Annotated in this window: 54 protein-coding genes (1 of these 54 running past the window's edge); 25 read left to right on the forward strand and 29 right to left on the reverse strand. The window is 68.8% G+C overall.

Annotated elements, in window-relative coordinates:
- Positions 1–342: 342 nt before the first annotated feature.
- Positions 343–1,170, forward strand: coding sequence for an extensin family protein (locus ACIQF0_RS31140; RefSeq protein ID WP_360034677.1), 828 nt, complete (start codon positions 343–345; stop codon positions 1,168–1,170).
- A gap of 84 nt (positions 1,171–1,254) precedes the next feature.
- On the opposite strand, the gene ACIQF0_RS31145 is transcribed toward ACIQF0_RS31140, so the two are convergent.
- The 6 genes from ACIQF0_RS31145 to ACIQF0_RS31170 form a co-directional block, all read right to left on the reverse strand.
- Complete coding sequence (locus ACIQF0_RS31145) at positions 1,255–1,881, reverse strand: DUF4360 domain-containing protein (RefSeq protein WP_360034674.1); 627 nt, start codon at positions 1,879–1,881, stop codon at positions 1,255–1,257.
- 278 nt (positions 1,882–2,159) lie between these two features.
- A complete protein-coding gene (locus tag ACIQF0_RS31150) occupies positions 2,160–2,672 on the reverse strand; it encodes a histidine kinase (protein ID WP_093604046.1) in 513 nt (170 codons plus the stop codon).
- Between the two features lie 201 nt (positions 2,673–2,873).
- A complete protein-coding gene (locus tag ACIQF0_RS31155; protein ID WP_401035273.1) occupies positions 2,874–3,488 on the reverse strand; it encodes a DUF4360 domain-containing protein in 615 nt (204 codons plus the stop codon).
- Between the two features lie 422 nt (positions 3,489–3,910).
- Positions 3,911–5,191 (reverse strand): ATP-binding protein, encoded by a 1,281-nt coding sequence (locus ACIQF0_RS31160; RefSeq protein ID WP_401035276.1) that lies wholly within the window; start codon positions 5,189–5,191, stop codon positions 3,911–3,913.
- A complete protein-coding gene (locus ACIQF0_RS31165) occupies positions 5,188–5,853 on the reverse strand; it encodes a response regulator transcription factor (protein WP_319981210.1) in 666 nt (221 codons plus the stop codon). The genes ACIQF0_RS31160 and ACIQF0_RS31165 overlap by 4 nt, the downstream gene beginning before the upstream one ends.
- 6 nt (positions 5,854–5,859) lie before the next feature.
- Positions 5,860–6,105 carry a hypothetical protein gene (locus tag ACIQF0_RS31170; protein ID WP_360034665.1) on the reverse strand — a complete coding sequence of 82 codons (246 nt, stop codon included), beginning with the start codon at positions 6,103–6,105 and terminating at the stop codon, positions 5,860–5,862.
- 145 nt (positions 6,106–6,250) lie between these two features.
- On the opposite strand from ACIQF0_RS31170, the gene ACIQF0_RS31175 reads away from it, so the two are divergent.
- Entirely contained in the window at positions 6,251–6,430 is a 180-nt protein-coding gene (locus ACIQF0_RS31175; protein WP_360034662.1) for a hypothetical protein, read from the forward strand.
- Positions 6,431–6,433: 3 nt separating this feature from the next.
- Here the strand turns inward: ACIQF0_RS31175 and ACIQF0_RS31180 are convergent, their stop codons facing one another.
- The 3 genes from ACIQF0_RS31180 to ACIQF0_RS31190 all read right to left on the reverse strand — a co-directional run bounded on the left by ACIQF0_RS31180 (position 6,434) and on the right by ACIQF0_RS31190 (position 9,826).
- Positions 6,434–7,639: a glycoside hydrolase family 88 protein gene (locus ACIQF0_RS31180; RefSeq protein WP_401035279.1), complete on the reverse strand. Its 1,206-nt coding sequence runs from the start codon at positions 7,637–7,639 to the stop codon at positions 6,434–6,436.
- A gap of 212 nt (positions 7,640–7,851) precedes the next feature.
- Entirely contained in the window at positions 7,852–8,838 is a 987-nt protein-coding gene (locus tag ACIQF0_RS31185; protein ID WP_401035281.1) for a GNAT family N-acetyltransferase, read from the reverse strand.
- Between the two features lie 4 nt (positions 8,839–8,842).
- The gene (locus ACIQF0_RS31190; protein ID WP_401035283.1) at positions 8,843–9,826 is read right to left on the reverse strand and encodes a hypothetical protein; all 984 of its coding nucleotides are present in this window, start codon (positions 9,824–9,826) and stop codon (positions 8,843–8,845) included.
- Positions 9,827–9,935: 109 nt separating this feature from the next.
- Here ACIQF0_RS31190 and ACIQF0_RS31195 point away from each other — a divergent pair, with 109 nt between their 5' ends.
- Complete coding sequence (locus ACIQF0_RS31195) at positions 9,936–10,820, forward strand: Ppx/GppA phosphatase family protein (RefSeq protein WP_401035285.1); 885 nt, start codon at positions 9,936–9,938, stop codon at positions 10,818–10,820.
- Here the strand turns inward: ACIQF0_RS31195 and ACIQF0_RS31200 are convergent.
- Both ACIQF0_RS31200 and ACIQF0_RS31205 read right to left on the reverse strand, forming a co-directional pair.
- Positions 10,817–11,167 carry an STAS domain-containing protein gene (locus ACIQF0_RS31200; RefSeq protein WP_360034647.1) on the reverse strand — a complete coding sequence of 117 codons (351 nt, stop codon included), beginning with the start codon at positions 11,165–11,167 and terminating at the stop codon, positions 10,817–10,819. The two genes, ACIQF0_RS31195 and ACIQF0_RS31200, sit on opposite strands and share 4 nt — an antisense overlap.
- A gap of 74 nt (positions 11,168–11,241) precedes the next feature.
- Positions 11,242–11,637 carry an ATP-binding protein gene (locus tag ACIQF0_RS31205; protein ID WP_360034644.1) on the reverse strand — a complete coding sequence of 132 codons (396 nt, stop codon included), beginning with the start codon at positions 11,635–11,637 and terminating at the stop codon, positions 11,242–11,244.
- 116 nt (positions 11,638–11,753) lie between these two features.
- Here ACIQF0_RS31205 and ACIQF0_RS31210 point away from each other — a divergent pair, with 116 nt between their 5' ends.
- Positions 11,754–12,101 carry an STAS domain-containing protein gene (locus ACIQF0_RS31210; RefSeq protein WP_093604022.1) on the forward strand — a complete coding sequence of 116 codons (348 nt, stop codon included), beginning with the start codon at positions 11,754–11,756 and terminating at the stop codon, positions 12,099–12,101.
- Positions 12,102–12,245: 144 nt separating this feature from the next.
- On the opposite strand, the gene ACIQF0_RS31215 is transcribed toward ACIQF0_RS31210, so the two are convergent.
- The gene (locus ACIQF0_RS31215) at positions 12,246–16,391 is read right to left on the reverse strand and encodes a HAMP domain-containing protein (RefSeq protein WP_360034641.1); all 4,146 of its coding nucleotides are present in this window, start codon (positions 16,389–16,391) and stop codon (positions 12,246–12,248) included.
- A gap of 137 nt (positions 16,392–16,528) precedes the next feature.
- On the opposite strand from ACIQF0_RS31215, the gene ACIQF0_RS31220 reads away from it, so the two are divergent.
- From ACIQF0_RS31220 to ACIQF0_RS31230, 3 genes are all read left to right on the forward strand, one after another.
- Positions 16,529–17,914, forward strand: a complete 1,386-nt coding sequence (locus tag ACIQF0_RS31220; protein ID WP_401035290.1) for a PP2C family protein-serine/threonine phosphatase — start codon at positions 16,529–16,531, stop codon at positions 17,912–17,914.
- A gap of 71 nt (positions 17,915–17,985) precedes the next feature.
- Complete coding sequence (locus tag ACIQF0_RS31225) at positions 17,986–19,611, forward strand: PHP domain-containing protein (RefSeq protein ID WP_401035292.1); 1,626 nt, start codon at positions 17,986–17,988, stop codon at positions 19,609–19,611.
- Between the two features lie 31 nt (positions 19,612–19,642).
- Positions 19,643–20,212 (forward strand): TMEM175 family protein, encoded by a 570-nt coding sequence (locus ACIQF0_RS31230; protein ID WP_401035919.1) that lies wholly within the window; start codon positions 19,643–19,645, stop codon positions 20,210–20,212.
- Here ACIQF0_RS31230 and ACIQF0_RS31235 read toward each other — a convergent pair.
- Positions 20,184–21,023 carry a helix-turn-helix transcriptional regulator gene (locus ACIQF0_RS31235; RefSeq protein WP_401035922.1) on the reverse strand — a complete coding sequence of 280 codons (840 nt, stop codon included), beginning with the start codon at positions 21,021–21,023 and terminating at the stop codon, positions 20,184–20,186. The two genes, ACIQF0_RS31230 and ACIQF0_RS31235, sit on opposite strands and share 29 nt — an antisense overlap.
- Before the next feature lie 138 nt (positions 21,024–21,161).
- Between ACIQF0_RS31235 and ACIQF0_RS31240 the strand changes: the two genes are divergently transcribed.
- The gene (locus ACIQF0_RS31240; protein ID WP_401035294.1) at positions 21,162–22,106 is read left to right on the forward strand and encodes an SDR family oxidoreductase; all 945 of its coding nucleotides are present in this window, start codon (positions 21,162–21,164) and stop codon (positions 22,104–22,106) included.
- Here ACIQF0_RS31240 and ACIQF0_RS31245 read toward each other — a convergent pair.
- Complete coding sequence (locus ACIQF0_RS31245; RefSeq protein WP_401035297.1) at positions 22,072–22,680, reverse strand: alpha-ketoglutarate-dependent dioxygenase AlkB; 609 nt, start codon at positions 22,678–22,680, stop codon at positions 22,072–22,074. The two genes, ACIQF0_RS31240 and ACIQF0_RS31245, sit on opposite strands and share 35 nt — an antisense overlap.
- Before the next feature lie 67 nt (positions 22,681–22,747).
- On the opposite strand from ACIQF0_RS31245, the gene ACIQF0_RS31250 reads away from it, so the two are divergent.
- Entirely contained in the window at positions 22,748–22,888 is a 141-nt protein-coding gene (locus ACIQF0_RS31250; RefSeq protein WP_401035300.1) for a hypothetical protein, read from the forward strand.
- 98 nt (positions 22,889–22,986) lie between these two features.
- Here the strand turns inward: ACIQF0_RS31250 and ACIQF0_RS31255 are convergent, their stop codons facing one another.
- Positions 22,987–23,526 (reverse strand): TetR/AcrR family transcriptional regulator, encoded by a 540-nt coding sequence (locus tag ACIQF0_RS31255; RefSeq protein ID WP_401035302.1) that lies wholly within the window; start codon positions 23,524–23,526, stop codon positions 22,987–22,989.
- 49 nt (positions 23,527–23,575) lie between these two features.
- On the opposite strand from ACIQF0_RS31255, the gene ACIQF0_RS31260 reads away from it, so the two are divergent.
- On the forward strand, positions 23,576–25,174 hold the full coding sequence (locus tag ACIQF0_RS31260) for an AMP-dependent synthetase/ligase (protein WP_401035304.1): 1,599 nt from the start codon (positions 23,576–23,578) through the stop codon (positions 25,172–25,174).
- Between the two features lies 1 nt (position 25,175).
- Here ACIQF0_RS31260 and ACIQF0_RS31265 read toward each other — a convergent pair whose 3' ends face one another.
- The 3 genes from ACIQF0_RS31265 to ACIQF0_RS31275 form a co-directional block, all read right to left on the reverse strand.
- Positions 25,176–25,721, reverse strand: coding sequence for an EF-hand domain-containing protein (locus ACIQF0_RS31265; protein WP_401035306.1), 546 nt, complete (start codon positions 25,719–25,721; stop codon positions 25,176–25,178).
- Between the two features lie 162 nt (positions 25,722–25,883).
- The gene (locus tag ACIQF0_RS31270) at positions 25,884–26,675 is read right to left on the reverse strand and encodes a DUF2382 domain-containing protein (protein ID WP_401035308.1); all 792 of its coding nucleotides are present in this window, start codon (positions 26,673–26,675) and stop codon (positions 25,884–25,886) included.
- Between the two features lie 127 nt (positions 26,676–26,802).
- The gene (locus ACIQF0_RS31275; RefSeq protein ID WP_401035310.1) at positions 26,803–27,495 is read right to left on the reverse strand and encodes an SDR family oxidoreductase; all 693 of its coding nucleotides are present in this window, start codon (positions 27,493–27,495) and stop codon (positions 26,803–26,805) included.
- A gap of 84 nt (positions 27,496–27,579) precedes the next feature.
- Here ACIQF0_RS31275 and ACIQF0_RS31280 point away from each other — a divergent pair, with 84 nt between their 5' ends.
- Complete coding sequence (locus ACIQF0_RS31280; RefSeq protein ID WP_401035313.1) at positions 27,580–28,410, forward strand: LysR family transcriptional regulator; 831 nt, start codon at positions 27,580–27,582, stop codon at positions 28,408–28,410.
- Here the strand turns inward: ACIQF0_RS31280 and ilvD are convergent.
- The 4 genes from ilvD to ACIQF0_RS31300 form a co-directional block, all read right to left on the reverse strand.
- Complete coding sequence (gene ilvD / locus ACIQF0_RS31285; protein ID WP_360034609.1) at positions 28,407–30,095, reverse strand: dihydroxy-acid dehydratase; 1,689 nt, start codon at positions 30,093–30,095, stop codon at positions 28,407–28,409. The two genes, ACIQF0_RS31280 and ilvD, sit on opposite strands and share 4 nt — an antisense overlap.
- A 19-nt stretch (positions 30,096–30,114) precedes the next feature.
- On the reverse strand, positions 30,115–31,284 hold the full coding sequence (locus ACIQF0_RS31290) for an alginate lyase family protein (protein ID WP_401035315.1): 1,170 nt from the start codon (positions 31,282–31,284) through the stop codon (positions 30,115–30,117).
- A 152-nt stretch (positions 31,285–31,436) separates the two neighbouring features.
- A complete protein-coding gene (locus tag ACIQF0_RS31295; RefSeq protein ID WP_401035318.1) occupies positions 31,437–32,906 on the reverse strand; it encodes a DUF1996 domain-containing protein in 1,470 nt (489 codons plus the stop codon).
- Between the two features lie 94 nt (positions 32,907–33,000).
- Positions 33,001–33,903 (reverse strand): DUF4142 domain-containing protein, encoded by a 903-nt coding sequence (locus ACIQF0_RS31300; RefSeq protein WP_401035320.1) that lies wholly within the window; start codon positions 33,901–33,903, stop codon positions 33,001–33,003.
- Between the two features lie 137 nt (positions 33,904–34,040).
- On the opposite strand from ACIQF0_RS31300, the gene ACIQF0_RS31305 reads away from it, so the two are divergent.
- From ACIQF0_RS31305 to ACIQF0_RS31345, 9 genes are all read left to right on the forward strand, one after another.
- Complete coding sequence (locus ACIQF0_RS31305) at positions 34,041–34,799, forward strand: SGNH/GDSL hydrolase family protein (protein ID WP_401035322.1); 759 nt, start codon at positions 34,041–34,043, stop codon at positions 34,797–34,799.
- Between the two features lie 142 nt (positions 34,800–34,941).
- Positions 34,942–36,336 (forward strand): ABC transporter substrate-binding protein, encoded by a 1,395-nt coding sequence (locus ACIQF0_RS31310; RefSeq protein ID WP_401035325.1) that lies wholly within the window; start codon positions 34,942–34,944, stop codon positions 36,334–36,336.
- A gap of 49 nt (positions 36,337–36,385) precedes the next feature.
- A complete protein-coding gene (locus ACIQF0_RS31315) occupies positions 36,386–38,203 on the forward strand; it encodes an ABC transporter permease (protein ID WP_401035327.1) in 1,818 nt (605 codons plus the stop codon).
- Positions 38,200–38,892 (forward strand): ABC transporter ATP-binding protein, encoded by a 693-nt coding sequence (locus tag ACIQF0_RS31320; RefSeq protein WP_401035330.1) that lies wholly within the window; start codon positions 38,200–38,202, stop codon positions 38,890–38,892. The genes ACIQF0_RS31315 and ACIQF0_RS31320 overlap by 4 nt, the downstream gene beginning before the upstream one ends.
- On the forward strand, positions 38,889–39,542 hold the full coding sequence (locus ACIQF0_RS31325; RefSeq protein ID WP_401035332.1) for an ABC transporter ATP-binding protein: 654 nt from the start codon (positions 38,889–38,891) through the stop codon (positions 39,540–39,542). The genes ACIQF0_RS31320 and ACIQF0_RS31325 overlap by 4 nt, the downstream gene beginning before the upstream one ends.
- Complete coding sequence (locus ACIQF0_RS31330) at positions 39,539–40,792, forward strand: choice-of-anchor P family protein (RefSeq protein ID WP_401035335.1); 1,254 nt, start codon at positions 39,539–39,541, stop codon at positions 40,790–40,792. The genes ACIQF0_RS31325 and ACIQF0_RS31330 overlap by 4 nt, the downstream gene beginning before the upstream one ends.
- Positions 40,789–41,097, forward strand: a complete 309-nt coding sequence (locus ACIQF0_RS31335) for a hypothetical protein (protein ID WP_360034577.1) — start codon at positions 40,789–40,791, stop codon at positions 41,095–41,097. Before ACIQF0_RS31330 ends, ACIQF0_RS31335 begins: the two co-directional genes overlap by 4 nt.
- Positions 41,098–41,504: 407 nt before the next feature.
- Positions 41,505–42,839: a cellulose binding domain-containing protein gene (locus tag ACIQF0_RS31340; RefSeq protein ID WP_360034571.1), complete on the forward strand. Its 1,335-nt coding sequence runs from the start codon at positions 41,505–41,507 to the stop codon at positions 42,837–42,839.
- Positions 42,840–42,992: 153 nt separating this feature from the next.
- Positions 42,993–44,027, forward strand: coding sequence for an MFS transporter (locus tag ACIQF0_RS31345; protein WP_401035923.1), 1,035 nt, complete (start codon positions 42,993–42,995; stop codon positions 44,025–44,027).
- Here ACIQF0_RS31345 and ACIQF0_RS31350 read toward each other — a convergent pair.
- The 4 genes from ACIQF0_RS31350 to ACIQF0_RS31365 are packed head-to-tail and all read right to left on the reverse strand — an operon-like array spanning position 44,021 to position 47,497.
- A complete protein-coding gene (locus ACIQF0_RS31350) occupies positions 44,021–44,965 on the reverse strand; it encodes a DUF1152 domain-containing protein (RefSeq protein ID WP_401035339.1) in 945 nt (314 codons plus the stop codon). The genes ACIQF0_RS31345 and ACIQF0_RS31350 overlap by 7 nt on opposite strands.
- Positions 44,905–45,603: an LLM class flavin-dependent oxidoreductase gene (locus ACIQF0_RS31355; RefSeq protein WP_401035341.1), complete on the reverse strand. Its 699-nt coding sequence runs from the start codon at positions 45,601–45,603 to the stop codon at positions 44,905–44,907. The genes ACIQF0_RS31350 and ACIQF0_RS31355 overlap by 61 nt, the downstream gene beginning before the upstream one ends.
- Before the next feature lie 5 nt (positions 45,604–45,608).
- Entirely contained in the window at positions 45,609–46,709 is a 1,101-nt protein-coding gene (locus ACIQF0_RS31360; protein WP_401035343.1) for an MFS transporter, read from the reverse strand.
- A gap of 14 nt (positions 46,710–46,723) precedes the next feature.
- Positions 46,724–47,497, reverse strand: a complete 774-nt coding sequence (locus ACIQF0_RS31365) for an NmrA family NAD(P)-binding protein (RefSeq protein WP_401035346.1) — start codon at positions 47,495–47,497, stop codon at positions 46,724–46,726.
- Positions 47,498–47,653: 156 nt separating this feature from the next.
- On the opposite strand from ACIQF0_RS31365, the gene ACIQF0_RS31370 reads away from it, so the two are divergent.
- Entirely contained in the window at positions 47,654–48,508 is an 855-nt protein-coding gene (locus ACIQF0_RS31370; RefSeq protein ID WP_401035349.1) for a bile acid:sodium symporter family protein, read from the forward strand.
- 57 nt (positions 48,509–48,565) lie between these two features.
- Complete coding sequence (locus ACIQF0_RS31375; protein WP_401035925.1) at positions 48,566–49,948, forward strand: carboxylesterase/lipase family protein; 1,383 nt, start codon at positions 48,566–48,568, stop codon at positions 49,946–49,948.
- Here ACIQF0_RS31375 and ACIQF0_RS31380 read toward each other — a convergent pair.
- Positions 49,941–51,392 (reverse strand): M20/M25/M40 family metallo-hydrolase, encoded by a 1,452-nt coding sequence (locus ACIQF0_RS31380; protein WP_401035351.1) that lies wholly within the window; start codon positions 51,390–51,392, stop codon positions 49,941–49,943. The genes ACIQF0_RS31375 and ACIQF0_RS31380 overlap by 8 nt on opposite strands.
- A 164-nt stretch (positions 51,393–51,556) precedes the next feature.
- Between ACIQF0_RS31380 and ACIQF0_RS31385 the strand changes: the two genes are divergently transcribed.
- Complete coding sequence (locus ACIQF0_RS31385) at positions 51,557–52,297, forward strand: lipopolysaccharide kinase InaA family protein (protein WP_401035352.1); 741 nt, start codon at positions 51,557–51,559, stop codon at positions 52,295–52,297.
- On the opposite strand, the gene ACIQF0_RS31390 is transcribed toward ACIQF0_RS31385, so the two are convergent.
- Both ACIQF0_RS31390 and ACIQF0_RS31395 read right to left on the reverse strand, forming a co-directional pair.
- Complete coding sequence (locus ACIQF0_RS31390; RefSeq protein ID WP_401035354.1) at positions 52,214–52,993, reverse strand: ABC transporter permease; 780 nt, start codon at positions 52,991–52,993, stop codon at positions 52,214–52,216. The two genes, ACIQF0_RS31385 and ACIQF0_RS31390, sit on opposite strands and share 84 nt — an antisense overlap.
- Positions 52,990–53,934: an ATP-binding cassette domain-containing protein gene (locus tag ACIQF0_RS31395; protein ID WP_401035357.1), complete on the reverse strand. Its 945-nt coding sequence runs from the start codon at positions 53,932–53,934 to the stop codon at positions 52,990–52,992. The genes ACIQF0_RS31390 and ACIQF0_RS31395 overlap by 4 nt, the downstream gene beginning before the upstream one ends.
- Positions 53,935–54,032: 98 nt before the next feature.
- On the opposite strand from ACIQF0_RS31395, the gene ACIQF0_RS31400 reads away from it, so the two are divergent.
- Together ACIQF0_RS31400 and ACIQF0_RS31405 are read left to right on the forward strand one after the other, a co-directional pair.
- Positions 54,033–54,782: a TetR/AcrR family transcriptional regulator gene (locus tag ACIQF0_RS31400; protein WP_360034538.1), complete on the forward strand. Its 750-nt coding sequence runs from the start codon at positions 54,033–54,035 to the stop codon at positions 54,780–54,782.
- Positions 54,783–54,988: 206 nt separating this feature from the next.
- On the forward strand, positions 54,989–55,712 hold the 5' portion of the coding sequence (locus tag ACIQF0_RS31405; protein WP_401035359.1) for an anti-sigma factor family protein. It continues 38 nt past the right edge of the window; only the first 724 of its 762 coding nucleotides appear in the window; its start codon is at positions 54,989–54,991; its stop codon lies off the right edge, out of view.

Genomic DNA, 55,712 nt, shown 5'->3' on the forward strand with positions numbered 1-55,712 from the left:
CAGGCCCCCGCCGGGGGCGGCGGGGGGCGGCCCTGTCGCCACCCCGGGCGCCCACAAACCACCGGGGCCGGGGGGGGGGGCCCGCTACACGCTCCCGGGCCCGGGGGCGCCCCCGCCGCCCCGGGCCCCACGACCACGCGGCTGACGGGTGCGCGAGCGCAGCACCGCCGAGACCGCGGACAGCCCTCCGCGCGGTGCGGAGCAGCCGGTAAAGGTATCGGAAAAACGCAGGTCAGGCGCGATTCCGCCATTCGGACGTGATCCCTAGACTCCGTCGGGCCGGTGGGTGAGACAGGCTCTTCCTCCTGCCGCCCCCGGCTTGGACGCAGAGGGAGTACTGGGGTGTTCGAGAACAACGTCACCAGGCGCGGCTTCGTCACGGGCGCGGCGGCGGTCGCCGGTCTCGCCGGCCTGTCCACCATCGCACCGGGCCTGGCCAGCGCCGCCCCCGAGACTAAGGACCAGCACACCGACGCCGAGATCAAGGCCGCCGAGGTCGGCGCCCTGGCGATGATGACGTTCCAGAAGATCGACGGCACTCCCGTCTACTACTGGCGTTCCAACCGCGGCAACACGACCGCGCGCAACTGGCAGGCCACCGACGCGTTCTACAACGCGCTCGTCGCCTGGGTCCGGGACCTGCGCTCGCTCTCGTCGAGCTACGGCTCGATCAGCTACATCGTCTCGGCGGGTTTCTACGTCGACAAGCCCGGCCAGCACGGCGCCGGCACCGCCATGGACCTCGACCACGTGCGGTGGTCCAACGGCAACGTCACCTCGCCGCTCGACCAGCACCACGCCTCGGGCACCGCGGCATTGCGCAAGCGTTACCTCGCAACGGAGGCCGTGTGCCGCCGCCGGTTCCGCTACGTGCTCGACGGCTGGTACAACGCCGACCACCGCGACCACATCCACTCCGACTTCGGTGGCATGCCGGTCCGGGTGCTCAAGGACTCCGAGGCCGACACCAAGTTCGTCCAGGGCACCTGCAACAACTTCCGCGCCTCCGGCCTCGCGATCGACGGCATCTGGGGCCCGAACACGCAGAGCGCGTTCAACGGCCTCAAGTCCGCCCTCGGCGTGACGGGCGACCCGCACACCAGCACGTCGGTGTGGCAGGGAATGCTCTCGAAGATCGCGACCAAGGGTTTCGCGAACCAGAACATCTGATCAGGGGAAGCAGCAAGGCCGGAGCCCATGCCTCCTGGGCTCCGGCCTTGCTGTGCGAGGGCGCCGTGTACCTGCCTTACCGGACTATCTGGGGCAGGTCTTCCAGGCGAAGTGGTAGATGGTCTCGATCGAGCCGTCCGTCGAGTCCATCGCCATGAAGCTGGTCTTCTTCGGGTCCGACGTGCCCTTGTCCACCCGCAGCTCGGTGTTGATGTTGAAGTTCCGCTTGGCACCGCACGGGTGGTAGATGATCGACGCGACGTCGGTCTTGTGCGTGACCTGCCAGTCGTCGCTCAGCGCGCCGTTCCAGGTCTTCGTGCGCTGGTCGGTGTCCGACATTCCCTGGAAGTAGTAGCTCGCTTTCTGCGTGCCCTTCGCGCCCCTTTCCAGGTGGGCGAAACCGCGGTAGTCGGCCTGGGCGATGCCGAACGTGAATCCGCCGGGAACGTTGACCTTGAGGTTCAGCTGGCAGTTCTTCCGGAAATCGGTCGGCCGCGACTCCGGCCCTACCTGCGCCATGTAGTCGCTGTAGGTGACCGTGAACGCCTTGTTGTCCGGGGAGACCGCCACGGCGGCCGTGCCGGCACGACAGCCGGAGCCGTTGACCGTGACGACGTCGATGGTGATCTGGCCCGTCGGGGGCGGGTCCGCGGCCGGGGGAATGACGATGGTGGACAGAGCCAGGCCGGCTGCGGCCAGCATGCTAATCATGGGACACCTTTCCGAATGTGCAGGACAGTTCGGGCGGCGTGGTACGAGACCGTATCGGAAAGGTTGTTGACGAACCGTCCGCCAACCAGAGCAACATTGCCGTGGGAACGTGTCCATGAATACTTCTTCGGACTCGTCGGTTAATTGCCATCCAGGTTTCGGGAACGCTGTTCAGGAACCCGAACACCAATTCGTGAAGCGTTTACAGGACGAACCTGACGAAAAAGCAACAAGGGCGCGTCCACTGTCGGACGCGCCCTTGCGGGTGAAGTCTGGGGTCAGCGCTGCTGGCCGTTGCCCATCGAGCCGCCGAGACCGAACAGGATGCGCTGGATGAGCTCGGGATCGACGTCCGGCTCGTCGCCCAGCGCCTCGGCCGCGGGGGAGCGGCGCTTCTCGCGCCGGGGCAGCGGCACCGCGTTGGCGTTCACGCCGGTCGGCAGCTGCATCTCGCACCAGATCAGCTTGATGCCGCCGCCGAGCTGCAGCTCGCCGGTGCGCAGGTCAGGCGAAGTGGGCGGCATGATGAACCTGGCTGCCTCCAGCTCGACGACGAGGTAGTCGCCACTCAGTCGCAGGCGCAGCGTGATGAGCCGCGAGGTCTTGGGGTCTGCTGATTCGACGGCTGCCTCGACCAGCGCGCAAGCGACGGCCGAGCACTCCGCGGTCATGTTCCGAAGGCGCCATTCACCCAGGGTGAAGCGCACGAACAGATCCGCGCAGTTCACCGCGGTGGGCAGCGCGATGAGTGTCAGGTCGTCGACCTGGGCGGTCTGGGCGTTCGCCTGCATGCTGCCTCCGTTTCGCGTGCGGCGCGCGAGTCCGCGACAGTCACCCGAATGGCCGTCACGGTGAGCGGGAATCTACATGGGTATACGCGGGAAGCAATGGTCCGGTTGACTCACCCGTCAAAAGTCACGTGTGGGTCACGAAGAGAGGGCCCGATGCTCACTGTGAGTATAGCGTCAGGCCCTCTCCGTGATCATTTCGGGTCAGCATCGCTTCCAGGCGAACTGATACCGGGTGTTGACGCTGCCGTCCGTCGAGTCCATCGACACGAACGACGGTTGGTTCGAAGCGTTCGTGAATGCTCGTACCTCGGTGTTCACGTTCAGGTGCCGCACCGCCCCGCACGGCGCGAAGACGATCTCCGCGACGTCGGTGGAGTCGGTGAACTGCCAGTTGTCGCTCGTCGGTGCCGCGATGTTGTGCGTGCTCGTGACCGTGGCCGACTGGCCGGCGAAGTAGTAGCTGGCGCGTTGCATGCCGCGCGCCCCTCTGGGTAAGTGCGCGAACCCGCGGTAGTCGGCCTTCGCGATCCCGAAGGTGAAGCCCTGCGGGTAGTGCACGCGCAGGTTCAGCTGGCAGTTCTTGCGGAACTGCGTCGGTGTCGATCCGGAACCGGCCTGGGCGGTGTAGTCGCTGTACGTCACCGTGAATGACGTGTTGTCGTCCGAAACCGCTACCGCGGCCGTTCCGGCGGGGCAGCCGGAACCGTTCACCGTGACGACGTCGACCGTGATTTTGCCGGGTGGAACGTCAGCCTGCGCCTCGGGGGTAGCGAGGAGGGAGAGTGCCAAACCCGTAGCAGCCATCGCACTGAGCATGAGTGGCCTTTCAATTTCGAACGGGGATGGCGGCGTGCGGATCACGTTATCTTAAATTGACTTAAGTCGTGGACGACCGACCGGGCGAACTTAAATATATTTAAAACGGATTAATCGTCTGAACGGTGGATTGGCGACGATCAGCGGTCGGCTAACTTCATGTCAGATCGCAAAAGAGATCACCCCAGCCCCACTGAATGCACCGGACCCCACACCTGGCGCCGAGAGCCCCGGCTGATCCACCTCGTTTCACCGGTGTGGGAAGGCAAGCGCGCACTGCTCATCGGGTTCCTCCCTCCTGCTCGGGACTCGGTGGTGCGGCAGCGGTGCCGCGCGGCCGGCCGGTGCCCGCCGGCGGCGTCGGATCCGTCCCACGGTCCGCGCCGCCGGCGGTGTTCGTCTTTCGGCCCCCGACAAGGGCCCTAGAGCCTCCGGAGCCTCAATTGCACGCGAGCCCCACCCAGCGGCCCGCGGTCGACGTGGAGAGAGCCACCCGTGCTTTCCGCGGCGCGGCGGGCGATGTCGAGCCCCAGCCCCGTGGAACCGCCGCCGCTGGCACCGCGCCGCACCGCCCGTTCGGTGTCCGCGATGCCGGGGCCGGCGTCCTCGACCACCAGCGCCACCAGATCGGCCTGGTGCACCAGAGTCACGGCGAACCGAGTGCCCTCCGGCGTGTAGCGGAAGACGTTGCCCAGCAGCGCGTCCAGTGCGGCCGCGAGATCGGCGCGGGTGAGCGGCACTGGCGCGGGCTTGTCGGCGCCGCGGACCGTCCAGGGTCGTTCCTGGTCGTCGGCGAGCGCGGACCAGAACACCAGCCGGTCGCGCACCACGCCGGCCGCGTCGGTGCCGGAGTTGTCGGGCTGCAGGCCGGAGCGGGCCGCCTTGATGATCTCGTCGACCTCCCTCTCGAGGCCCTGGACGGCTTCGCGGACCCGGTCCGCCCCTTGACCACTCCCGAGGGTGTCCGCGTCCAGGAGAAGGGCCGTGAGAGGTGTTCTGAGGCGGTGCGAGAGGTCGGCGACCACCTCGCGTTCGGCGGCGAGCAGGTGCCGGACGCGTTCGGCCATGGCGTTGAAGGCCTTGCCGACCTCCTTGATCTCGGGCGGTCCCTTCACCGGGACGCGGACCGTGAGGTCGCCCTGGCCCATCCCGCGCGCGGCCTCGGCCAACGCCCGTGTCGCTTTGACGGCCCGTGCGCCCAGCCGATCGGCGACGAGCACCGACCCGGCGACCAGGCCGACCGCGACCCCCGCCAGCACCCACCACGTGCCGATGACGCCGTGGGTGAGTTGCTCGTGCGGCACGAACGCCTCGACGATCGCGAGCCCGCTCTCGCTGGTGGCCAGCGGTTGCAGGTATGCCACGCCATCAGGCCGTTCGACCGTGGAGGCCGTCGCGAGCTTCTGGGCCTCCTGCAGGTCCGCCGCCGTGATGTGCGAGTACCCGTAGGTGCCGGCCGGGGAGCTCAGGTGCACGGCCAGGCGCTGCTGACCGCCGTACCGGGTGCTCCTGATCGCCTGGCGGATCTCCTGCGGCTTGCGGGTGATCAGCAACGCCGGTGTCAGCGCGTTGGCCTGCCTCTCGGCCTCGCTCAGCGCACGGGTGTACGCGGCGTTCTTCACGACGATCGCGAGCGGGATGAGGAACGCCAGCGCCACCATGCTGGTCGCCGCGAGAGCGACCAGCACCAGTGACCGCCTCACTGCGGAGCGACCATGCGCACGCCGACTCCTCGCACCGTGTGCAGATAACGGGGCTGCGCGGCCCGCTCACCGAGCTTGCGGCGCAACCAGGACAGATGGACGTCGAGCGTCTGGTCGTCGCGGTTGGACGGCCACAGGCTCGCCAGGATCTCCGCTCGCGGCACCACCTCCCCCTGCCGTGCCGCGAGGTAGGAGAGCAGCTCGAACTCCTTGTGCGTCAAGGAGAGTTCCTGGCCGTCCACAGTGGCCCTGCGGAGGTTCACGTCGATCTCCAGGCCGCCGATGACGAGCTGCTTGCTGTCGCGGGCACGGCGCAGCACCGCCTGCAGGCGGGCTTCGAGGTGCTCGCTGGAGAAGGGTTTGACGAGGTAGTCGTCCGCGCCCGCGTTGAGCAGCCGGATGATCTCGGCCTCGTCGTCGCGGGCGGTCGCGATGACCACCGGGGTGTTCGTGACGCCTCGGATCATCCGCAGCGCGTCACCGCCGTCGAGGTCGGGGAGCCCGAGGTCGAGCACCACGACGTCGTAGGAGTTGGCGGTGACTTCGCGCAGGGCCTCGATCGCGAGCGCGACACCGTGCACGATGTGGCCCTGGCCGGTGAGGGCGCGCGTGATCGCCGCCCGCACCACCGGGTCGTCCTCGACGAGCAGTACTGATGCCATGAGCCGCTACAGGAGGATTGTCGCAGTGAGACGGTCGGTCGGATACCTGGTCGCCTGGGCGTTGGTGACCACGGTCGCCATCGGCCTGTCCTGGTTCGGCATCCGGTGGGCGATGGAACCCGCCCCGGTCGCCGCCGTCGAGGTCACGACCGGGTCGGCCGTCCTGCCGATGCCGACCGTCACCTCGATCAGCGTCCCGGCGCCCGAACCGGGCCCCTCCGTCGGTACGCCGCCTGCCACGCCGTCGTCCACCAGGCCTCCTGAGATCACTACGTCTGTTCCGGCTCCTCCCAGTAGTACGGATGCGCGTCCCTCCTCGGCTCAACTTCCGCAGGGGGAATGGCAGTCGGACGGCTCCTACGTCCACGCGTTCCACCTGCAGGGCGGGGACGTGGTCGTGCGCTACCGGCCGCAGGGGGTGCAGGCGCTGTCGGCCACCCCCGCGGACGGCTACTCGGTGTCGGTGGAACAGCCGGGCGGGCCGCTGGTGGTGAACTTCCGCAACGCCGCCGGCCGGTTGTCCAGGCTGGAAGCCACCTGGAGCAACGGGCCGACGGCGAAGGTGATCGAGCAGTAGGACCTAGAGACCGATGGCCTTGGCGATCTGCGTGGGCTTGAGCACCCGCAGGATCGCCTCGTACAGGTAGTAGTCGCCGTACGGCAGCGAGATCTCCACGCCGTCCTCGGACGGGCGGTTGCGGGTGCCGCGCGCCAGGATCGCCTCAGCGCGGGTCGACTTCGTGGTGAGACACGTGCCGACCAGGCCGTCGAGGATCTTCAGCGCCCGGTCGCGGTAGCGGTCGGTGCCGGTGGCCTTGGCCAGGTCGAGCAGGCCGCACGCCATGATCGCGCCCGCCGACGAGTCCTTGATGTCGTTGACTCCCAACGGCGTGCGGTAGTCCCACACCGGCACGCTGTCCGGCGTGAGCACCGACAACGCGTAGTCGGACAGCTTGCGCGCGGTGTCGCGGAACTCGCGCAGGCCCGTGCGCCGGTACATCGTCGTGAAGCCGTAGATGCCCCACGCCTGGCCGCGCGCCCAGCACGACGTCGGGCTGTAGCCCTGCACCGTGTTCGGGCCGATCGCCGCACCGGTGTCCGGGTTGAAGTCGAACACGTGCGGGGTCGAGCCGTCCGGGCGGACGAAGTGCGTCTGGGTGGTCCTGGCGTGGGCGATCGCGATGTCGAGGAACTTGCGGTCGCCGGTCTGCTCGGTGGCGAACGCGAGCAGGTCCAGGTTCATCATCGTGTCGATGATGACGCGGCCCGCGTTGCCGGGCGTGCCCAGCGCGCCCCACGCGCGGATGTACTTGCCGACCGGGTTCCAGCGCTGGATCAGCGTGTTCGCCGCGTCGATCGCGCCGTCCCGCCACTTCGTGTCGCCGGTGAGCCGGTAGGCGGTGACCCAGGACGGGTAGAAGAGGAACCCCAGGTCGTGGTCGCGCGGCTGGAGCCGGCGGGGTGCCAGCCGGTCGTTGGCGGCCTCGGCGAGAGCGCGGAACTGCGCGTCGCCGCTGTCGAGGTGCGCGAGCCACAGGGTGCCCGGCCAGAAGCCGCCGATCCAGCCACCGTCGGCGACGTAGGTCCACTTCTCGGCCCTGGTGATCTCCGGGAACGAGGTGATGCCCGGTGCGACCGCCTTCAGCTTGCTGTTGCCGTAGTCGAGGGCCGCACGGAGCTTGGCGGGCGAAGCCGCGGCTTCTCCCGCGCCGATGGCGACTCCTGCTCCAGTGAGCAGGGGAGTGGCCGCTGCGGACGCCAGAAGGGTGCGTCGAGACAGATTCACGAGACCGTCCAGTCCCTTTCATTGTCTTGCGCCCGGCGCCACAATGCCAGATCCGATCAACGCGTGTAAAGGTGCGTTAAAAATTGATTCCCTTGCCTTGTCCTGGGGCGCTGAACAGCGTAAAGGCGCGCGCCTGAGTTGATCAGATATATGAACTTCCTGCACTCCGACGTTGTAAAACGAATTGTTCACACTGGTGAACAATTCGCCGTTCAGATGCGGTGGAGAACGGCGTCCAGATGGCACGGGCTCAGGCCGTGCCGCCGCTTGAAGGCGGCGTTGCCGCGCCCGCCCTCGAGCGTGGACTTGCCGAGGCGGATGGCGAGCCTGACCGACTCCGCGAACAGCACGCCGTACGGGCTGTAGTTGCCGTCCACGGCGTAGTCGACGCCGCACGTCCAGGTGTGGAAGCGGGTGGCGTCGGTGAGGCAGACACCGGCCGCGACGAGCTTGCCGTGCTGCCGCACCTCGATCACGTGCGCGAGGTCGCCGAGCGCCGTCACGAACCTGGCGAAGGCCTCGCCGGGGTAGTAGCCGTTGTTCTCGAAGCGGCTGGCGGTCTTGACGCACAACAGGGTGATCTCGTCGAGCGAGGCCTGGTCGACGGGCAGGGCCTCGATCGTCACGCCGGCCTCTGCCGATCTTCGGTCGTTGCGCCGCACGTTCGCTCTGGCGCGCGGGCTCAGGCTCGCGAGGTAGTGCTCGTAGGTGGTGAGGCCGGCGGCCCACCTGTCGGTGAGGTGACGCGCGGGCAGGCCGGCCGCTCGCAGCGCCTGCGACAAGGCGTTGCCGCGCTGGACGTTCAGGAACCCGCACCAGCGCGCACCGAAGATCGACGCCGTGCGGACCATGGCGTCCAGCAGTCTCGGCAGCACCTGCGCGGTGGCGGGCACGTGCGCGTCGTAGCAGTGCCAGGTGTGACTGAGCAGCGCCGGCTGGCCGACCGCGTCCGGATAGGCCTCGTGCAGGCGGCGCAACGGATTCGCGGCCGTCTGGAGGTAGGCGGGCATGACCGCGACCGGCTTGTCGCCCTCGCGCACCACGAAGTACGCGAAGGCGTCGACCGTCGTCAGCGGCGACTGCTCGTAGGCGCTGACGTAAGCATGTCGGTAGAAGACCGGCGCACCCGCGTCGCGGACCACCGCGTCCCAATCGGCAGAATCGATTTCCCTTATGGTGTTGGAGAATTCGACGTGCACACGGTCACTGTACGGCTTGCCAGACCGCGAAGGGGACGTCGATCTCGTCGCGGCTCAGGCCGCCGTTCTCGTAGCGGACGGACGGATCCGGGAGCGGGAACCTCGGCGACGCGGCCACCGCGACGACCGGGCCCGCCTCCGGCTGGGGCAGACCGAGATCGGTGGCGTGGTGCACGGTCGCCGTGTCGCCCAGAGTCGTTGCCACCCGGTCGAAAACTGCCTCCAGGCGGTCCGGCTTCGGGTATAGCCACCGCGTGCGTCCCGCGCCGCCGGAGGGGATCACGCACTCCTCGCGCACGATCGCGTCCCAGGCCTCGACGAGTTCCGAGTCGGGGTCGACGGCGACCATGCCGTGGTCCGAATGCGCGACGACGGTCCAACCCTGTGCGGCCCAACGGGAAGCGTGTGCGTCCAGACGCAGCATCGCCTCGTGCACCGACTCGTCGTAACCGTGGCGCCGCACGTGATCGCCGATGTTGACGTAGGTCCAGAGGAACCTGGCGTCCTTGAGCGCCTTGTCGAGATCGGCGACGACGTTCGCGACCAGCAGCGGCGGGTCCTCGGCCTGCGCGGTGAGTTTGTGCAGGGCGGGCGCGGGTATCCGGGTGCACCCCCGCAACAGTGCCTGCGCCCAGGTTCCTTCGAGCAGGTCGAGCTCGCGGGCCAGCACGGTCGCGCCGTGCCGTTCCAGCACCGTCGTCAGGTTCGGGATCGCCGGCATGCCGTTGATGGCGTGCACGAGGCCGGAACCGTTGCGGTACACCGTTCCCGGCACCCGGTGGACGTCGGCGGGGACGCCCGTCAACGCGGTCAGCAACGCCGTCGCGGACGTCGACGGCACCGTCGAGGACAGCGTGGAGACGGAGGCGGACAGCCACGACTGTTTGGCCACGTCCGAGGAGAGACCGTGCACCGCCAGCACGATTACGCCGGAACGAGCCTTGCCGAGGGCGTGTTCGAGCCGGGAAGGTATCTCCGCCAGTGACATTCCGTGACTGTAACGCATCTCATCAGGGCAAGATTGCGCGTTCGGGTGCTGAGTTCCGCACAATGGCTGCCGATGAGGTAAAGAACACTTGGTGGAAGGAAGGTGGCGGATGTCGGTCGGAGTTCTGGACGTCGGGTGCTTCAGCGCACACCTGGTGGTCGTGGAACGAGACCTGATGCGTCCGCTGGTGTCCCACAAGGTCCGGCTGCGGCTAGACCGGGAACTGGACTCCGCCGGGGCCATCAGCCGCGAGGGCGTCGACTCGCTCTGCGCCGCCGTCCTGGCCGCCCGCAAGAAGGCGGGCGACGTTCCGTTCCTGCCCTTCGCCACCTCGTCCGTGCGCGACAGCTCGAACTCCGCCGAGGTCATCCGCAAGGTCGCCAGACGCACCGGTGTGGATCTGAAAGTGTTGTCCGGCAAGGAAGAAGCACGTCTCTCGTACGCCGCGGCCCGGCACTGGTTCGGCTGGAGCGCGGGCCCCATGGTCGTGCTGGACGTCGGCGGCGGCACCGTCGAACTGGCCGCCGGCTCCGGGACGGAACCCGAGCGCGCGGTGTCCTTGCCTTTGGGGGCAAGGACTTTGACCCGCACCGGCCTGACCGTCACGGACATGCGCGCCGAGGTGGCCGAGCGGCTCGCGTCCGCGTTCCCCTGGGGTGAGAGCGCTCGCGCGGTCGGGTGCTCGAAGGTGTTCGAACAGCTGGCCCGCCTCGCCGGCGCCCGCAACGGCACCTACGCGCCGCGTCAGTTGCGGCTCAAGGACCTGGAGAAGTGGATTCCGCGCCTGGCGAAGCTCTCGGTGCGCGAACGCGCGGCTCTGCCGGGGATTTCCCGCCACCGGGCCCAGCAGTCGCTGGCGGGCGCGGTGGTCGCGGAGGGGTTGATGAAGGTGTCCGGCCACGACGTCGTGGACATCTCGCCGTGGTCCACCAAGGAAGGTCTGTTGCTCTCGCTGGTGGAGCGCTCTCGCGCGCGGAACTCGTCCGCCGCCTAGAAGCTCTTCAGCGCGGTGACGGCGTCGTTGACATCGTTGAACAGCAACAACAACTGGTCGACGGCCGTCATCTCCAACGGACGCAACACGATCCTGGTGTCGCTGACGACGCCGAACCTGATGCCGAGCTCGTCGGCCTGGTGCTGGGTCTCCACGAGCGCGCGAATCCCCTCGGATCCGAAGAAGCGCACTTCCCGCAGGTCCACGACCAGTGCGGGCGGCTTGCGGTCGAGCAACTCGGCGAGCCTGCTGGTCACCGGGGCCGACGACATCATGTCGATCTCACCCGTGAGCGAGACGATCGGGATGGATTGGACGTAGGTAGTTCTCTGTCGAAGCTGGTTCATAAGGACTCCCGTCCGCACCGACCGTACGCGTCATCGCCGGACTGTCACAACCTGAACGGGCTTTCACCAGGTCTTCAGGCCTCCAGCTGAGCCCAGACCACCTTGCCGCCACGCTGCGGCGTCGTGCCCCACCGGACACTCAGCGCCTGCACGAGCTGCATGCCCCGCCCGCGTGCGCTGCTGGGGTCCACGGGTCTGAGCTGAGGCAGCTTCGACGACTCGTCGTGCACCTCGACGAGCATGCCGCCCGCCTTCCGGCTGACCGTCAGTGTGATCGGTCCCTCACCGTGGTCGATGCCGTTGGACACGAGCTCCGTCACGACGAGCTGCGCGTCGTCGGTGAGGTCCTCGGACAACTCCCACGAGGCAGCGGCCTCGCGCACCACCTGACGTGCGCGAGCGCACGAACCGCCCTCGGCGGTCAGGATCACCCGCACCTCTGCCAGTGGGTCGTTCAACACAAGGCGCATCGTCGCACATCCGACGCGCCGTTCGGATCTTTCAGCCCCCCGGTGGTCGCATGGTCGGGGCTCGTGCTGCACGATTTGGGTCGCACGAGTCGGGCGTGGCGGAAGGAACGGCGACGATGGAGCTCAACGTCGGCAGCGAGGTCCAGCGGGGATGGCGTGTGCTCGCCGTCGCCGGGGAGCTGGACATCGACACCGTGCCTTTGCTGTCCGCACGGCTTGATTCGGATGTCACCGGGGTTCATGCGGTGCTGGACCTGTCCGAGTTGGCGTTCATGGATTCGACCGGGCTGGCTTTGGTGCTGGACTGGCATCGGCGGTTGGCCGAGGGTGGTGGGCAGCTGCGGGTCGCTGCTGCTCAGGGGCCTGTTCGGCGGTTGTTCGAGCTTGCCGACGTGGCTGAGGTGCTGAGTTTGCACGAGTCGGTGGACGTGGCTGTTCAGGAAGCTGTGGATTCGGCTCGCTGAAATGCCGGGTCGTTCATTCTCGAAAAGCGGAGGAAGAACAGCCCGGGTCATCCGCGCGCGTCGCGTTCCGCATTCGAGAGCAAACCTGGTCGCCGGGCCTGGAGCGTGTCATCGGCACAGCTCAGGCCCGGTGCGACTCGTCTGTCAGGCCTCTCCGGACACGCCCAGGTAATAGGCGATGAGCCGGATGAGGTGTTCGGTGTCCACTGGCTTGGTCACATAGTCGGTGGCGCCTGAGGCGAGGGACTTTTCGCGGTCGCCCTTCATCGCCTTCGCGGTGACTGCGATTACCGGGAGGTCGGCGTAGCGTTCCATTGCGCGGATGGCCGATATCGTCGCGTTGCCGTCCAGCTCCGGCATCATGATGTCCATCAGGACGATGGCCACGTCGTCGTACTGCTCCAAAGCCCGTACGCCCGTGATGCCGTTGTCGGCGTAGATGGCCTCTAGGCCGTGTAGTTCCAGCACGCTCGTGAGGGCGAAGACGTTGCGCAGGTCGTCGTCCACCACGAGGACCTTCTCGCCGTGGAAGCGCATTGCGCCCGAGGCGGCCAGCACCGGGGCGGGCATGACGATCGGGGTCGGTTCGGGCAGGACGAAGCTGTCCGAGATGACCTTGCCCAGGGGGAGGCAGAGCGTGAACGTCGAGCCGATGCCCGGCTCGGAGCGGACTCGCAGGGCGCCGTTCAGGAGCTGAGCCAGTTCGCGGCTGATGGACAGGCCCAGGCCCGTGCCGCCGTACTTGCGGGACGTGGTGCCGTCTGCCTGCTGGAAGGCTTCGAAGATCACGGCGAGCTTTTCCGCCGGGATGCCGATGCCGGTGTCGTGCACGTCGAACGCCACGGTGGACGGGTCGTCCATGCGCACGTGCAGGCGGATGCCGCCGTCGTGGGTGAACTTCACGGCGTTGGACAGCAGGTTGCGCAGGATCTGCTGGAGCCTGTGTTCGTCGGTGTGCAGGGTTTCCGGCACGTTCGGGTCCACGCGGACGGAGAACTCGAGGTTCTTCTCGGCCGTCAGGGGGAGGCAGAGGGTCTCCACGTAGCGGACCAGTTCGTCCAGGCGGACCGGGTCCTCGTGCAGCTGCATGTGGCCCGCCTCGACCTTGGTGAGGTCGAGGATGTCGTTGATGAGCTGCAGCAGGTCGGAGCCGGACGAGTGGATCGTGCGGGCGAACTCGACCTGCTTGGCGTTGAGGTTGCCGTCGAGGTTGTCAGCGAGCAGCTTCGCCAGGATCAGCAGGGAGTTGAGAGGCGTCCGGAGCTCGTGGGACATGTTCGCCATGAACTCGGACTTGTACTTCGAGGCGGTCTGGAGCTGGCGGGCCCTGTCCTCGAGTTCCTCGGAACCGGCGCGCAGTTCGGTGGTGAGGCGCTGGGACTCGACCAGCAGGGCGTCGGTGCGGGAGTTGGCGAGCAGCGTGTTCACGTTGACGCCGATCGCCTCCTTGAGCTGGTCCAGGAGGTCGAGGTGGACGTCGGAGAACTCGTTCAGGGACGCCAGCTCGATCACGCCGAGGGTCTCGCCCTGGAACAGGATCGGCAGGATCACCAGGTTGACCGGGGCCGACTCGCCCAGCGCTGAGGAGACGGTCAGGTAGCCGCCGGGGACCTGGGTGACCAGGATCGTCTTCTTCTCCAGCGCCGACTGGCCGACGAGGGACTCGCCCATGGCCACGTGGGTCGTGCGGGCGGAGTCCAGCCGGAAGCCGTAGGAGGCGGTGAGCTCCAGCATCTGCTTGGAGTCGTCCTCCTCGATCTGGAAGAACGCGCCGTGGTGGGCGCTGACCAGCGGCGTCAGCTCGCTCATGATCAACGACGCCAGCGCACGCAGGTCGCGGTGGCCCTGCATGAGGCCGGACAGGCGGGCGAGGTTGGTCTTGAGCCAGTACTGCTCGCGGTTGGCGCGGGTGGTCTCTTTCAGGTTCGCGATCATCTGGTTGACGTTGTCCTTGAGCTCCGCGAGCTCACCGGACGCGTCGACGGTGATCTGCCTGGTCAAGTCGCCCGCGGTCACGGCGGTGGCGACGGCCGCGATCGCGCGGACCTGGGTCGTGAGGTTCGACGCGAGCTGGTTCACGTTGTCGGTCAGCTTCGACCACGTGCCGGCGACGCCGTCGACCTCGGCCTGACCGCCGAGCTTGCCCTCCGTGCCGACCTCACGGGCGACACGGGTGACCTCGTCGGCGAACGAGCTGAGCTGGTCGACCATCGTGTTGATGGTGGTCTTGAGCTCCAGGATCTCGCCGCGCGCCGAGACGTCGATCTTCTTCGTCAGGTCGCCCTGCGCGACGGCGGTGGTGACCTGGGCGATGTTGCGGACCTGGTTGGTCAGGTTGTCCGCCATGAAGTTCACCGAGTCGGTGAGGTCCTTCCACGTGCCGGCGACGCCGGACACGCGCGCCTGGCCGCCCAGGATGCCCTCCGTGCCGACCTCACGGGCGACACGGGTGACCTCGTCACCGAACGCGCGCAGCGTGTCGACCATGCCGTTCAGGGTCTCGGCCAGGGCCGCGACCTCGCCCTTCGCCTCGACGGTGATCTTCTTCGAGAGGTCGCCGGTCGCGACGGCGGTGGCGACGGCGGCGATGTTGCGGACCTGGTTGGTGAGGTTGTCCGCCATCAGGTTGACGTTGTCGGTCAGGTCCTTCCACGTGCCGGCGACGCCCTGCACGCGGGCCTGACCGCCCAGCCGTCCGTCTGTGCCGACCTCACGCGCGACACGCGTGACCTCCTCGGCGAACGACGAGAGCTGGTCGACCATCACGTTCAGCGTCGACTTCAGTTCGAGGATCTCGCCCCGCGCGTCGACGGTGATCTTCTGCGACAGGTCGCCGTTCGCGACGGCGGTGGCGACGTGCGCGATGTTGCGGACCTGGTTGGTCAGGTTGTTGGCCATGAAGTTGACGTTGTCGGTGAGGTCGCGCCACGTGCCCGCGACGCCCGGCACCGTCGCCTGACCGCCCAGCCGGCCCTCGGTGCCGACCTCGCGGGCCACGCGCGTGGCCTCGTCGGCGAACGAGCTGAGCTGGTCGACCATCGTGTTGATGGTGGTCTTGAGCTCCAGGATCTCGCCGCGGGCGTCGATCGTGATCTTCTGCGTCAGGTCGCCGCGCGCGATGGCGGTGGTGACCGAGGCGATGTTGCGGACCTGGGTCGTCAGGTTGTTCGCCATGACGTTCACCGACTCGGTGAGGTCGCGCCAGGTGCCCGCGACGCCCGGCACCTGCGCCTGACCGCCGAGGCGGCCGTCCGAACCGACCTCACGCGCGACACGCGTGACCTCGTCGCCGAAGCTCGACAACTGGTCGACCATCGTGTTGATCGTGGTCTTGAGCTCCAGGATCTCGCCGCGCGCGTCGACGGTGATCTTCTGGGTCAGGTCGCCGAGCGCCACAGCGGTCGTGACCTGGGCGATGTTGCGGACCTGAGTGGTCAGGTTGTCCGCCATGAAGTTCACGTTGTCGGTGAGGTCGCGCCAGGTGCCGGCGACACCGGGCACCTTCGCCTGACCACCGAGCTTGCCGTCCGTGCCGACCTCACGGGCCACACGGGTGACCTCGTCCGCGAACGACGACAGCTGGTCGACCATCGTGTTCAGCGTGTTCTTCAGCTCCAGCATCTCGCCGGAGACGTCCACGGTGATCTTCTGCGTCAGGTCGCCGTTCGCCACCGCCGTCGCGACCTGGGCGATGTTGCGGACCTGGTTGGTCAGGTTGTTCGCCATCGAGTTCACGTTGTCGGTCAGGTCGCGCCAGGTGCCGGCCACGCCGGGCACCTTCGCCTGACCGCCCAGGCGGCCGTCCGTGCCGACCTCACGGGCGACACGGGTGACCTCGTCGGCGAACGACGACAGCTGGTCGACCAGGCCGTTCACCGTCGACCCGAGCGTGGCGAACTCACCGCGCAGCGTCTGGTCCGACATGCGCTTGGTCAGGTCGCCCTCGGCGACGGCGGCGAGCACGCGGCTCAGCTCGCTCGTCGGCCGCATCAGGTCCTCGACCAGGCCGTTCACCGAGTCCGCGATCAGCGACCAGCCACCGGCCGTGCCCGCGGGCGCCACCCGTTCGGTGAGCCTGCCCTCCTGGCCCACCGCCTGGCGGACCCGGCCCAGCTCACCGGCGAGCCACTGGTTGCGCTCCGCGATCTCGTTGAACACGTCCGCGAGGGCCGACACGGGCCCGTTCCCCGGCACGACGAGCCTGCGGCGGAAGTTGCCGTCCCGCAGATCTCTCATGGCGGAGAGAACCCGATCGAGGGTCGCGTCCGTCTCTTCGTTGGCCGTGGTCACTCCAAGCCTCCGTGCCTCGGTGGTCGCAGCCAAGCCTGCCACGTTAGGTTGGGAGCGAGGTAACTTGATGCCGCGATGCACGCCAACTACCCGCAGGAGGCCGTGATGATTCGGCCGGCTGCGCTGGGCGACTGCCGATGAGCAGCGCCGTGGGGATCGATCTCGAAGGCTGGCAGCGGCTCGTGGACGGGCTGCGCGAGGCCGTCTTCGTCGTGGACCCGGCCGGAGTCGTGCGGGTGCGCAACGCCGCGGCCGCCGACCGGTTCCCGAGGCTCGGGCTCGGCGGGCACTTCGACGTGCACGTCGCAGGCCGCCAGCACGACCTCGGCGAGGGCTGGAGTGCCTGGTACTTCACGGACTCCACGCTCGACCACGCCCATCTGCGGCTCGCTGGCGGCACGTCGCGGGAACTGACCCTGAGGACGATCGTGCAGCTCGCGGCGGAGTTGCTGGGCGAGCACTGCGTCGCCGTGGTGCCCGCCACCCGTGATCGGCTCGAGTGGTGGCGTTGCGGAGGCGGCGAACCGACGGTCGTGCGCACGCCGCGCAGGGCGTCGGAGATCTCCGAGGTGCTGACCGGTACGGCGGCGCTGACCAGGATCACCTCTTTGGGTGAAGGCAGCTGGGGCGTGCCGGAGGACTTCGGCTGCGCGCTGGCCGTGCCGCTGGGTGTCGGCGGCGCGCTGGTCGTGGCGCGCAAGGGCGACTTCGCACCGAACGACGTCGAACGCGTCCGGCTGTTCGGCAAGCACGCGGCGGTGGCGCTGGAGTCGTCGTCGAAGCTGACCGAGCAGCAGCGGACGATCGACGTGCTGCGCTCGGCGTTGCTGCCGTTGCCGCTGCCCGAGGTGCGCGGTGTGACGATGGCCTCGGTGTTCATCCCCGCCCACCAGCGGGCGATGGTCGGCGGCGACTTCTACGACGTGCACCCGCGCACGGACGGCTCGGCGACGTTCGCGCTGGGCGACGTCTGCGGCCACGGCCTGGAAGCCGCGGTCCACAGTGGACGTGTCCGGCAGTCCCTGCAGGCGCTGTCCCTGGTCGAGACGAACCCGGTGCGGCTGCTGCACCTGCTGAACACCTCGTTGCGCGCCACCGGTTCGAAGCTCTTCACCACGATCGTCGTCGGCGAACTGGTGCCGCTGGCCAGCGGGGGAGCGCGGCTGTCGCTCGCGTCCGGAGGCCATCCCGCGCCGATGATCCTGCGGGCGGACGGCAGCGTGCACGAGGTGAGCGCGACCGGTGCGATCGTCGGCATCCTGTCGGACGTCCGGTTCTCCGGCGAGCAGGTCACGCTGGCGCCGGGGGACACGCTGGTGCTGTACTCCGACGGGTTCACCGAGGCGCGTGCGCACACCGATCGCACGGAGTTGTTCGGCGAGCAGCGGCTGCGGGCGGTGCTGAAGGAGTGCAAGGGCCTGTCGGCGGAGGAGATCGCACGCCACTGCGAGCAGGTCGTGCTCAAGTGGCTCGACCGCGACGACCACGACGACCTGGCGTTGCTGGCTGTCCAGGCCGTGTGAGTGAAATTCCCGGTACAAGCGTTCATCATCCGTTCGTTTGCCACGCAAGCTTGACCGGTTGAGATCTGCGCATGTCCCACTCTCACGATCACTCGCACGGTGATCACACGCACCACGAGGTCGAGCCCGTTGAGGGCAGCTGGCTCGACCCCGCGGACGACCGGCCGTCGTCGGTCGAACGCCGCAAGTTCCTGGCGGGCCTGGGCATCGCGGCCGGTGCCGTGGGAGCCGTGGCCGCCGGCACGGGCAAGGCCGAGGCACATGTCCCGGTCAACCCGTGGGGCGGCGGTGAGCGCTGGTACTCGGGTGATCACCACATCCACACCCAGTACTCCGACGACGGCCAGTACACGATCGCGCAGCAGGTCGGGAAGGCGCACGAGTTCGGCCTCGACTGGGTCGTGATCACCGACCACGGTGGCGTCGCGCACCAGAAGTTCTCGATCGACCAGATCACGCCGGACATCGAGCGCGTCCGCCGTTCGCAGCGCGACGTGCTGGTCTACCAGGGCCTCGAGTGGAACATCCCCGGCGCGGAGCACGCCACCGTGTTCATGCCGCCCGGCAAGAACACCGTCGACATCCTGAAGGCGTTCGAGCTGTCCTACGACGGCCGCATCGCGAACAACACCGAGTCGCTCGCCCTGGCCGCGCTGCGGTACCTGGAGGCGCAGGTCCTCTCCGGACGGACCGAGATCGCGCTGATGTTCGCGAACCACCCGTCGCGGCGTGGTGTGGACAGCCCGCACGAGATTCGCGGCTGGCGTGACGCGGCACCCGGCGTCGCGGTGGGCATGGAGGGCGCGCCCGGTCACCAGGCCGCCGGCCTGCCGAAGTCCGCCGGCGGCCCCGGCCGTGCGCGCGGCTACTACGACACGGCCGCCCCGCTGCCGGAGTCGTTCCCCGGCTATCCGCCGGAGTCGTACCGCACGCACGGCGGTTTCGACTGGATGACCGCCACGGTCGGCGGCCTGTGGGACTCGCTGCTCGCCGAGGGACGCCCGTGGTGGATCACCGCGAACTCGGACGTGCACCAGGTCTTCAACGACACCCTCACGCCGGGCAAGCAGGACTACGCCACGACCGGCTCGAAGGGCGCGCCGGTCGACTCGGGCGTCAAGCAGACCGGCTACGGCGACTTCTTCCCCGGCCAGTACGGCGCGAACGTCGTCGGCGCGCGGTCGAAGTCCTATGTGGACATCATGCGCGGCCTGCAGTCGGGCAAGGTGCTGACCGTGCACGGCCGCCTGATCGACGGCCTGGAGCTGCGCGTGCGGTCGCGCGACGACCTGCGTGGCGTGACGCTGGGCGGGCGGACGTTCGTGCGCCGCGGCGGTGACGTCGAGATCACGATCGAGATCGACCGCGCCGACGGCCCGAACTTCTCCGGCACCAAGCCCGTGCTGGCCAAGGTCGACCTGATCTCGGGACCGGTGACCGGTCCGTCGGTGGACCGCGACCTGTTCGTCGCGCCGGAGACGACGGTCGCGAAGACGTTCGAGGTGCCGCGCGCGGGAAAGATCCGGTTCACGCACACCTTCAAGAACGTCGAGCGGTCGTTCTACCTGCGGTTGCGGGGAAGCGACGGCAAGCGGCTCACCTCGTCCGGTGACCCGGTGGTCGACGAGCTCGCGAACTCGGACCCGTGGGCCGATCTCTGGTTCTACGCCAACCCGGTGTTCGTGGACGTGATCTGAGTCCTTTCCGGACTACGGTGGTCGGGTGTCCATGAAGCGCGAACCCGACCGCCTGGTCCTCTTCACCGACGCGGTGGTCGCCATCGCGATCACGCTGCTGGTGCTGCCGTTGGTGGAGATCACCTCGGAACCGGGCTCCGAGCCCGCGAGCGAGCTGGTCGCCCACCACTGGCCGCAGATCTTCAGCTTCCTGCTGAGCTTCGCGGTGATCGCGCACCTGTGGTTCACCCACCACCGGCTGTTCGAGAACGTGAAGCAGTACAACGGCACGCTGGTGACGCTGAACATGGCCTGGCTGCTGACGATCGTGATCCTGCCGTTCCCGACCGAGCTCGCCGGCCGGCCGGGCCAGGACCACTTCACGCAGTTCTTCTACATCGGCACGATCACCGTCAGCAGCGTGTTGCTGACGGCGATCACGCTGCTGGTGCACGCCAACCCGGAGCTGGCCGTGGAGGCGCGCGGGCTCTCGCGGCCGGTGGTGCTGCGGGCCGTCGCCCCGACCGTCGTGCTGGTGATCGCCCTCGTGCTGTCGCCGTTCATCAGCTACTGGGGTCTGCTGCTGTTGCTGGTCAGCCCGGTGGTGCAGCGGATCCGATGACCGACAGCAGTTGCAGCTTCTCGTAGCTCTCGGTGCCGGGCGTGGCGGTGTAGACCAGCAGGAAGTGGTTCTGGTCGGGGTCGAGCAACGTCTGGCACTGCAGTTCCAGCGCGCCGACGCTCGGGTGGACGTACCGCTTGAACTCCTTGGGGCGCAGGCCGATCTCCTGGGCGTCCCAGACGGTCCGGAACTCCTCGCTGCGGGCGAGCAGGAGATCGGTGTAGTGCGCGGCGCGGGAGCCGGGGCCGTGCCGGGTGAGGGCCTCGCGCAGGCCCGAGGCGAACATCCGGCCGAGGAACTCGTGGTCGGCGGGGTCGTACAGCGCGCGGGCCGCCGGGTCGGTGAACCAGCGGTAGCCGAGGCTCCTCGCCGGACCGGTGTGCCGGGTCGAGTCGCCGGTCAGCGCCATGCCGAGCGGGGTCTGGCGCAGCGTCTCGCCGAGCTCGGTGACGATCTCGGCCGGGGTGTCCTGCAGGCGGTCGAAGATGCGCGCGAGGCCGGGGCTGATGTGCTCGCTGAGCGAGCCGCGGTTCGGCGGGCTGTGGCCGGCGAGCCGGAACAGGTGGTCGCGCTCGTCCAGTGACAGGTGCAGGCCCTGGGCGATCGCCGCGATCATCTGCTCGGAGGGGTGCGTCCCGCGTTCCTGTTCGAGGCGCGCGTAGTAGTCGGTCGACATGTTGCACCGGGCGGCGACCTCCTCGCGGCGCAGCCCGCTGGTCCTGCGCCGCGGTCCGCGCGGGAGTCCGATGTCCTCCGGCTGCAACGCCTCCCTGCGGCGCCGCAGGAACGCCGCCAGGCCGGTTCGGTCGATCGCCACGTCGGCTCCTCTCGTCTCCCTGATTTCTAACCTGCGCGCGCTGCCGTAGCCACGGAGCGAGAGGTCCTGGATGCGGGCATCCTGGTCCGGCCACTGTGGAGGACAACACCACCACGAGCAGGGGAGTGCGCGATGAGCAGGAAGTTCGACGTCGAGATCCCGGACCTGACCGGTAAGCGGGCCGTCGTCACCGGCGCCAGCGACGGGGTCGGGCTCGGCATCGCGGGACGGCTCGCGGCCGCCGGGGCCGAGGTCGTCCTGCCCGTCCGCAACCAGCGCAAGGGCGAGGCGGCGATCGCCACGATCCGGCGGCAGACGCCTCAGGCGAACGTGTCGTTGCGCTCGCTCGACCTGTCGTCGCTGCGTTCGGTCACCACGTTGGGGGACACGTTGCTGGAGGAGGACGAACCCGTCCACATCCTCGTCAACAACGCGGGCGTCATGACCCCGCCGGAGCGGCAGACGACCGCGGACGGCTTCGAGCTGCAGTTCGGCACCAACCACCTGGGCCACTTCGCCCTGGTCGCCCATCTGCTGCCGTTGCTGAAGGCCGGTCGGGCGCGGGTGACCTCGCAGATCAGCATCGCCGCCAACCAGAACGCCATCAACTGGGACGACCTGAACTGGGAGCGTTCGTACAGCGGCGGCAAGGCCTACAGCCAGTCGAAGATCGCCTTCGGCCTGTTCGGACTCGAACTCGCCCGGCGCAGCGAGGCGGGCGGCTGGGGCATCACGAGCAACCTCGCCCATCCCGGCGTGGCTCCGACGAACCTGCTCGCCGCCCGTCCCGAGGTCGGCCGCTCCAGCGACACGGCGGGCGTGCGCGTGATCCGGGTCCTGTCCTCGGTGGGCGTCCTCGGCACCGTCGAATCCGCCCAGCTCCCGGCGCTGCTCGCCGCGACGGCACCCGATGCCGGGGTGTTCTACGGCCCGAGCCGCTTCGGTCACCTCAGCGGGCCGCCCGCCGAGCAGGCCCTCTACAGCCGTCTGCGCGGCACGGACGAGGCCCAGCGGGTGTGGCGGGTGTCCGAGGAACTGGTCGCTAGCGGACTCCGTGCGGGCGGAACTGGACGCTGATCCGCGGCCCGACGACCTTCGAGGTCTTCGGGATGGCGTGCTCCCAGGTGCGCTGGCACGAGCCGCCCATCACGAGCAGATCGCCGTGCCCCAGCGCGTACCTGTGCGTCTCGCCGCCTCCGCGCGGCCGCAGCAGCAGGGCCCGCGGGGTGCCCACGGAGAGGATCGCGACCATCGTGTCCTCGGTCTGGCCGCGGCCGATCGTGTCGCCGTGCCAGGCCACGCTGTCCCGGCCGTCGCGGTAGTAGCACAGCCCCGCGGTCGTGAACGGCTCGTTCAGTTCGGGCAGGTAGTGCTTCGAGAGCGCCTCGCGTGCCGTGGTGAGAACGTCGAACGGCAAGGTGCCGCTGTAGAAGCAGAGCAGGCGCGGCACGTCGACCACGGCGTCGTACATCTGACGGCGTTCGGCACGCCACGGCACCTCGTCGACCAACTGGTCGAACAACGCGTCGGCGCCCGCGAGCCAGCCCGGCTGCACGTCGATCCACGCACCGTGGTCCAGTTCGGTGCGGCGCGGGGCGAGCGGGGCCAGTTCCGGCTCCGCCTCCAGGTCGAAGAGTGATCCCTGGCGCATGGACCGCAGCATAATCGAACAGGTGTTCTATGGCCAACGAAGGTCGTTAGTAGCTGATAATGGCGGCATGACTGGGGATGACGACGAGGCAGTGCAGGTGGAGCGAACCACCAACATCATCAGCGGGACGGTGTTCGGCACCGTCGTGCAGCTGGGAAGCGTGAACGGCAACGTCGTCTTCCCGGAACCGAAGTCCTCCGCCGACTAGGGCCTGTATCGAAGTCTGATCCGCGATAGCCGGGCCCGAGGCACCACCAGGAACCACCTCAAGCGCAGCTCTCATCGAACCAGACTTCGATACAGGCCCTAGGGCTTCAGCACGGCCCACACGGCGTCCGCGACGATCTCGCGGGCCTCGGCCAGGTCGAACACCCCGAGCAGGAACCGGCGCACCGACTCGTGTGCCGGTCCCATCACCACGGGCTCCAACGCCCACGGCGGGACCGTGCGCAGGTCGCCGGACGCCATCCGGTCCAGAAACCAGGCCAGCACCGGCGCGAACTCCGCCATCTTGGCCGCCGGGTCGGCGTGGTCCGGTGCTGCGTAGAGGAAGCGCGCCCGGCTGGGGTTCGCCATGACCCAGTCGAGGTAGCTCAGGGTCAGTGCGCGCACGCTTTCCTCGGCCGACCCGGCCTGCAGCGCGGGCAGCATGGCGGCGACGCACCGGGCGTAGCTGTCGGCGTAGAGCTGCGCGAACACGCCCGCGCGGCTGCCGAAGTGGTGGTAGATGCTGCCGTTGGACATGCCCGAGCGCTCGGTCAGCGCCGCGATCGTGACGGCGTCGAGGCCGCCTTCCTCGACGAGCCTGAGCGCCGCGTCGAGGAGAGACTGTCGTCGGTCGGACATGAGGGTTAGAGTACCGCTCTGGAGCGACGCTCCAGAGAAGGGGAGAGCAATGGCGCTGTCGATTCCCGGCCTGCTGCGCGACCGGGTCGCCCGCACGCCCGACGCCGAGGCGATGCGGTACCGCGACCACGGTGGCTGGGTCTCGCTGACGTGGTCCGAACTGCAGGAACGGGTCGCCGCGGAGGCGTTCGGGCTGGCGGAGAAGGGCCTGCGCAAGGGCGACCGCGTGGCGTTGATGGGGCGCACGAGCATCGAGTGGATCGTCACCGATCTCGCCGTGCTCGCCGCTGGTGGCGCCACCACCACGATCTACCCGAACAGCACGGCCGCGGAGGTCGCGCACATCATCGGCGACTCCGGCAGCCGGATCGTGGTCGTGGAGACCGACGAGCACGCCGCGTCGATGCCGGACGGTGTCGAGGTGCTGCGGTTCGGCGCGGTTCCGCAAGGCTCTGGTGACTACGACGCGTTGATCGACGGGCTCGCGCAGGACGACCTGGCGACGTTGATCTACACCTCGGGCACGACCGGTACGCCCAAGGGCGTCGAGCTCACCCACGAGAACTGGCTGACGACCGCGGAAGCCGTTGCGTCCCTGGGCATTCTGCAGCCGACCGACCTGCACTTCCTGTGGCTGCCGCTCTCGCACGCGTTCGGCAAGGTGCTGACGATGGCGATGATCGCCGCGGGCGTGCCGACCGCCGTCGACGGCAGCGTCGAACGGATCGTCGACAATCTCGGCGAGCTGCGGCCGTCCATCGTGGCCGCCGCGCCGCGCATCTTCGAGAAGATCCACGGCCGGATCGTCGCGGGCGCGCGGGAGAAGGGCGGCGTCACCGAGAAGATCTTTCGGTGGGCCGACCGCGAGCACGGTCCCGCGACGCGCTGGCTCGCGGATCGCCTGGTGTACCGCAAGCTGCGCGACCGCGTGGGCGGCCGGATCCGCTACTTCGTGTCGGGCTCGGCGCCGCTCGCGCCGGAGATCGCGGAGTTCTTCGAACGCGCCGGCATCACGATCCTGGAGGGCTACGGGCTCACCGAGTCGTCCGCCGCGACGTTCTTCAACCGGCCGGGCATGATCGCGATCGGCACCGTCGGGCCGCCGATCCCCGGCATGGAGGTCAAGATCGCCGACGACGGCGAGGTGCTGCTGCGCGGCCCCGGCGTCATGCGCGGCTACCACAACCGGCCGGACGCGACCGCCGAGTCGCTGGTCGACGGCTGGCTGCACACCGGCGACATCGGCGAACTCGACGACGCGGGCCGGTTGAAGATCACCGACCGCAAGAAGGAACTGATCAAGACCTCCGGCGGCAAGTACGTGGCGCCGACCAGGATCGAGAGCATGATCAACGCCGCGTCGCCGTACATCAGCAACGTGATCGTGCACGGCGACCGGCGCAAGTACTGCGTGGCGCTCGTGACGCTCGACCCGGACACCGCGGCGGGCCTCACCGACGCGGAGTCCGAAGTGGACAACGCCATCAAGACCGTGAACGCGCAGCTCGCGCGGCACGAGACGATCAAGCGGTTCGCCGTGCTGGAGCACGACTTCAGCGTCGAGGACGGGTTGTTGACCGCGTCGCTGAAGCCGCGCCGCCGGGAGATCGAGAAGCGCTACTCCGACGTTCTCGACAGCCTGTACTGAATCAGACCAGCGGGCCGTAGAGGTTGTTGCCCGCGGCCTGCGGGTCGGTGCTGGTGAAGTACTCCCGCGTCGCGACCGAGATCTCGGCGCGGGTGAGGTACCCGCTCGCGTCGGTGTCGAGCAGGCGGAACGACTCCTCGGCGGCGGTCAGCGGAGTGCCGTAGCCGCCCTGCAGGCGCAGCCAGTCGTTCATGCTGAGCTTGCCGTCGCCGTCCTCGTCGCCGATGACGAGCAGCGCGTCGATGGCCGGCTGGAAGATCGTGTCGTAGCTGTCGCCCTCGGCCACGACCGCCATGCCCGCGACGAACTCGCCGCGGGAGACGCGGCCGTCACCGTCGGTGTCGAGCGACCCGGCCAGCGAGGTCCACACCTGCTGGAACCCGTCCGCCACCGACTTCGCGCGCTCGGAGGCCGGGTCGTAGCCGCACGCGGCGGTGACCTCCTGGCCGCGCTGCACGAAGTCCTCGTGCTCGATGTACCCGTTGCCGTTGGCGTCGAAGTGGTTGAAGAAGTTGTCCCACTTGCGGTCCAGCAGTGCCTGCGTCATTTTTCCCTCTGATGTCAACAAACTGGTGATCATCTTCGAGGTCGGCAGGCCGGGCGGGATCCTTGTGGTCATCGACCGCTTCGGGTGAATGTTTCGGTGTCGCCTGGAATTGCCGCGAACCGCCCACCGGCGGAAGTGGTGGGCGGTTCGCTGGGACGTTCGTTACCGGCGGCCGCGCGGTTCGTCGTCGCGCTCGACCTCGACGCGTTCCTTGCGGACCTCGCCCTTGACGTCCTTCTGCTCGGTGATGGCGTCCTTCTCCAGCCGGACGCGTTCCACGGCCTCGGTGCGCTTCTGCACCACCGGTTCCTCGCGGTGCAAGGTGATCTCCGCCTGTTCGTCGGCGAACGCCTTGCCGCTGCTGCCTTCCGCGGGCTCGCGGACGACCCGGACCTCCTCGTGCGTGACCGGCACGGTGATGTTGCGCTGCTCGGTGACCGTGTGCTTGACCAGCCGCACCCGGCCCGTCTCGACACTGCGCGTGCCGACGTCGAGCTTCTCCTCCGAGAGCGTGACCTCGGCCGCGTCACCCCGTGCGGTGCCGCGCTGCCCGGCCGCCTGCTGCCCGCGCTGTCCGGCGGCCTGCCTGCCGTTGCCGCCCTTGCCGTCCAGCCGGTCGTGCTCGCCGGTCTTGGCCTGCGGGATCATCCCGTAGTGCCGGTAGAGCGCCTCCTGCTCCTGGTCCGACATGTGGTCGCCGTCGGTGTGCATGCTCGGCGACTCCTTCACCTGCTCCTTGGTGACCGGAACGGTGATCGCGCCGCCCGCCACCTGTCCCTGCTGGATCGGGACGAAGCTCTCCTTCATGCCGAACAGTCCGGTGTGGACCTCGGCCCACATCGGCTTCCCGGTGCCGTCCTCGAGCCACACCCGCTTGACCGAACCGATCTTCTCGCCCCGGTTGTCGATCACGTCGCAGTCGTACAGAGCCTCAACGTGCGTCTGATCGATCATCGTGTCGTCCCTCCGCGTTGGCCGTTGCCTGTGAACGCGAGGTACCCGCCGCTGTGAGCTCAATCGCGGGTGCCCACCGACCGGGTGACCGCGCCCTCAGGGCGGATTCAGCCGACCGGGCGACCCTTCACCAGGCGATGACGCCCTCGTCGTCGAAGAAGCCGCCGCGCGGACCGTCGTCCGGCAGGGTGGCGAGCCGCAGCGCGATCGCGGCGCCCTCCTCGGGCGTGCGCGGGGAGGCGAAGCCGGTGAAGTCGGTCGCGACGTAGCCGGGGCAGCAGGCGTTCACGATGACGTTCGTGCCCTCGAACGCCCGCGCGTACTGGACGGTGATGCTGTTGAGCATCGACTTCGACGGCGCGTACGCGGCCATGATCGGGCCGGTCCGCAGCGCCAGCGAGCCCATGTTGCTCGACACGTTGACGATCCGGGGCGAGGTGGCCCGGCGCAGCAGCGGGAGCAGCGCGTTCGTCACCCGGACGACGCCGAACACGTTGGTGTCGAGAACGGTGCGGACGACGTCGAGGTCCAGCGTCGTCGGATCCTGTGGCCCGGGCCCGCTGATGCCGGCGTTGTTGACGAGCACGTCGAGCCGTTCGAGCGACGCCGCGGCCTCCGCGACGCTCTCGTCCGAGGTGACGTCCAGCGCGACCCCGAACGCGTCGATTCCGTTGGCGCGCAGGCGTTCGACGGCCTCCTTGCGGCGGACGTCGTCGCGTGCGCCCACCGCGACCTCGAAGCCGAGCGCTCCGAGTCCTCGGGCGATGGCGAAGCCGATTCCCTTGTTCGCGCCGGTGACCAGCGCGGTCTTCTTGTTCACCTCTTCATGCTCGGCTCGCTGTGCGGGTGGTGTCCAAGATCGATTCAGTAATCTCTGATACCTCACGGGTATTAGGCTTGGTCCGTGGACGATCTGGAGACCCGCGAGCTTCGTTATTTCGTGGCCGTCGCGGAGGAGCTCCACTTCGGACGTGCCGCCGCCCGGCTCGGGATCGCCCAGCCGCCTCTCTCGCGGGCGATCACCCAGCTGGAACGCCGGCTCGGCGTGCGGCTGCTCGACCGCGATCGGCGCGGTGCGGCCCTCACGGACGCGGGCCGGGTGTTGTTGCGCGAGGCCAGAACGGCGCTCGACGCGGTCGCGGCCGCTGTTCGCCGAACCCGTCGTGCGGGAGATCCGGAGCGCCCGCTGGTGCTGGTGACGAAGGCCGGAGCGTCGCACGAGCTGTTGCGAGCGCTGCTCGACACGCTGGCCGAGCCGGTCGAGGTGCTGCTGTGCGAGGTGGGGGAGCAGGCGCACCGGCTGCGCGACGGGCAGGCCGACATCGCGTTGATGCACCGCCCGTTCGACGACCTCGCGGGGTTCGACACCGCCGACCTGCACACCGAGAGCCAGGTGGCGATCGTTCCGGCCGCGCACCCGCTCGCCGCCCGCGACAGCGTCACGCTGGCGGAGGTCAGCGCCGTGCCGGACCTGCCGATCGCCCGCTGGCCCCGGCTCGACGGGACCTATCCGGACGGCCCTGGCCCCGAGGTGCGCACCCAGTCGCAGCTCGCCCAGCTCGTGGCGCTCGGCAGGACCCTGCTCGTCATCCCCGCCTCCAGCCGCGCCTGGCAGTGGCCGGAACACGTCGCGGTGCCCGTCGTGGACGCGCCGGACGTGACGACGGTGCTCGCCTGGCCGCCGGGCTCGCCAGTGCAGTCACTGGTGCGCTCGGCGGCCGGGCTCAGTTTCTAGTCGCAGACCGCGCCACGTGAGGCCGAACCGACCAGCTTGGCGTACTTGGCGAGCACGCCGCGTTCGTAACGCGGAGGCAGCGGTGCCCAGCCTTCCTTGCGGCTGTCCAGGTCGGCGTCGACGTCGAGCGTGCCCTTGGCGACGTTGAGCGTGATCTGGTCGCCGTCGCGCACGAACGCGATGGGCCCGCCGTCGACCGCCTCCGGTGCCACGTGCCCGACGCACAGTCCGGTCGTGCCACCGGAGAACCGGCCGTCGGTGAGCAGCAGGACGTCCTTGCCGAGGCCCGCGCCCTTGATCGCCGCGGTGATCGCGAGCATCTCGCGCATGCCCGGCCCGCCCTTGGGGCCCTCGTAGCGGATGACCACGACGTCGCCCGCGGTGATGGTGCCGTCCTCCAGCGCGTCCATCGCGGCGCGTTCGCGGTCGAACACGCGCGCGGTGCCGGTGAAGACGTCCGAGTCGAAGCCCGCCGACTTGACCACGGCGCCGTCCGGGGCGAGCGAGCCCTTGAGGATCGTGATGCCGCCGGTGTGGTGGATGGGCTTGTCGAGCGCGCGCAGCACCAGTCCGTCGGGGTCGGGCGGATTGATGTCGGCGAGGTTCTCGGCGACCGTGCGTCCGGTGACGGTGAGGCAGTCGCCGTGCAGCAGACCGGCGTCCAGCAGCGCCTTCATCACCACGGGCACGCCACCGATGCGGTCGACGTCCGTCATCACGTGGCGGCCGAACGGCTTCACGTCGGCCAGGTGCGGCACGCGCTCGCCGATGCGGCTGAAGTCGTCGAGGCTGAGTTCGACGCCGGCCTCGTGCGCGATGGCGAGCAGGTGCAGCACCGCGTTGGTGGAGCCGCCGAACGCCATGACGACGGAGATCGCGTTCTCGAACGCCTCGCGCGTCATGATCTGCCGCGCCGTGATGCCCTTGCGCAGCATCTCGACCACGGCCTGGCCGGACCTTCTGGCGAATCCGTCCCGACGGCGGTCGGTGGCCGGGGGAGCGGCACTGCCCGGCAACGACATGCCGAGGGCCTCGGCCGCGCTGGCCATGGTGTTCGCCGTGTACATGCCACCGCAGGCGCCCTCGCCGGGGCAGATCGCGCGTTCGATCAGGTCGACGTCCTCACGGCTCATCAGTCCGCGCGCGCAGGCCCCGACGGCCTCGAACGCGTCGATGATCGTGACCTCTTTTTCGGTGCCGTCGGTCAGCGTGACCCGGCCGGGCAGGATCGACCCGGCGTAGAGGAACACGCTGGCCAGGTCGAGCCGGGCCGCCGCCATCAGCATGCCGGGCAACGACTTGTCGCAGCCCGCGAGCAGCACCGACCCGTCCAGCCGCTCGGCCATCATCACGGTCTCGACGCTGTCGGCGATCACCTCGCGCGAGACCAGCGAGAAGTGCATGCCCTCGTGGCCCATCGAGATGCCGTCCGACACCGAGATGGTGCCGAACTCCAGCGGATACCCGCCCGCCGCGTGCACGCCGTCCTTCGACGCCTTCGCGAGACGGTCGAGCGACAGGTTGCAGGGCGTGATCTCGTTCCACGACGAGGCGACGCCGATCTGCGGCTTCTCCCAGTCCTCGTCACCCATGCCGACGGCCCGGAGCATGCCGCGCGCGGCGGTGCGCTCCAGGCCGTCGGTCACGTCGCGGCTGCGTGGCTTCACGTCCGGTGTCTCGGTCATGAGCGCACGCTAGTCGCTTCTAGGAGGGGTTGGCTGCGTGAGTCAGCGTCTCCCAGGCGATGAAGAGGTTGTCGGTCCCGTGTGGACGATTCGACTCCGTGTAGATCTTGGTGTTCGCCATCGCGATGCCCAGCCGGGTGTTCAGCGCGTTGTAGCTGACCTCCGGCGTCGGCCCGAGCTCACGGGAGTAGCTCCCGCCGCACAGCCACGACGGCACCGGCTCACCGTTCTGGTACTTGGCGTGCAGGCCCCACGCGTGCCGCATGCGGTCCTTGATCTCGCCCCAGATGTCCTGGCCCTGGATCCGCGCGGTCTCGGCGAGGTGCGAGGCGGCACTCAGTCCGTACGCCGTGTGGGCGAAGTCCCGGCAGGTCTCCTGGGTGAGGCCGTCGACGAACGTGGACTGGTTGTGCCAGTAGGAGATGATCTCGGCCCTGGTGTCGATGCCGCTGCCCGGCGGCGTCTTCGGCAGCGCGCCGTCGGTGGTCAGGTAGATGAACGCCTGGATGCGGGTGCGGAAGATGCCGATCGCCTTGTCGTAGGCGGCCTTGTCCTCCAGGAACACCGCGATGCCGATCGACGCCTCCATCATGCTGAGTTCCCAGTTGCCGTTGGTGTTCGCGCGGCCGTTCTGGATCTCGGGCAGGTAGACGTTGCGCAGCATCGTGCCGAACCTGGCGCTGTTGGGCCAGGTTCCGTAGACGTGCTTGATGATCTCGGCGGCCTTGGGCCAGCTCGACGCCGACCACGCGGTCTGCAGCGGGGCGTTCGAGTTGGTGTGGTCGCGGATCGTGTTCGACCAGGCGTCCATGATCTGGATCGCCTTGGTCGCGTACCTCGCGTCGCGGGTGACGTACCAGGCCAGGGAGAGCGTGTAGGCGGCGAGCGCGTCCTCGCGTTCGTCGGTGCAGCCGTTGTTGGGATTGCTGACGGGGCCGCATTCCACGACGGCGCGGGGCTTCGGCGTGCGGTTCAGGTCGGCGTACTTCGACGCCAGCATGCGGTCGTAGGCGAGCTTCCACGGCTGTGCGCCGGCCAGGACCTTGGTGCGTACGAAGTCGAGCTGTGGCCGGGAGACGACGACTCCCGGGTGGACGAACGTCGCCGGTGCCGCCTGGGCTGAGCCGGTGACCGGGACCAGAAGGGATGCGAGCAGTGCGATCAGCACCGTGCAGGAGCGGGTGACCATGCGGCCAGTGTTAGTGGTCTATACCTTTGCGGTCAACCATCCCGGAACAAGATTCACGGTGGTGAACAAACCCAAGCGGGGCAACGAAAATCCCCCGGTGCGCGGGAGGGGCACCGGGGGATTTCGCCTATCTGAACTGCGAGGTCAGAGCGTCACTCGCGGCACTTCTTGCCGGAGTTCACGCAGTTGACGAGGCGGTTCATGATCTTCTGCGACATCACGTTGGCGAAGTCGTCGTGGTCGGTGAGCGGGTTGTGCTCCTCCTCCGGGAAGGAGTCGACCAGGTAGCGACCGTCCTTCTGGACGTCCAGCGGGATCTTGTAGGTCAGCGAGATGCGCAGCTGGGGAACGGCCTTGAAGCCCTTCTGGCACTTGCCGTTGGCGTCCGGGAACACGATGTGCTCGCGGTGCTTCTCGGAGTCGATGTTCTTGCCGTCCCAGCAGCTCGGGAAGTCGTGGATCCGCTTGACGTTCGAGCCCTGGGGGCAGATCGGGTACTTGTCCATCAGGACCTTGTCCTCGAAGCCCGTGCAGGTCCACGACGCCTTGGCGTTCTTCGGGCCGTTCTGGCCGGCCTTCGCGTCACCGTAGAGAATGCGGAGGAACTTCGGCATCGCGACGACCTTGCCGGTCGGGCTGCCGCGGAACTGCAGGTCGACGACGGCGGGGCGCTGGATCTCGCCCTCGTTGCCCTCGAGCTCGTTGTCCGCGTTCTCCTCGGGGTTGTTCTGCTGCTTCTTGGCCTCGGTGCCCTCGGCCTGAGCGGCGTCGGCGTTCTCGCCGCCGTTGTCGAGACCCTTCTCACCCGCGGCCTTGTCCTTCACCGCACACGCGGCGGCCGGGTTCAGGTCGGGAGCCTGCTTGCCCTGGCGGCTGAACGCCAGCATCATCCGGTTGAGGATGGCGGCGCGCTTCTCACGCGTCGGGCCGACGATGATGTTGTCCCGGTCCTGGGCCTTGGTGGAAGCGACCTTCTTCTCGGCCTCTTCGGTCACCTTCTCGATGTTCTCGAGTTCCTTGTCGATCTCCGCCTGGGCCGCGTCGGGCACGTCCTCGGGCAGCAGCGACGCGACGTCGGGGCACTCGAGGGCGGGCGCGGCCTTGTCGGCCTTGTCCTTGTCCTGCTGCGCCTTGTCGTCCTTCTTCGGCGGGGCCTGCTCCTCGGCCGGGGCGGCCTCTTCCGCTTCCTCGTCGATGATGCGCACGACGGGCCAGAAGTACGCGGACTTGTCGCCGTTCTTGCAGGTCGTGCCTGCCGCCTGCAGTGACTTGTTGTTGGAGTCCGCGTTCGTGGAGAGGTTGCCGACGTAGTCGTGCAGGTGCTGGGCACCGTTGCGAACTCCGGGCTGCGCGATGAAGTTGTCCGGGTTGAAGTGCCCGTTCTCGTTGCGGCCGCAGTTCACCGTGAACGTGCCTGTGGTGGCGTCGTTCTCCGGCTTTGGTTTTTTGACGTTCGGCTTCACCTTGGTGATGTCGACGAACAAGCTCTTGTCCGCACCGTCGGCGAGCGCGGAGCCATCAGAAGAACTGATGGCCACCACCGCGGCACCGCCCGCGACCACGGCCATCGCCGCCGCAGCGGCGGTGAGCCAGATCGTGGATTTCCTCCGGTGAATAGCCATTTGCCACCTCGTGGTAGTCCGATAAAACGGCATGGTGAAGCTGACGGCGGTATGGGGCCGCTATCTTCGGGATTGAACCTGGGTGTGCTGTTTTTTAGAACGAACGAGATTTCCGCCGTGATTTCTTCGATCGGGATATCATTCGCATCCCCACCAGCGCGAGCGCGAGCACCCCGATGGCGGCGAAGAAGACACCGTTGTTGTCCCCGAACACGCCTTGCTCGGCGGTGCGGGTGAACCTGGTGCCCTCCGGCACGGTCGGGATCACGCCGTCGGTCGGGTTCGCTGACTGGTCGGCAGCCTGGTCACCAGTCGCGTCCGGTGCCCCGGTGCTGTCCGCGGGGGGCGGTGGCGCGAGTGGCTGTGGTGACTCCAGTCCGGCGAAGTCGACGCGGCCGGTCTCCTCGAGCACCTTCATGTGGTCGAAGACGGTGATCATCGCTTGCGTGGAAAGGATGCGGATGAGCTCGTTCTTGGTGCCCGCCCGGATCTGCGCGGCATAGGCGTAGACCTTGCCGTGCGCCGCGCGGAGCCGGTTGGCGAAGACGGCGTCGAATTCGTCGCCGTTCGCCGCGTCCATCTCGGCGAGCCAGCCCTTCTGCTCGTCCGAGGCCTCGGTGGGCAACGTGTGGCCGAGCAGAACGCCCGCCCGGTTCACCACGTTGTCCAGGAGCGTGTGCCCCTCGATGAGGTGCTTGCAGGCCTCTTGGATCTTGGGCTGGTCGGCCCGCTTGGCCTTGCCCTTCTCGCCCGCGGGCTTCTCCCACAGGCCGGCCTGCTTGACCCGGTTCATGAAGTCCCGGTCGGCCGGTCCGAGCGGCCCCCACTGCGTCTGGACGATCTCGTCGCCCTTGCCGCCGCTGTCGGGCGGCGGGGTGGAGATGGGGGTGGACGGCGTCGTGCTCGGCTGGCCGACCGCGCTCCCGGTGTTCAGGAGCACCGCCAGCGCACAGCCGGCCAGCGCGACCATCAGTCGCGTCGGCTTCGCCAAGTCCATGGAGAGTCGCACGACCGGGGATACGGCCAGCAATGCGATGGCGCCTCAGTTCGAGACGTCTACGTTATCGAAACGTTATCGTCGCGGTCGCAACCCCGGCCGGATCTGGTCCGAATGCCCGACATAGGGTCGTGAGCATGAGCAAGCGTTTTGTGGCGTTGGGGGACTCGTTCACCGAGGGTGTGGGCGATGACGACGCCAGTCGACCGAACGGTGTGCGGGGCTGGGCGGACCGCGTCGCCGACGTGCTGGGCGCGGCGGATCCCGAGTTCACCTACGCCAACCTCGCCGTGCGCGGCCGGCTGATGCCGCAGGTGCTGGGCGAACAGCTTGAGCGCGCTCTCGCGATGAAGCCGGACCTCGTCTCCCTCTACGCGGGTGGCAACGACCTCATGCGCCCGAAGGTGGACATCGACGCGTTGATGCGTCGCTACCGCGCGGCCGTCGCGCGGTTGGTCACCGCGGGCGCGCGCGTAATCCTCTTCACGGGTGTCGACGGTGGTGAGGACCCGGTGTTCCGCAAGATGCGTGGTCGCGTGGCCATCTACAACGAGCACGTGCGCGCGATCGCCGCCGAACACTCATGCGTGCTGGGTGACATGTGGAACATGCGGCAGCTGCGCGACCGTCGCATGTGGTCCGCGGACCGGCTGCACCTCAACTCGCTCGGGCACACCGAGGTCGCGATCTCCGTCCTCGAAGGCCTGGGGGTCGAGCACGCGCTGGAGCGGACCCTGCTCGGCGTGGCTCCGCTGGTCGACCGTCGCGTGCGGCGGGCCGAGGACTGGCAGTGGGCCCGCGAGCACGTCGTGCCGTGGGTGATGCGGCGCGTGCGCGGGGAGTCCTCCGGCGACGTGATCCGGCCGCGCCGCCCGGAGCTGCTGCCGCCGTCGTAAGTAGAACGTGTTCCTTGACGCGGTCGCTTCTAACGAGGCGACCGCGCTTTGGTGACGGCCTTTCGCGCGATTCTTTGCAGATAGAACGCGTTCTAGAAGTTACTTGGGTCTGGATGGATGCAGATCCCTAACGTCAGTGCGCATGCGTCGCAGGACCGCACTGATCGCATTGATGATCTGCGCGTTGATCGCCGGCTGCGGAAGCAGGCTCACCGACGAGCAACGGGCCGCACTCGTCGTGCCTCAAGGAGGGTCGGCCGGCACCCAGGACGGCGTGGTGACCGGCGAGGACGGCGCGGCGTCCGAGGGCACCGCGGAGCAACCGGGCGCCGCGAACCCGCAGGAGCCCAACAAGCAGCCGAACCCGCCCGGCAGCATCGCGGGCGGCTGCCAGGGCACCGGCGGCGCCACGGACAAGGGCGTCACGGCCGGCGAGATCACGATCGCCAACATCTCCGACATCAGCGGCCCGGTGCCCGGCATCTTCCAGTCGGCGCAGCAGGCGACCAAGGCGTTCGTCGAGTACTTCAACGCCACCCAGGGCTCGGTCTGCGGCCGCAAGCTCAAGCTCGTCTCGTTCGACTCGCGCACCGACAGCGGCGGCGACCAGCAGGCCACCTCCCAGGCCTGTGAACAGGCTTTCGCGCTGGTCGGCTCGATGTCGGCGTTCGACCAGGGCGGCGGACCGGCGGCGGCCGGGTGCGGCATCCCGGACCTGCGCGCCTCGACCGTCACCGCGCAACGCCAGCGCACGGCCGTGAGCTTCGGTGTCGCGTCGAACGTCGTGAACCTCGTGTCGTCGGCGGGCCCTGACCTGGTCAAGTCGAGCTTCCCCGGCGGCATCAACGCCGCGGCGTACCTCTACCTCAACGCCGACGCGAGCGCGCAGAACGCCAAGAGCATGCAGAAGGCGGCCGAGGCCCGTGGGATCAAGTTCGTCTACTCGCAGGCCATCGACATCACCGACGTCAACTACGCGCCGTACGTGGCGAAGCTGAAGGAGACCGGCACCAAGATCGTCTACTGGATCGGGTCCGCGCAGTACGCGGTGCGGTTGCAGCAGGCCATGCGGCAGCAGGGCTACACGCCGGAGGCGTTCATCACCGACCCGTCCGCCTACGACCCGCAGTACATCAAGCAGGGCGGCGCGGCGGTCGACGGCACCGTCGTCTACACGAACGGCGCGCTGTTCGAGGAGTCCAACGCCCAGGTGGCGCTGTACAAGCAGTGGCTCGGCCGGGTGGCTCCCGGTGCGGCGCCCTCGTACTTCGGGATGTTCGCCTGGTCGGCGGCGCGGTTGTTCGTCACCACCGCGGCGAAGGTCGGGCCGCAGCTGACCCGCAAGGCGATGATCGAGGCGGTGCGCGGGGTGCACGACTTCACCGCCGAGGGGATGGTCGCGCCGCAGGACGTCGGCGGCAAACGGACTTCGGCCTGCATGACGCTGGTGCGGCTGAAGGGCGGGGCGTGGTCGCGGCTGGCGCCGGCGTCCGGGTACTCGTGCGGGACGTTGATCGACACGGGGGTGGGCGGATGACGGGGAAGCGTGCCTGCCTGGCCTTCGGCCTCGTCACGGGGAGCGGCGCATGACCGCACTCCTCGCGTACACCATCTTCGGCCTGGTCACGGGCGGCGCGTACGCCGTCGTGGCCGGCGGTCTCGTGCTGACCTACAGCACCTCCAAGGTGTTCAACGTCGGCCACGGCGCGATCGGCATGGTCATGGCGTTCCTCTACTGGGAGCTCGCCGAGAACCGCGGCCTGCCGCAGTGGCTCGCGCTGCTGCTCGTGGTGGGGGTGTGCGCGCCGCTGTTCGGGCTGGTGATCGAACGGTTCATCATGCGCCGGCTCGCGGGTGCGCCGGTCGGGATCACGCTGGTGGCCGGGGTCGGCGTGCTGGTCGGGCTGATCGGGGTGGCGCAGGTGATCTGGCCGCCGCAGGCACGTCCGGTGCGGCCGTTCCTCGATCAGCTCGGCGTCCACATCGGACAGTCGTTCGTCAGCGGGCACGACCTGGTGACGCTGGCCTGCGCGGTGCTCGTCGCGGGCGGGCTGTACGTGTTGCTGAACCGGACGCGGACCGGGCTCGCGATGCGGGCGTGCGTGGACGCACCGGAACTGGCCGCGCTCTACGGGACGCGGCCGCATCGTTTGTCGGCGCTGAGCTGGGCGATCGGGTCGGCGCTGGCCGCGCTGGGCGGGATCCTGCTGACGCCGGTCGTGCAGCTCGACTACGTGACGATGACGTTGCTCGTGATCACCGCGTACACCGCCGCGCTGGTCGGGCGGTTGCGGAGTCTGCCGTGGACGTTCGCGGGCGCGTTGGGGCTCGGGCTGGTGCAGTCCTACGCCGTCGCCTACCTGCCGTCCTCGCCGTTCTGGATCTCGTTCCGGGCGGCGATTCCGGCGTTGTTGCTGTTCGTCGTGCTGCTCGCGATGCCGCAGTCGCCGTTGCGCATCGGTGGTGTGCGGGGATCTCGCGGGGTGGCCGTGCCGAACGTGCTGACGACCGGTGTGGGCGCCGGGCTGTTCGCGGGTGTGGTCGTCGTGCTCGCGTTGCTGGTGGACTCCGTGGTGGCCGGGCAGCTCGCGCTGGCGCTGGTGTTCGGGATCGTGCTGCTGTCGATGGTGCTGCTCACCGGGTACGGCGGGGTGGTGTCGCTGGGCCAGTTCACGTTCGTCGGCGTGGGCGCGGTGACGGTGGCACGGCTGGGGAGTTCGTCGCCGTTGACCCTGCTGATCGGCGCGGGGGTCGCGGCGGCGGTCGGTGCGCTGATCGCGTTGACGGCGTTGCGGGTCAGCGGGTTGTACCTGGCACTGGCGACGCTCGGTTTCGCGCAGCTGATGGACAAGCTGGTGCTGCAGTCGCCGGTCGCGTTCGGGGTGCGGGGCAGTCTGCAGGTGCCGCGGATGGTCGAGTCGGCGACGGGCCAACTGTTGCTGGCGGCGGGTGTCTTCGTGCTGGTCGGGATCGGTGTGCTGGCGGTCAGGCGGGGCCGGCTCGGGCGGCGGATGATCGCGGTCAAGGACAGTTCGGCGGCGTGCGCGACTTTGGGGCTCAACGTGCGCTGGATCCGGGTCTGGGTGTTCTCGCTGTCGGCGGCGATCGCGGGACTGGCGGGCGGGTTGTTCGCGCAGCTGCGGGAAACCGTTGCGGCGAGCGACTTCCAGCTGTTCAACAACCTGCCGTTGCTGCTGTTCGCGGTGATCGCGGGCGTGACGTCGGTGTCCGGCGCGTTGCTCGGCGGGGCGCTGCTGATGTTGCTTCCCGTGCTGCAGAGCGGGTTTCCGGCGTTCGCGGGGGTGGCGGTCGTGCTGCTCGGCGTGGCCGCGGCCGGGCTCGCGCGGGATCCGAACGGGCTGGTCAGCTGGGGTTTCCGGGCCTGGTCCTGGCGGCGCGCATGAGCACGTTGCGGGTGGAGGGCGTGACGGTCCGCTTCGGCGAGGTGACCGCGGTCGACGACGTGTCGCTGGTCGTCGAACCTGGCGTCACCGGGCTGATCGGGCCCAACGGCGCGGGCAAGACGACGTTGTTCGACGTGATCAGCGGGCTCCGCAAACCGTCGTCGGGCCGGGTCACGCTGGACGACGCGGACATCACCTCGCTGGGCCCGCACCAGCGGTCCAGGCTCGGCGTCGCGCGGACGTTCCAGCGGCTGGAGGTCTTCGGCTCGCTGACGGTGTCGGAGAACGTGCTGGTGGCGCTGGAAAGCCGACGCCGGCCCGCGAGGCTCGCGCAGGAGTTGCTGGAACGGGTCGGGATCGCGGAGTTCGCCGGGAACCAGGCCGACACCGTCCCGACCGGCGCCGCACGACTGCTGGAGCTGGCTCGGGCGCTGGCCACCGACCCGGTGTTGCTGCTGCTGGACGAGCCGTCGTCCGGGCTCGACCGCGCGGAGACCGACGCGTTCGGTGCGTTGTTGCAGGAACTGAGCGCCGAGGGCCGTTCGGTCGTGCTGGTGGAGCACGACATGGACCTGGTGATGGGCTACTGCGACCACGTGCACGTGCTGAACCTGGGGCGGCTGCTGGTGTCCGGCACGCCCGATGTCGTTCGTGCGCACGAGGGTGTCCGGGAGGCGTATCTCGGATGATCGATCTGAAGGACGTCCACGCCGGCTACGGCCGGATCGAGGTGCTGCGCGGGGTGTCGCTCACCGTGCCGCGCGGCACGGTCACCGCGTTGCTGGGCCCGAACGGCGCCGGCAAGTCGACGCTGGTCAAAGTCCTCAGTGGACAGCTGCGGGCCACCTCCGGCCACGTCCACCTGGGCGGCGTGCACGTCAACGACGCCGCGCCCGACGAACTGGCGCGGGCGGGCCTGTGCACGATCCCGGAAGGCCGCGCGATCTTCCCGAACCTGACCGTCGCGGAGAACCTCCGTCTGATGCGCGGGGACGCCGACGTGGTCTACGACCGGTTCCCGAAACTTCGCGTACGGCACAAGCAGCTCGCCGGTTCGATGTCCGGTGGCGAGCAGCAGATGCTCGCGTTCTCCCGCGCGTTGATCACCGACCCCGCGGTGCTGGTGATCGACGAGCTCTCGATGGGTCTCGCACCGGTGATCGTCGCCGAGCTGTACGAGGTGGTGGGGGAGCTGGCGCGCTCCGGCGTCACGATGCTGATCGTCGAGCAGTTCGCCGAGACCGCCTCCGCCGTCGCCGATCAGGTCGTCGTGATGACGCACGGCGAGATCGCCGCCGATTCCGACCTCGCCACCGTCTACTTCGGAGGGACGTCATGAGGTACGCGCTCGTCCTGCTGCTCCTCCTGCTGTCCCCGGCGCCCGCGCGGGCTTCGGACATCGGCGGTTTCACGCTGTCCGCCCACGCCGCGCCGGTGTCCGTGCTGCTGCACACCGACCTGATCCCGGTGCCGGCCGAACCGCAGGGCGAGGTGCACCTCTCCTACACCCAGACCGAACTGGGCGCGGGCCCGATCGGCCGGTCGGTGGCCAGTTCGCTGTGGCCGGGCGCGGCCGTGGGCACCGGCCTGCCGCAACTGCTCGGCTTCGCCTACCCGATCCAGGCCAACGCGGCACACCCCGGCGGCCCGGCCGACCAGTCGCAACCGGGCATGCGCGCCGCGGCCGGCGCCGCCAAGGCCGAGTCCTACGCGGGCGCGAAGCAGGAGGTGCCGTTCCTGCTGACCGTCGACGGCCTGTCGTCGAGCAGCGTCAGCACGGTCAGCGCGTCCGAGGCCAGGTCCACGGCAGTCACGTCCGCGCAGACGATCTCGTTGCTGGCGGGCCTGGTCGTCATCTCCGGCGTCCGCTTCGAGTCGGTGGCCGTGAGCGACGGCAGCAAGGGCAGCGGCACCAGCACGTTCTCGGTCGCCGAGTTCACCGTGCTGGGCCAGAAGTTCCCGGTCAAGGCCCCGGACGCGCCGCCGGACGGGCTCCTGAAGGCGTTGGAACCACTGGGAATCACTCTCGCCTGGCCGACGTCGTCCACCACACTCGAAGCCACGTCCGCGACTTCGACCAGCCGCGGCCTGACCCTGACCGTCGACGTGCTCGCGTTGCGCACCAAGCTGGGCCTCGGCGGCATCCTGGACGGCATCGTGGCCCCGTTGCTGCCCAAGGAACTCGTGCCGCTGCTCAACCCGCTGCGCAAGATGGTGGTGGTAGTCGGCGACACCGAGGCCGTCGCGAACGCCTCCGTCTCCTCACCCTTGACCCCACCCGACGCACCGGCACCCGTCGTACCCCCACCGCCCGCGGCCGACGCACCACCACCGGCTCTGGGAGGCACGCCTCCCGTCGCGGGCGTGAACCCGCCGTCGAAGTCGGTGACTCCGGTCGCCTCGGCCCGAACCAGGCCGCGTTCACTGCTCGACTTCCCGGGCGTACCGGCGTTGCTGGTGCTCACCGGCCTCGGCGTCGCCGCGGCGGGAGCGTTCGGCATGAAGTCGTTCGGCACGTTCCTGCTGGGCGGCGCCCCCTGTCCCTCCGGACACCCGACCGGTGTCCCCGATCTGCGGGTGAACCCATGACGATCCAGGACCGGCGCCGCGCACGGATGCGCAGCGGGCTCGGGCTTGTCGGCACGATGCTGATGACGGCGGGCATCGCGGCGATCCTCTTCGCCTGGTGGGGCGTCGCGCACACCGGGTACACGTTCGAGCAGATCCCGTACGTCGTGTCGGGCGGGATCCTGGGCGTCGGACTGATCGGGGTCGGTGGGTTCCTCTACTTCGGGTCGTGGCTGACGAAGCTCGTGGAGGAGCAGCGGCAGACGACCTACGCGTTGTTGCAGTTGCTGGAGGAGCGGGACCGGGAGCGGGTGGAGCAGGTCTAGTCGTGTGACGACGATGATGGGTCTGCCGGCAGCCTGATCTGCGCGGCACGGACCTGCGGCCAACGACAACGTCAACGTTGGCGAAGAGAGGCACGCTGTGCGTGCTGCGAGACTGGCCCGGCGTCGAGGAGATCTCCGCCGGCGAGTTCGAACGCCTCTGGGCCACGGCCCGCGAACACCTCGAACGAGCCACCTGACACGGTCCCGGTCTCGGTACCGGTTTCACCCACGTCAGGGACTTTCGTCAGTGGTCAACTGACAACCATGTCAAGTGGACTGAGCGTGAGAGCGTTCTCTCGAACCGCGCTGACGAGGGCGAACGATGTCCGGTTCATCCCCTTGAACAGGTGGTTTAGACCAGTTAACGTGCCTGTCATCACGTACCCCCTGCACGTGAATGGAGCACCATGAAGAAGTTTCGCTGGCAGATCCTGACCATCGGCCTGGCGATAGCCACCGTGGTCGGAGGCGTTGTCGCCGCGCCCGCGAGCGGCGCGTCGGGCGTGACGGCGGCGTTCACCAAGACGTCGGACTGGGGCAGCGGCTACGAGGCCAAGTACACGATCTCCAACAGCGGCGGGTCCGCGCTCTCGTCGTGGACCGTCGAGTTCACGCTGCCCAGTGGGCAGTCGATCGCGTCGCTGTGGGACGGCAGCTATGCCGCCAACGGCCAGAACATCACCGTCCGCAGCACGTGGAACGGCAACGTTCCGGTCGGTGGCAGCACCAGTTTCGGCTTCACCGTGAAGGGTTCCGGCGCGAACCCGTCCAACTGCAAGGTCAACGGCGGTTCGTGCGACGGCACCGGCAACCCGCCGACGACGACCACGACGACCACCACCACGACGACGTCGAACCCGCCGTTGCCCGGCAACGGGCGTGGCGCGCCCTACCTGTACCTGGGCTGGGGTGACCCGCAGAACGCGACGCAGGTCATGAAGGACACCGGCGTCAAGTGGTTCACGCTCGCGTTCGTGCTGTCGAGCGGCGGCTGCAACCCGGCGTGGGACGGCCAGCGTCCGCTGACCGGTGGCGCCGACCAGCAGACGATCAACGCCATCCGCGCGGCCGGCGGTGACATCGTGCCGTCGTTCGGTGGCTGGAGCGGCAACAAGCTGGGCCCGAACTGCTCGACCCCCGAGGCGCTCGCTGGTGCCTACCAGCAGGTCATCAACGCCTACGGGCTCAAGGCGATCGACATCGACATCGAGAACTCCGACGAGTTCGAGAACACCGTCGTGCAGGACCGGATCATCACGGCCCTGAAGATCGTCAAGCAGAACAACCCCGGCATCCAGACGATCGTCACCTTCGGCACGTCGACCACCGGCCCGAACTTCTACGGCAACCGGCTGATCGACCAGTCCAAGGCGCTGGGCGCGAACATCGACGTGTTCACGCTCATGCCGTTCGACTTCGGCAGCTCCAACATCCGCACCGACACCATCGGCGCGGCCACGGGGCTGAAGAACAAGCTCAAGTCGACCTTCGGCTGGAGCGACGCCGAGGCGTTCAAGCACGTCGGCATCTCGGGCATGAACGGCCTGTCGGACCAGCGCGAGCTGACCACGGTCGACGACTGGACCGCGATCCGCGACTGGTCGAAGGCCAACGGCCTCGGGCGACTGGCCTTCTGGTCGGTCAACCGCGACCGCGGCGGCTGCGACGGCCAGGTGTCCGCGGGCTGCTCCGGCATCCAACAGGCCGACCTGGCGTTCACGAAGATCACCGCTGGTTTCTAGCCACGTCGGGTAGGTAACCGGCTACGGGCCGTCAGCGCCATTTAATCGGTGGCGCTGGCGGCCTAGTCTTGTGCCATGCGACGACGACATTGATCTTCAACTGATCTGACCCGAACCGCGACGGCGTACGCGTGGTGTTCGCACCTCATCCCCATTTACGCCCTGTACGCGTTGCTCTTCGCCGACAGCGGGCTGTCCGACGCCCAGATCTCGGTGCTGCTCGCCATCTGGTCGCTGACCGCGGTGGTCTTCGAGGTGCCGTCCGGCGCTCTCGCGGACCGGTTCTCGCGGCGCGGTTCCCTGGTGGTCGCCGGTGCGCTGCAGGCCGCCGGCTACGCGGCCTGGGTGCTGTTCCCGTCGTTCTGGGGTTTCGCGGCCGGTTTCGTGTTGTGGGGTCTTGGCGGAACGCTCACCTCAGGTGCGTTCGAAGCCCTGCTGTACGACGGGCTGGCGGCCGGCGGTGACGAGGACCAGTACGGACGGCTCAACGCTCGCGTCGACACCATCGAGCTGATCGCTCAGGTGCCGGTCGCGGTCGTGGCCACGGCCCTGTTCTCCTTTGGTGGCTACCAACTCGCGGGCTGGGCGTCCGTCGCGATGTGCCTCGCGTCGTCCGTGATCGCGTTGAGGTTCCCGGAACCCGAACGCGACTCCGGTGAGGACGACGAACCCGGCTACTTCGCGACGCTGAAGACAGGCCTGAAAGCGTCCATCCCGATCAAACGTGCCGTGCTGGCAGTGGCTCTGGTGTACGCGCTCGACGCGTTCGAGGAGTACTTCACGCTGCTGGCCCAGGACTGGGACGTGCCGACGGTGTGGGTGCCGCTGGCGACGATCGGCATACCGCTGATGGGCGCGGCCGGTGCCTCGCTGGGCGGGCGCCTGCCGTTCCGCGGCTGGGTGCTGTTCGCCTCGGGCGCGCTGCTGATCGTGGCCGCGTGGCTGGCGGTTCCGCCGGCGATCGTCCTGCTGGGACTGTTCTACGGCCTGTACCGGTTCGTGCTGGTGCACGTGGAAACCGAGCTCCAGCACCGGATCGAGTCCGATGCCCGTGCGACCGTGACGTCCGTGGCCGCGATCGCCTCGGAGTTCGTGGCTTTCGCCGTCTACGGACTGTGGGTGCTGGGCTCGGCCATCGCCATCGGCGTGCTGGTTCTGGGGGTGGCGCTGATCATCCGACGTCAGTGAGGGAGTGCGCGGCGAGGGCGTCGGTCGTCGACGCCCTCGCGGTACTCCTCGATCGCGAGCGCCACGTCGAACGCCGTCCGCGTCTTCTCCAGTGCCGGCAGGTAGTGCACGCCGCGGGCCAGCGCGTCCAGATCGACGCTGAAGTACACGCCCATCAACGGGTTCACGAACAACTCGCTGCCCTCGGTGCGGGTGGTGAACTGCACGTTCCCGAACTCGCCGCGCAACGAGGCGGCGATCTGCCCGTTCACGATGCTCGGCGACAACGGCGTCGCGTCCTGCGCCTGCTGCACCGCTGTCGTGTAGGCGCGGGCCTCGTGGCTGTCCGACGGGATCGACAACGCGCCGAGGTAGGCGCCCTGCTTGTCCAGTGCGGCAAGGTTCTCCAGCACGTGCGCGTGGCACACGCCGTGGTGCGCGTCGATGCCGAACCCGAGGCTGGTCACGATCTTCGTGATGCCGTCGATGCCGTGGACGGCAGCGAGGCTCGTCATGTCCTCGGTGGGCGTGCCGAGGTGCTGTTCGTCCCCGCGCAGCAGGATGTCCGTGCCGCCGTCGACGAGCACGACCGCGTCGATGGCGTGTTTCTTGATGATCGTGCGGTAGGCGCTGCGCAACGGCCGCACGCCCGTGCGCGGGAACGCGTAGACGGTGTCGTTGAGGAACCGCGCAAGCTCGCGTTCGGGGAAGTACGCGTCCTCGCCGGAGGTTTCCGGTGCGACGGCGGCGAGTCCACGCTCCAGCCACGCGTCGAGGTCGAGGCGTTCGAGGTCGCTGAAGCTGAGGCTGGCGTAGTGCACGCGCTTGCCATGGCCGCGCAACGCGACGCCGAGCGGGATGCCCGCGAACACGTCGAAGCCGCCGCCCGCCCCGGCGATCAGGATGTTCCGGGCGGCGTGGAGACGGGTGAAGAGCGGCGGTGTGGCAAGGCTGAACACACGGCCGACCCTAGCTTTTCGACCTCCGCGGGGCTGCCGACTTTCACGAGCAGGCGGTCAGGTTCCCACTCCAGACCCTCGTCCAGCTCACGAGCCAGCACGCCGACTCGAGGATGCGCGGCCTGGTCGCGGTACCGGCCGAGGTGCTCGGTCTGGTCGGCGAACACGAACAGCCCGTCGTCGTGCTCCGCAGCCAGATCGGCGATCTCGGGCGACCGCGTGCAGGCGTGCCAGAGGTAGGGCCGCTCGGGCCACAGTGTCGTGAAAGCCAGGTAGTGCTCGACCGTCAACGGCAGGCTGTACTCGATCTCCCTGCCGAACCAGCCGAACACCCTCGCCGTGTTACCGCGGCCGAGCACCAGATCGGTCCTGTCAGGGGCGAGGAGGGCGAGCGTCGCGTACTCGGCGGCGAGCCGCGCCGGGTCGTTCGTGGTGATCAGCGTGGTGGCCGTGGACAGCCCCAGAGTCGTGCGAGCCGCGATGTGGGCCAGGAGCGTGGCGGGGCAGGAGGAGTTGTAGGGCGGGTTGTGGTGCTCGCCGACCGCGAAGACGTCGAGACCCGCCTGATCGGCCGCGATCGCCACGGCGACGATCTCCGACGGCTGGAGGTCGCCCGCGGTGAAGACGCCGATCTGCACGACGATCAGTGTCGCAGCCGGATCGTCCACAGACAGCCGGCCAGCGCGACCGCTCCCGCCGAGGCCAGCGCGGCGGAGGTGGAGACGTTCGCGACGAGGCCGAGCAGAATCGGCCCACCGCCCAGCCCGATGTCGAGGAACGCGCTGGCCGTCCCGGACGCGGCGCCGCGCTGGTCCGGCCGCGCGGTGGCGAAGACGGCGGCGAAGAACGCGGGCGTGCTGAACGTGACGCCGGCTCCGAGCACGACGCTGCCCGCGATCAGGCTGAACGGCATGAGGAACAGTCCAGCCGCGATGACCGCCAGGGCGATCGCGCCGAGCAGCAACGGCGGCAGGCGGTCCGGGACCTTGGCGAAGACTGCTCTGGCGACGACGACCGTGGCGCCGTAGAGGAACAGCGGGAGGCTGGCGTTGCCGAGGCCGATCTCCTGCGCCCGGATCGAGGCGAACGCGAGGAATCCGCCGCTGGCCGCGATCGCCGTGCAGAGCGCGATGCTCGGCGCGATGGCCGGGCGGTGGATCAACGGGGTGCGAGGGCCGTCCGACGGCGTGCCGGTCTCGCCGACGAACACCGCGGCGACACCGCCGGCCACGCAGAGCGCGGCCGCGGCGAGCCAGGCGGTGGGGAACGACCGTTGCGTGAGGACCTCGCCCAGCGGTGGGCCAGCGGCGAGACCGAGGTAGAGGCCGAGCGAGTTGAGGCTGAGGGCCTCGCCGAGGCGGTCCGGCGGGGAGATGTCGACCAGGGCCGCGAACCCGGCCACGAAGAACGCGGCCTCGGCGACCCCGAGCAGCAGGCGCAGGGCGACGATCGACGGCAGATCGGTGGCCAGGGCGGTGAGGGCGAGGCTGACGGCCGCGAGCACGGCACCGCCCACCAGCAACGGTCTTCGGCCGGCCCGGTCGGTCAGGCGGCCGGCGATCGGGCGCAGCACCAGGGCCGAGACCGCGAACGTGCCGAACGCCAGCCCCGCCGCGGCCTTGGAGGCGTGCAACGGGCCGGTGACGTAGAGGGGCAGCGCGTAGACCGCGATGCCCATCGCGGTGAAGTAGCCCAGGTCAGCTGCGGTGAGAAGGGCGAAGCGCGGGGTCAGCAGACGCGCCATCGCATCAGGGTGCGCTAGCCGCGGGCGTCCGACAAGAAGCCGGCGAACGAACGCAGTCCCGGGTGGAGGGCGCGCAACGCCTCGATGTCGACCTCCGGCTGGGCGTTGCCGCTGAACACCTTCCGCAGTTCCGGATCGTCCACCTGGAACTGTTCGTACTCGAGGCCCATCAGCCCAGCGATCTCCACCGGCGTCAGCAGATCCCCGGCCAGCGTGAGCGACGAGCCGATGAACCGTGCGGGGTCGGCGAAGACGCGTGCGGCGATCGCGCCGATGTCGTCCACGGCGATCAGGTGGTAGCGGACCGACGGGTGCAGCAGGTGCGTCAGCTTCGGCAGGCCCGGCGCGTACAGGCCGTCCATGAACGTCGTCGGCCGGAGCACGGTCGTGGGCAGGCCGATGGCGGCGATGTGCCGTTCGACCTCCCACTTGCTGTCGAACGACGCGACGCCGGTCTCCTCGACGGCCTCCACCAGCGACGCGTACACGAGGTGTGCGACGCCCGCGGCCTGCGCGGCGTCGGCGACGTTGCGGCCCCACCGGGTCTCGGCGGCGGGGGAGTAGCCCTGCGGGGAGCGCGGGTCGTGCGGCGCGGGCTGCACGCTGAACACCGCGTCGGCACCGGCGAAGGCGCGCGTCAACGACTCCGGAGAGTCCTGATCAGCGACGACCGTCGACGCGCCGGGTACCTGAGCCGAAGCGTTCCGGGTCGCCGCGCGGACGTCCCAGCCCGCCGCGACGAGGTGCCGCGTCACGGCACCGCCCTGCTTGCCGGTCGCTCCCAGCACCACCGCAATCATTTCTGCCCCCAGAAGGTTTTCTACAGGACTATCACGGATCTGGGGTGTGGTGCCGCCACCTGGCCGATTCCATCGGGCCGGGCGTAACGCCAGGATCTTCCGAACAGATCAAACTGCACAAGCTGGACATCCGCGGAGGCCGCCGTGCTAGTCGTACAGATCTTCCTGCCGCTGGCACTGGGCCTGGTGATGTTCGGGCTCGGTCTCACCCTGACCACCGATGACTTCGCCAGGGTCGCGAAGTATCCCAAGGCCGCGGTCATCGCACTGGTCTGTCAGGTGGTCGTCCTGCCGGCGATCTGCCTCGGGCTGGTGCTCGCGTTCGGGCTCAAGGGCGTGCTCGCGGTCGGCATGATGCTGCTCGTCGCGTCGCCGGGCGGCACGTCGGCGAACCTCTTCAGCCACCTCGCCGGCGGGGACGTGGCGCTCAACATCACGCTCACCGCGATCAACTCGGTGCTCGCGGTGTTCACGCTGCCGTTGGTCGTCGGCCTGAGCATGGCGCACTTCATGGCGGACAGCGCCGAGGTCGGGTTGCAGCCGGCGAAGTTCGTGCAGGTGTTCGCGATCGTGCTGGTGCCGGTGGCGATCGGCATGCTGGTGCGCCGCAAGTTCGAGGCGTGGGCCCTGAAGATGAACGACCCGGTGCGCATCGCGTCGGTCGTGGTGCTGGTGCTCGTCATCATCGCCGCGATCGCGCAGGCCTACCAGCAGCTGATCGACAACATCGGCACGCTCGGCCCGGTGGCGTTGCTGCTGAGCATCTTCAGCCTGCTGATCGGCTACTACGTGCCCAAGGCGTTCAAGGTCGAGCGCAAGCAGGCGATCGCGTCGGCGATGGAGATCGGCATCCACAACGCCACGATCGCGATCACGCTGGCGCTGACCGTGCTGAACGACGAGACGATGGCGATTCCGCCCGCCGTGTACGGGGTGCTGATGTACCTGCCGGCGGCGGTCGCGGCACGGTTGTTGTCCCGCACCAAGGCTGCTGTCTAAAGAGGTTGCGGTGGCGTTTAGGTTGATCGTGACATGCGTTCAACCTCAACCACATTGATGGCGGCCGCACTCGTTGCCGCAACCGCTGTTCCCGCCCACGCCGCGGGAATCGTCCGCACTGACACCGGATTCGTGTCAGGAACCACCGTCGATGCCCGGCGTTCGTTCCAGGGCATCCCGTTCGCCGCCCCGCCCGTCGGGGAGAACCGCTGGCGCGATCCGCAGCCCGCGAAGCCCTGGCAGGGTGTTCTCAAGGCAGACAAGCCCGGTCCTCGTTGCGAGACCGACGAAGACTGCCTGCATCTCAACGTCACCACGCCGGTCCGCGCCACGAACCGCCCGGTCCTGGTCTGGATCCACGGCGGCAGCTTCACCAGCGGCGCCGGCTCCGACTACGGCGTGGACCAGTTGGTGCACAACGGTTCCGTCGTCGTCACCATCAACTACCGGCTCGGCGCGTTCGGGTACTTCGGCTTCCCGGGACTCGACGGCTCCGGCGCGTTCGGCCTGCGCGACCAGCAGGCCGCGCTCGGCTGGGTCCAGCGCAACATCAGGCAGTTCGGCGGCGATCCGCACAACGTCACGCTCTTCGGTGCGTCGGCGGGCGGGCTGTCGACGTGCGCGCAGCTGACCTCGCCCGGGACGCGCGGCCTGTTCCACCGGGCGATCATCCAAAGTGGACCGTGCCAGTTCGGCGTCCCGGCGGGCGAGAACAACGTCCAGCACACCTGGGCCAAGCGCGAGGACGTCGAACGGGCCGGTGCCCAGGCGTCGGGCTGTGCCGACGTCGCGTGCCTGCGGGCGCTCACGGTCGAGCGGGTCAGAGCGCTGACACCGCAGTTCTCGTCGCCCGCGTACGGCACGGAAGCCCTGCCGGAGAACCCGATCACGGCTGTGCGCGAGGGCCGCTTCCACCGGATCCCGGTGCTCGCGGGCACCGCGCGCGACGAGTTCTCGGTGTTCGCCGCGATGTTCTACCCACCACTGGACGCCGCCGGGTACGAGCAGGCGCTGACCGACGGCTTCGGCACGGCCAAGGCGCAGCGGATCCTGGCCGCCTACCCACCGCGCGGTGGCGACGAACGGGTGCCGCTCTCCGCGGCGCTCTCGGACATGACCTCGGCCTGCCCGACCGCCGAACTGCGCGCGCAGACGCACGCGTTCGGCTACGAGTTCGCCGAACCAGAGCCGCCGATGATCTTCCCGGGCATGCCGGACTTCCCGTACGGCGCTTATCACGGCTCGGAACTGCCGTTCCTGATGCGGTACGCCGGCGTCGAGCTCGCCGGGAAGCAGCAGAGGCTCTCCGACGAGATGGTCGAGGTGTGGACCCGGTTCGCGCGGACCGGACGTCCCGGCTGGGCACGCCAGGACGTCCGGCTCTTCGCGACCGAGCCGGTCGCACCGGCGGATCACCGGTGCGACCTCTGGGCTAGCTAGCGGAACCCTGCGGCGCGCGTCCGTGCGACTTGCCGGGCGCGCGCACGCCGTTCACCGTCGAGGTGTCGAACGCGAACGTGATCACCGCGGTGGCGATCGCGTCGGCGTTGACGTCCAGGGCGGTCAGGTTCAGGTTCGACCTGTTGTCGCACGGCTGGTGGTAGCACGGGTCGAACGCGATGCCCGCGGTGCCGCCGTACCGTGCCGCCTGTTCGGCCGTCTTCACGTCCTCGGCTCCGGTGAACAGGCCGCCGGCCGGGATGTTGACCGCGATGAACGGCCCGTAGTCCGACCGTCCGGAGAAGTCCGTGTCCTCCGAGGGCAGCCCGCGGTCGGCGTAGAACTTCTCGAAGACGTCCTCGATCTGCGCCGACCCCGGCGGGATCGCCACGGGCGCGGTGCCGCTGGAGTCGTCACCGTCGTAGATGCCGTAGAAGTGGTTCGGCGAGCCGACCATGTCGAAGTTCAGGTACAGCGCGATCTTGTCCCGCTCGGCCTGCGGCAGCGTGGCGACGTAGTGCTCGGACCCCAGTAGGCCCTCCTCCTCGGCGCCCCACCAGGCGAAGCGGACCTTCGCGTTGGGCTTGACCTTCTTCATCTGGATCGCCGTCTCCAGCAACGCCGCCGAGCCGCTGCCGTTGTCGTTGATGCCCGGTCCGTCCTGGACGCTGTCGAGGTGCGCGCCGGACATCACGACGTTGTTCGCGTTGCCGTCACGGGTCTCAGCGAACACGTTCCACGCCTGCCGGGTCTCCTCGGTGAAGTCGACCTTCACCCGGACCGTGGCGCCGGGCGTGAGCACGATGAGCTCCGAGGCGGCGGCGTAGGTCGCGAACACCACGGGGATCGCGAGACCCGGTGTGTCCCCGATGGGCGTGACCAGGCCGGTGCGGCCGGGCTGGCCCTCGTTGAACAGGATCGCCGCCGACGCGCCCGCGGCCTGGGCGTTCAGCGCCTTGACGTTGAACCCGCAGGTGCCGCGTTGCAGCATCGCGATCCGGCCGGGAACGAACCCGGCGAAGTCCGCGGCCTCGCAGCCGCTGCTGTTGCCGTTCGGTACCGGGGTCGGGGGAACGACCACGTCGACGGGCTGGATGACGCCCGTGACGTCGCCCTCGGCCGTCGGGACGAACCCGTTGCGGTTGAAGTCGGTGTCGCGCTGGAAGACCCGCGGCGCCGGTGCGACGCGGTCGAGCCGGGAGTTGTCCTCCACGTACGGGAAGTCGAACGACTGCACGCTCGGCGAGTAGCCGGCCGCGGTCAGTTGCGAGACCACGTAGTTCACCGACGCCTGGTATCCAGGACGTCCGGCCGCGCGGTCGCCGTGGGTGTCCGCGATGGACTGGAACGCGTCGAGATGTCGCAGGACACCGTTCAGCGTCACGGCTTTGGTGAGTTTCGCAGGGGAGTTGTTGTTGGGATCAGCGAGTGCCTGTCCGGTCACAGCCAGTGGTAGAACCAGTGTCAGGACCGATAACAGCGCCACGCGCCGAGGACGTCGAACCATCGGTAGGCCTCCATGCGTACTTCGCCGCCGAATGCATCCCCCGACGATCCTTATCTGTCCGATGTGTCTTGTGTTACACCGTTGCCACGGGAGGTGGGTGTTTGTTCCGGTTGCTGGAGACCGCTCTGCGCGTCGAACCGCTGCCAGGAGAAGGTCTCACCAACGTCCTGCACCTCGTCACGCTGGCCGACGGGCGCAAAGCCGTGCTGCGGCAACCCAAAGTCGCGCGCGACCTGCCGAAGTTCGTCGTGCCCGGCGCGCCGGAGGTCCTCGCGCACAACGGCCGCGGTGACGTGCTGGTCGAGTACGTCGAGGGCCGGACGCTCGCGGACGCGCTGCCGGTCTCCGAGGAGGTCTGGCGCAGCATCGGCCTGGCGTTCCGGAAGATCCACCGCGTCGGTCTGCTGCACAACGACGTGAACCTCCACAACATCATCGTCGGAGAAGACAAAGCCACCCTGATCGACTGGGACAACCCCGGCCAGGGCAACCCGCTCGACGAGCTCGCGGCGTTCGAGGAGCACCTCTACCTGCACGGAACCGTGCTGCCCCAGGCGTTCTGGATCGGTTACGGCACCCGGCCGGACCCGGCCCTGCTGCGCGTGCACCGGATCGCCGGGTGCATCGGCTGGCTCGCGAGCGAGGACTGGCAGGAGTGGGAGGACGACCGGACGCTGACACCGGAGAACCTGGCCAGGGTCCGGAACTGGCGGCGACTGCTCGCGCGGTGGCTCGCCGGCCAGTTCCGGGACGACTTCCTAGCGGCTGAGGTTGCGGTACTTCAACACCGACAACGGCCAGAAGATCGCCACGAACACCGCAGGCCACAGCACAGCGAGTAGCAGCGAGTTCTGCGCGGCCCACGAGTCGCCGCCGACACCGGGGTTGCCGAACAGCTCCCGCGCCGCGGCCACGGTCGACGACAGCGGGTTCCACTCCGCGACGACCCGCAGCCAGCCCGGCATCAGTTCCGGCGAGACGAACGTGTTCGCGAACATCGTCAGCGGGAACAGGAACATCCACGACGCCTGCGCCGCTTCCGGCTTGACCAGCAGGCCGAGGTAGATGCCGACCCAGACCAGGGCGAACCGCAGCCACAGGAACAGCGCGAACGCCACCAGCGCGTTGAACAGCCCGTCGCGGAACGACCAGCCGATCACCAGCCCGCACAGCGCGAGCACCAGCAGCTCCAGCGACGAGTTCACCAGGTCCGCGATGCTGCGCCCGGCCACGACGCCGGTCTGGGACATCGGCGAGGCGCGGAACCGGTCCGTGACGCCCCGGTCGGCGTCCATCGACACCATCATGATCGTGCTCGCGATGCCGAACGCGATGGTCTGGCCGAACATGCCCGGCAGCAGGAACTCGATGTAGTCGCCGCCGCCGAAGACGTTCATCGCGCTGCCGAACACCAACCCGAAGATCAGCACCGAGATGATCGGGTAGGCGAGGTTCGCGAACACCCTGACGGGTTCGCGCACCCAGTGGATCAGGTCCCGTCTGGCGACGATCCACGAGTCGATGGCCGCGTACCTCATGCCTGCGCCTCCGCGACTGCCCTGTGGCCGGTGATGGCGAGGAAGACGTCGTCGAGCGTTGGCCGCCGCAGCGCGATGTCCTCGGCCTCGACGCCGTGAGCGGCCAGTGCCGACGTCACCCGCGTCAGCGCCGCCACCCGGTCGGCCACCGCCGCGCTGACCCGGAACGTGTCGAGGTCCACCTCGGCGTCCGGGCCGAGGACGTCCCGCACGACCGGCAGCTCGTCGGCGTCGCGGACCACCACCTCGATCCGGTCGCCGCCGAGCTTGGACTTGAGCTGGTCCGGCGTGCCCTGCGCCGCCACCCGGCCGGTGTCCATCACGACGATCTGGTCGGCGAGCTGGTCGGCCTCGTCCAGGTACTGCGTGGTCAGCAGCACCGTCGTCCCCTCGGCGACGACCCGCTTCACCTCCCGCCACACCTCGCCGCGGTTGCGCGGGTCGAGTCCGGTCGTCGGTTCGTCGAGGAACAGCACCGACGGGCGCATGATGAAGCTCGACGCCAGGTCCAGGCGCCGCCGCATGCCACCCGAGTACAGCTTGGCCCGCTTGCCGGCCGCGTCGGTGAGCCCGAACTGCTCCAGCAGCTCGTCGGCCCGGACCTCGGCCTGGCGCTTGCCCAGGTGGTAGAGCCGCCCCCACATGACCAGGTTCTCCTTGCCGGTCAGCACGTCGTCGACGGTGGACTGCTGGCCGTTCAACGCCACCTGACGGCGCACCGCCGGTGCCTCCCGCGCCACGTCGTGGCCCGCGACCTCGGCACGGCCGCCGTCCAGGCGCAGCAACGTGGCCAGGATGCGCACCGCCGTGGTCTTGCCGGCGCCGTTCGGGCCGAGCAGCCCGCAGACCGTTCCCGCCGGTACGGCCAGGTCGAACCCGTCGAGCGCCGCCTTCTCGTCGAACACCTTCCGCAGGCCTTCCGCGAGCACCGCGTGTCCCACGCCTTCACCCCCAACAGCTAACTGCTTACGTTGTATACAGAGTGTACGTTGTACACGGTTCTAGGATTCACATGCAAGGAGTTTGTGAAGGGGGATGGGTGAAGAGCGATCGTGACCGGAGCGTGCGGCTGCTGTGGGAGCCGCCGGCCGAGCCGACGAGGGGACCGAAGGCCGCGCTGAGCCAGTCACGGGTGGTCGAGGCGGCCATCAAGGTGGCCGACGCCGAGGGGGTCGAGGCGCTCACCATGCGCCGGGTCGCCGAGACGCTGGGCTTCACCACCATGTCGCTCTACCGGCACGTGCCGGGCAAGTCCGAGCTGCTGGACCTGATGGTCGACGCCGTGTGGGGCGAGACCGAGCACACGCCGCAGGGCCCGTGGCGGGCCGGACTGGACTTCTTCGCGCGGCAGGTGTGGGCGATGTACCGCGCGCACCCGTGGATGCTCCAGCTGACGGCGTCGCGGCGGATGCCCGGCCCGCAGGCCATGACCCGCCAGGACGCCGCCTACGCGGTCGTGTCCGAGCTGGGGCTGGCGTCCGAGGAGATCGTGGCGGTCGTGACGGCGGTGTCCCACTTCGTCGAGGGCGTCGGCCGGACGATGGCGGACCGCGTGCGGGCCGAACGGGAGAGCGGCGTGTCCGAGGAGGACTGGTGGAACGGCAGGGAGGCGCTCTGGGAGCACTTCACGCCTGACCGGTTGCCGATGATGACCCACATCTGGAACTCGGGGGGCTTCGAGCGGATGCTCGACCAGTTCGAGTTCGGTCTCGCCAGGGTCCTGGACGGCCTCGCGGTGTTCATTGAGACGGAGGAACGACCGCTGGTTCGTCCAGAGACGTGCCTGTAGTCGTACGGAACACCTTGAGTCGTCCGATCGAGTGAAAAGCGCAGCTCAGACAGGGCTGGAACCGTAGTTGAGCGGTTACGTAATGCCATTGTTATGCGCAATCAGAATGAACTCGTTCGCAAGCTGAACCGACCACTCCTATCTGCCCGTTTTCCTTCGTGACACCGTTTCGCCGCGGGGGCAAATCGGGACGACGAGGAGGTCGTATGACAGCTGGCGCGCACGACGCGGTCACCCTTGGCTGCTACGCGCTCGGCGTTCTGGACGCGCACGAGAGTCTTGGCGTGGAGCAGCACCTTCGGGGCTGTCCGTCCTGCCGTGCGCAGGTCGCCGACTTCCATCGGATCCGCACAGCACTTGACGACGTGCCACGTGAGGCATTTCTGCACGAGCTCGAGGACGACCTGCCCATGCCGTCGGACCTGGTGCTGCAGCGCACGCTGCGGCAGATCAGGCAGGAGTCGGTCATTCCGCAGCAGCGGGAGTCCGACCCACGCCCGAGAGCCAGTCCTCCACGACCGGTGGAGGACCTCCCCGAACCGCTGCACGCCAGGCCACGACGCTGGCCGGGCTACCTCGTCGCCGCGGCCGTGGCCGCGGTGGTCGCGTTCGGGGGTGCTGCGGCGCTCATGCAGAACCAGGCACCGCAGTCGACGATCGCCGGACCTCGCACGGGCGAGGGCAAGGCGACCGGCGGGATCGAGCTGAAGGCGAACATCGAGCCTTCGTCTCAGGACCGGTACCTGGTCACGGCCGAGGTCAACGGCCTGCCGGCACTGCAGAAGTGCAAGCTGGTCGTGATCGGCAAGGACGGCACCAAGACCGAGGCGTTCGCCTGGACCTCGTCCGAGAAGGCGAAGGTCGAGGGCGCGACCGTGCGGGGCATGGTCAGCGTCCCGCCGGACCAGGTGAAGTCGATCGCGGTCGAGA

The organism is Lentzea sp. NPDC092896 (assembly GCF_044754905.1).
Classification (GTDB): domain Bacteria; phylum Actinomycetota; class Actinomycetes; order Mycobacteriales; family Pseudonocardiaceae; genus Lentzea.

Excerpts from the sequence above, each read along its gene's own strand:
- ACIQF0_RS31145 (WP_360034674.1), bottom strand. The coding sequence starts at position 1,881 with ATGATTAGCATGCTGGCCGCAGCCGGCCTGGCTCTGTCCACCATCGTC.
- ACIQF0_RS31150 (WP_093604046.1), bottom strand. The coding sequence starts at position 2,672 with ATGCAGGCGAACGCCCAGACCGCCCAGGTCGACGACCTGACACTCATC.
- ACIQF0_RS31155 (WP_401035273.1), bottom strand. The coding sequence starts at position 3,488 with ATGCTCAGTGCGATGGCTGCTACGGGTTTGGCACTCTCCCTCCTCGCT.
- ACIQF0_RS31165 (WP_319981210.1), bottom strand. The coding sequence starts at position 5,853 with ATGGCATCAGTACTGCTCGTCGAGGACGACCCGGTGGTGCGGGCGGCG.
- ACIQF0_RS31190 (WP_401035283.1), bottom strand. The coding sequence starts at position 9,826 with ATGTCACTGGCGGAGATACCTTCCCGGCTCGAACACGCCCTCGGCAAG.
- ACIQF0_RS31195 (WP_401035285.1), top strand. The coding sequence starts at position 9,936 with ATGTCGGTCGGAGTTCTGGACGTCGGGTGCTTCAGCGCACACCTGGTG.
- ACIQF0_RS31200 (WP_360034647.1), bottom strand. The coding sequence starts at position 11,167 with ATGAACCAGCTTCGACAGAGAACTACCTACGTCCAATCCATCCCGATC.
- ACIQF0_RS31205 (WP_360034644.1), bottom strand. The coding sequence starts at position 11,637 with ATGCGCCTTGTGTTGAACGACCCACTGGCAGAGGTGCGGGTGATCCTG.
- ACIQF0_RS31210 (WP_093604022.1), top strand. The coding sequence starts at position 11,754 with ATGGAGCTCAACGTCGGCAGCGAGGTCCAGCGGGGATGGCGTGTGCTC.
- ACIQF0_RS31220 (WP_401035290.1), top strand. The coding sequence starts at position 16,529 with ATGAGCAGCGCCGTGGGGATCGATCTCGAAGGCTGGCAGCGGCTCGTG.
- ACIQF0_RS31225 (WP_401035292.1), top strand. The coding sequence starts at position 17,986 with ATGTCCCACTCTCACGATCACTCGCACGGTGATCACACGCACCACGAG.
- ACIQF0_RS31230 (WP_401035919.1), top strand. The coding sequence starts at position 19,643 with ATGAAGCGCGAACCCGACCGCCTGGTCCTCTTCACCGACGCGGTGGTC.
- ACIQF0_RS31240 (WP_401035294.1), top strand. The coding sequence starts at position 21,162 with ATGAGCAGGAAGTTCGACGTCGAGATCCCGGACCTGACCGGTAAGCGG.
- ACIQF0_RS31245 (WP_401035297.1), bottom strand. The coding sequence starts at position 22,680 with ATGCGCCAGGGATCACTCTTCGACCTGGAGGCGGAGCCGGAACTGGCC.
- ACIQF0_RS31250 (WP_401035300.1), top strand. The coding sequence starts at position 22,748 with ATGACTGGGGATGACGACGAGGCAGTGCAGGTGGAGCGAACCACCAAC.
- ACIQF0_RS31255 (WP_401035302.1), bottom strand. The coding sequence starts at position 23,526 with ATGTCCGACCGACGACAGTCTCTCCTCGACGCGGCGCTCAGGCTCGTC.
- ACIQF0_RS31260 (WP_401035304.1), top strand. The coding sequence starts at position 23,576 with ATGGCGCTGTCGATTCCCGGCCTGCTGCGCGACCGGGTCGCCCGCACG.
- ACIQF0_RS31265 (WP_401035306.1), bottom strand. The coding sequence starts at position 25,721 with ATGACGCAGGCACTGCTGGACCGCAAGTGGGACAACTTCTTCAACCAC.
- ACIQF0_RS31270 (WP_401035308.1), bottom strand. The coding sequence starts at position 26,675 with ATGATCGATCAGACGCACGTTGAGGCTCTGTACGACTGCGACGTGATC.
- ilvD (WP_360034609.1), bottom strand. The coding sequence starts at position 30,095 with ATGACCGAGACACCGGACGTGAAGCCACGCAGCCGCGACGTGACCGAC.
- ACIQF0_RS31290 (WP_401035315.1), bottom strand. The coding sequence starts at position 31,284 with ATGGTCACCCGCTCCTGCACGGTGCTGATCGCACTGCTCGCATCCCTT.
- ACIQF0_RS31295 (WP_401035318.1), bottom strand. The coding sequence starts at position 32,906 with ATGGCTATTCACCGGAGGAAATCCACGATCTGGCTCACCGCCGCTGCG.
- ACIQF0_RS31300 (WP_401035320.1), bottom strand. The coding sequence starts at position 33,903 with ATGGACTTGGCGAAGCCGACGCGACTGATGGTCGCGCTGGCCGGCTGT.
- ACIQF0_RS31305 (WP_401035322.1), top strand. The coding sequence starts at position 34,041 with ATGAGCAAGCGTTTTGTGGCGTTGGGGGACTCGTTCACCGAGGGTGTG.
- ACIQF0_RS31310 (WP_401035325.1), top strand. The coding sequence starts at position 34,942 with ATGCGTCGCAGGACCGCACTGATCGCATTGATGATCTGCGCGTTGATC.
- ACIQF0_RS31315 (WP_401035327.1), top strand. The coding sequence starts at position 36,386 with ATGACCGCACTCCTCGCGTACACCATCTTCGGCCTGGTCACGGGCGGC.
- ACIQF0_RS31320 (WP_401035330.1), top strand. The coding sequence starts at position 38,200 with ATGAGCACGTTGCGGGTGGAGGGCGTGACGGTCCGCTTCGGCGAGGTG.
- ACIQF0_RS31325 (WP_401035332.1), top strand. The coding sequence starts at position 38,889 with ATGATCGATCTGAAGGACGTCCACGCCGGCTACGGCCGGATCGAGGTG.
- ACIQF0_RS31330 (WP_401035335.1), top strand. The coding sequence starts at position 39,539 with ATGAGGTACGCGCTCGTCCTGCTGCTCCTCCTGCTGTCCCCGGCGCCC.
- ACIQF0_RS31335 (WP_360034577.1), top strand. The coding sequence starts at position 40,789 with ATGACGATCCAGGACCGGCGCCGCGCACGGATGCGCAGCGGGCTCGGG.
- ACIQF0_RS31340 (WP_360034571.1), top strand. The coding sequence starts at position 41,505 with ATGAAGAAGTTTCGCTGGCAGATCCTGACCATCGGCCTGGCGATAGCC.
- ACIQF0_RS31360 (WP_401035343.1), bottom strand. The coding sequence starts at position 46,709 with ATGGCGCGTCTGCTGACCCCGCGCTTCGCCCTTCTCACCGCAGCTGAC.
- ACIQF0_RS31375 (WP_401035925.1), top strand. The coding sequence starts at position 48,566 with ATGGCGGCCGCACTCGTTGCCGCAACCGCTGTTCCCGCCCACGCCGCG.
- ACIQF0_RS31390 (WP_401035354.1), bottom strand. The coding sequence starts at position 52,993 with ATGAGGTACGCGGCCATCGACTCGTGGATCGTCGCCAGACGGGACCTG.